The sequence below is a fragment of the Spongiactinospora sp. 9N601 genome (genome assembly GCF_044326295.1).
Classification (GTDB): domain Bacteria; phylum Actinomycetota; class Actinomycetes; order Streptosporangiales; family Streptosporangiaceae; genus Spongiactinospora; species Spongiactinospora gelatinilytica.
Genome location: NZ_JBIRBB010000014.1, coordinates 168,703 through 225,441, shown reverse-complemented (window position 1 = coordinate 225,441; position 56,739 = coordinate 168,703). Strand labels below are relative to the sequence as shown.

Sequence of the window (56,739 nt, the reverse complement as noted above, 5' to 3'; positions counted from 1 at the left end):
GGCCGCGAGACGGTCGCGGTCAGCCGTTCCGACGGCATGGGCATCGCGCTGCTGCGCAGGGCCGGCGTCAAGTTCCTGGTGATGTCCACCGAGCACAACCCGGTGGTCGCCGCCCGCGCCCGCAAGCTCGGCGTGCCGGTCCTGCAGGGGCTGGCCGACAAGCGGACGGTGCTGCGCGACTGGCTGGCCATCGAGGGCCTGGACCCGGCGCGGGTGGCCTACGTCGGCAACGACGTCAACGACCTGGGCCCGATGGGCGAGGTCGGCTGGCCGGTCGCGGTGCCCGACGCGCACCCCGAGGTCCGCGCCGTCGCGCGGGTCGTGCTCAGCCGCGCGGGGGGCGCGGGAGCCGTACGTGAGCTGTGCGACCGGGTGCTCGCCGCGCGTCCGCAGGCCGACGGCGCCCTGGACGTCGCGCCGGTCGCCGCCGGCGTGCTGACCCGCTCGCCGTCCGAGGTGCTCATCGGCGACGTTCCGGTGGGCGCCGGCCGGCCGGTCTACATGATCGGCGAGATCGGCATCAACCACAACGGCGACATCGACATCGCCCGCAGGCTCATCGACGTGGCCGCCGACGCCGGCTGCCAGGCGGTGAAGTTCCAGAAGCGCACCCCGGAGATCTGCGTCCCGCTGGAGCAGCGCGGCCAGATCAGGCAGACGCCCTGGGGCGAGATGACGTACATGGAGTACAAGCTCAGGACCGAGTTCGGTACCGACGAGTACACCCAGATCGCCAAGTACTGCGAGGAGCGCGGCCTGCAGTGGTTCGCCTCCCCGTGGGACGTGCCCTCGGTGGAGTTCCTGGAGAGCATGAACGTGGTCACCCACAAGGTGGCCTCGGCCTGCGTGACCGACCTGGAGCTGCTGCGCGCGCTGGCCGCCACCGGCAAGCCGATCATCCTGTCCACCGGGATGTCCACGCTGCCGGAGATCGACCGGGCGGTCGAGGTGGTCGGCACCTCGCGGCTGATCCTGATGCACTCCACCTCCACCTACCCCCTCCCGCCGGAGGAGGCCAACCTGCGTACGATCGTCACCCTGCGCGAGCGGTACGGCGTGCCGGTCGGCTACTCCGGCCACGAGCGGGGGCTGCAGATCTCGCTGGCCGCGGTGACCCTGGGCGCGGTGGCCGTCGAGCGGCACATCACCCTGGACCGCACGATGTGGGGCTCGGACCACGCCGCCTCGCTGGAGCCGGTCGGCCTTGAGCACCTGGTCCGCGACATCCGTATCATCGAGACCGCGCTCGGAGACGGCGTCAAGCGCGTCTTCCCCGGTGAGGAGGCCCCCAAGGCCCGCCTGCGCCGCGTCACTGTGTGAACCGCCCCGGTTACCGCCACGAAGGACAGCCTTGATCACCCTCTCTGTCATCGTGCCCATCCGCGACGGGGAGGCGTATCTCGCCGACGCCCTCACGTCCCTGGCCAGGAACGCCAGACGGGACTTCGAGTTCATCGTGGTCGATGACGGCTCGGCGGACGGCACGGGGGCCATCATCGAGGACTTCCGAGGGGAACTCCCTGGAATGTCGGTGTTGCGCAACCCGAGCCCCGTCGGCCTGGCAGACGCGCGCAACCTGGGGCTGTCCCTGGCCTCCGGCCGCTACCTGACGTTCATGGACGGGGATGACTGGCTCGCCCCCGGCTACCTGGGCGACCTGGTGGCGGCCATCGAGGCCCTCGGCTGCGACTTCCTGCGCGTGGACCACGTACAGGCCGAGGGCCGCAAGCGGGTGATCCACCGGGCGCCGCAGGCCCGGCGGGGCGTGGTGCTCGACCCCCGCGACGGGATCATGCCCGCGGACATCAAGACCATGGTGGACTACCCCTACGCGTGGGCCGGGATCTACCGCAGGGAACTCGGCGACCTGCTGCAGTTCCCCGGGCACCTGCACACCGCCGAGGACCGGCCGTGGATCTGGCGGCTGCACCGCCACACCCGGTCCTTCTCGGTGGTGTCGCTGCACGGCCTGTTCTACCGCCGGTTGGTGCCCGGGTCGCTCACCCAGGTCGGCGACGAGCGGCAGCTCCACTTCTTCGACGCCTTCGACCTGATCTTCAAGGATCTGGCCGACGAGCCGCAGTACCTGCCCAAAGCGGTGCGCATGATGTGCGCGCTGCTCGCCCACCACCTGGAGCTGCTCGACCGCTTCACCCCCGAGCTGCGCGCCAGGTTCGTCGAGCGGGGGACCGACGCGCTGCGCCGGCTTCCCACCGACCTGCTCGCCCGGACCCTGTCCCATCTGACGGGCGAACGCGAGGACGCGCTGCGCGCGCTGGTCCCCGAAGTGCCCCGTCTTCCCCCGTCCCGTTACCGGCCCGCACCGGAGGACGCATGATCCAGGTCTTCTACGCCTCGACCCTGTTCGGGGCGATGACGCTGGCCGCCGCGATGGACACCGGGCGGTTCGGCGAGCACGAGGGCAACCGGCGCATCCTGCTGGTGTCCAACAACGCGGCCATCCCGGAGGTCGCGACCCCGCTGGACCAGACACCGGGCTTCGCCGCCCTGCGCGCCCGCTTCGACGAGGTGTGGTCGTGGAACGAGCTGGTCTCCCCGCTGCACCCGTCGGACTGGAAGGCGCGGGTCATCGAGGTCCCGATGCTCAGCCGGCTGATCGCCGCGCACCTGTCGCTCGGCGACGGCCCGGCCGAGCTGGTGGTGGAGTCGCTGGCGGTGCCGCCCGCCCGCACCATCGCGGGCCTGATACGCGAGTGCCCGGTCACGGTCTACTCCGACGGCCTGATGAGCTACGGCCCGACCCGCAACCCGCTGCCGCTGGAGATCTCCGGCCGGCTGACCCGGCTGCTCTACCTCGACCTGGTGCCCGGCCTTTCGCCCTTGCTTCTGAGCGAGTACGGCGTGCCCGCCGAGGCCCTTCCCGGTAGTGCGTTCACCTCCGTGGTGGACCAGGTGGCCGAGTACTGCCCGGACGACGTCGAGGGCGACGCCCTCATCCTGGGCCAGTACCTCTCCGCCCTGGACATCGTGACCGCCCAGGAGGAGGCCGACCTGCACGCGTCGATGCTGCGCGCGCTGGCCGCCCGGGGGCATGAGCAGGTGGTGTTCAAACCGCATCCGGCGGCCGGGCGCAGGCACGCCCAGCAGCTCCGGCAGGTCGCCGACGACCTCGGCGTACGGCTGGCGGTGGCGGGCGAGGCGGTCCCGGCGGAGGTGTGCGTCGCGGCGCTGAAGCCGTCGCTGGTGGTCGGCTGCTTCTCCACGGCGCTGCTCACCGCCAAGCGGTACTTCGGGGCGCCGGTCGCCACCATGGGCAGCGAGCTGGCGCTGGAACGGCTCACGCCCTACGAGAACAGCAACCGCATCCCGGTCACCATCGTGGACGCCACGGTGCCCCGGCTGCTGCCCGACGGGTCGCTGCTGGACGCGGCGTTCACCGAGCAGCAGATCACGCCGCTGATCCATTCCGTCGGCTACTGCATGCAGAGCACGGTCCTGCCCGGACTGCGCGACACCGCCGCCGCCTACCTGGCCGAGGCGGGCGCCGGACCGTACTTCAAGCGGCAGCGCCTGTCGGCGCTCGAACTGGCGCCGGCCGAGGCCCGGCTGGGCGCGGGCGCTCTCGCCCGCCTGCGCCGCAAGCTCGCCCGCGCCCTGCCCTGACCTCTCCGGCCCTCGCCGGGTCAGCCGATGGACTTGAGGTAGCGGCGCACCCGCCGCTTGGCGCGGTAGCCCACGCGCAGCATGCCGGGCGGCACCTCCACGCGCATCCGTGCCCTGCGGCGGGCGGCGACGTCGGCGGCGCTCTGCAGCAGGGACCGCGCCGGGACGAGCCGCCCGGCGCGGGCGTCCTCGGCCAGGGCGGTAAGCCGGGGATGCCAGTCGGCCGCGCTCTCGTGGTGGAAGTAGTTGGCCTGGCACCACCGGGCGTCCGGCTCGCGGAAGACGCCCTTGGCCAGCTCGTCGAGGTCGCCCAGGCACCCGCTGTCCTCGAACACCAGGTTGATCATCTCGGCGCTGACCCCGAAGTCCGAGAGGACCAGCAGCGGCACCGACTCGGCGATGGCCTCCAGCGCGGCGGTCGAGCTGACGGTGACGAACCCGGCCGCCCTGGACAGGTGCTCGTGCATCGGCCCGTCGGCGAACCGCACGGCTCCGCCGCGGACCCGGCCCTGGGCGGCCAGTTCCATCCACAGCCGCTCGTAGTGGTAGCGCTCGTTGTGCGTCTGGCGTTCGGTGTCGCGGGCGCGGAGTTTGACCACCACGTCGAGGTCGGGCCGCCGCTCCCCCAGTTCGGCGAGGGCCAGCAGGATCGACTCGCGCTCCTCGCGCCGCTTGGGCACCTTGGCCTGGGTGGCGAACACCACGCGGTCGCGGGGGCCGGAGACCGGGCCGGCCGCGCCCTGGCCGAGGAAGGGCAGCCTGGCCAGGCCGACCGCGCCGCCGCCGCCGAGTTCGGCGCCGAGCGCGGAGAACTCGCGCACCTCGCGGGTGCTGTGCACGATGAACAGGTCGCACCCGCTGCGGAACCGCCATGCCTTCTCGGTGGCGGGCACGGAGATGCCGGGCAGCCCGGAGAAGAACACCGGGCGGGGGCGCAGTCCCTCCAGGGTCTCGGCGCACAGCACGTCGACCACCGGGCCGGTGCAGGCCAGCAGTACCGCGTCGGGGGCGAAGCGTTCGGCGGCCCGGCGCAGCCGCCGGGCGGTGAGCACCTCGGGCAGGCCCTCCCCGGCCGCGGCGCGGGTCCCCGCGATGGCCGCGGCGATCTGCCCGGAAGAGGGCGCGATCGGGGTCCTGATCAGGGTGAGCAGTGCCTCGTCACCTGGGGGGAGCCCGTCGAGAAGGCACGCGGCCCACTTCAGATACGAGTCCGAGTCGGCCACCGCCAGGACTTTCAAGATGTGACTCCAATGTCGTGAGTGCCGTGATCGTGATGAGCGAACATCTGCAGGTGCGAACGCAGGGACGGCGCCGCGTCGGCGGTCCACCACTCGTCGGGCACATCAACGGTCTCCACGGGCACGCCGCGCGGGGACAGCAGCACCCGCAGCGAGGTCACGGCCGTGGACGGCAGGCTCACCACGCGCTGTCCCTGAGACAGCCCGCGCAGCGTGATCTCGGCGGGGGCCCCGCCGTCGTACACGTGGACGCCCGGTTGTCCCCTGACCAGGTCGAGGTCGGCGGGGTCCTCGCGGCGGTGCGGGAAGTAGGCGACGGGGTTGCGTTCGGCCAGGCCGGCCAGCCAGCACAGGTAGGGGTCGCGGTGGATCAGGCCGTTGCGGACCAGCGAGGTGCCGAGGACGATGGTGCGCTCGCCCGGCTGGGTGGGCTCGTCGGGCCGGGCGCGCAGCCATGGGAAGTCGTGGGTCAGCAGCTCGGCGCCGGTCGCGCGTACGGCGTCGGCCAGCTCGGCGGGCACGGGCAGCGCGGTGAACACCGAGAGCCTGCCCCGGCGGGCGGCCAGGCGCAGCCGCAGGCCGGCGGCCCTGCCCAGCGCCGCGCGCAGGAGGCCGCGGACCGGGCCGGAGCCCACCGGACGGGCGCGCAGCAGGGGCGGCAGGGCGTGGCCGCTGAGAAGTTCGAGCAGGCGGATGGTGGCCAGGCCGTCATCGACGATGACCACGCGGCGACCCGTACCGGCCAGCAGGCGCAACTGGACCTTGCCGGAGAAGGCGTCGCCCACCACCCAGGTGCCGCCGCGCGAGGGCCGCGGCATTTCGCTCTGGGCTGAATCGATCACGGAATGCGCAGGTAGGCCCAGACGGTTGAGTTCACGTCGGGTGGCGGCGAGGGCAGGGAGCTTGGCCCGCGGCACGATGCGCGTCCCGCTTCCGAGCAGGCCCGCATGGTGGGCCTCCACGGCGCAGAGCATCTGCAGCGGTGACTCCACCCAGGCCACGGCCGACCCCTGCTCCCGCACGTGGCGCCGCCGACCTTCCTCCACGCCGGGTGATGACCCGTTCACGACGTCATCACCCTAGCCACGGGGGATTACGAGCCCGGGAAGCCTCAGTGAACACCCGGAATACGAGATTCCGGTGTGTAGGAGCTTTGCCCGATTTGCCCTCGTATGTCACCATGTATTACCTTTCACGGAGTTTGCGGCAGAGCCCCCCCTGCGTCGCAGGTCAGAGCGTTGCCGCGACGTTTGCAAACTGCATAGCGCCCAGTCACGGCAGGAACCCCCTCCAGCCGGGGCGCAACCGCCGAGTCCGCGATACGCGGAGCCGGGGACCCAACCTCCCCCATGGGGTGAATCGGCAAGGCCCGCCTTCGGGCGGCCAGCCGTAGGGCCGACTTCCAGGCCCGAACCCGTCAGCTAACCCGGTAGGCGGCATGGAAGCAAGGAGTCCCCTATGTTCCTTCATCGGATCGCCCATGCCGGGAAGACCCGACTGCTCGGCGCCGCGCTGGGCACCGCGGTGTTCGCCGGCGCCCTGACCGGTGTGCAGGCCGCGCACGCCGACACCCCCACCGACACCAAGGCGGCCACAACCCAGACCCAGCGGGCCGTCAAGGCCCAGGACGTCATCAACCTGGCCCTTTCACAGGTCGGCGTCAGCGAGAACGCCGCCGGCGGCGGCACGAAGTTCCATGAGTGGTACATGTCCTCTCCGCGAGCCCTGGAGACGGTCGCCCGTGACGGCGGCAGCGTGAACGCGTACGCCAACGCGCCCTGGTGCGCGATGTTCGTCTCCTGGGTCGGCGAGGAGCTGGGCGTCCGTCCGTCCGTCGGATGGGACGCCTACACCGTGACGCACGCCAAGTGGTTCAGCGAGAACCAGCGCTGGGGCACGGCGCCCAAGCCGGGCGCGGTCGTGTTCTTCGGCTGGAACGGCGGCAAGCGCTTCGATGACATCGACCACGTCGGTTTCGTCGTGCAGGACAACGGCAACGGAACCATCAAGACCATCGAGGGCAACACGGGCAACGGCAGGGTAGAGGTCCGGACCCGGCCCACCAGCCAGGTGGTCGGCTACGGCTACCCCGACTACGCCGCCTGACCCTCGCCCCGACCTGGCCACGCCCCCGATCCCGGGCGGCGGGACCACCCCGGAACCCTACGGCCCCGTGCCACGGTGACCCCGTGGCACGGGGCCGTTCCGTCTCGCGGGGCGCGGGCGGCGGGAGCGCTTCATGAGAACTCCTCGTAGTGGTAAAGTGACTGTGAGTATTACCGCTAGGAGGTGGCCCGTGTCAACCGCCCGCCCGCCGGTCCGCGGCGTGGTCACCCTCTCGGCGGCGGCCGTGGCCGCCGCCGCCCTCGCCGCCGCCTTCCCCGCACAGGCCAAGGTCCCCCAGTCCATGCTGGGCATCACCCGGCACGACCTCATGGCCGACCACACCCGCCACTGGTCGCTGTTCTGCGACCCCGACGGCGGCACCCACCCCGAGGCCCGCACCGCCTGCGACCACCTGCGGGCCATCGATGGCGACCTGGGCGTGCTGCGCACCCGCTACCGATCCGCCCGCTGCGTCGGGGGCCACACCCCCGTCCGCGTCGAGATCCGCGGAAGCTGGCACGGCCGCATCGTCGGCTTCCACGCCCACTACCCCAACGCCGCCTGCGCCCAGGGCGCCGCCGCCTCCCCCACCCTCATCCCCGGCTGACCGGCCGGCTCGGGCGGCGGGGGTATACGGCGGGGCTCCGGCGTACAAAGAGCTTTCTCATTGTGCGGACATCTGGCTGGTTGACCCCGTCCTGTGCAATAGCCTGATATGCCGTGAGCGCAGAATCGATCCATCTGGATTCCTGGCGAGAGCTGCCCGCGGCGCAGCAGCCCGACTGGCCTGACCGCGGCGAGCTGGACAAGGTCGTGGCCGAGCTGGCCGGCCTTCCGCCCTTGGTGTTCGCGGGGGAGTGCGACCAGCTCAAGAGCGAGCTGGCCGCCGTGGCCCGCGGGGAGGCGTTCGTACTGCAGGGCGGTGACTGCGCCGAGACCTTCGCCGGCGCCACCGCCGACGCGGTGCGCAACAAGCTGAAGACCCTGCTGCAGATGGCGATAGTGCTCACGTACGCGGGCAAGGTGCCGATCGTCAAGATCGGGCGGATGGCCGGGCAGTTCGCCAAGCCCCGCTCCAAGCCCACCGAGGTGCGCGAGGGCGTCGAGCTGCCCGCCTACCGGGGCGACATGGTCAACGGCTTCGACTTCACGCCCGAGTCCCGCGCGCCCGACCCGTGGCGGCTGCTGCGGGCCTACCACTCGGCGGCGGTGACGCTCAACCTCTGCCGCGCCTTCACCAAGGGCGGGTACGCCGACCTGCGCCAGGTACACGCCTGGAACCAGGACTTCGTGGCCGGTTCCCCCGCCGGCCGCCGCTACGAGCGGCTGGCCAGGGAGATCGACCAGGCGCTCGCCTTCATGCGCGCCTGCGGGGCCGACCCGGAGGAGTTCCACACGGTCGAGTTCTACTCCTCGCACGAGGCGCTGATCCTGGACTACGACCGGGCGCTCACCCGGATCGACTCGCGCACGGGCCTGCCGTACGACGTGTCGGCGCACATGGTCTGGATCGGCGAGCGCACCCGCGGCCTCGACGGCGCGCACGTGGAGTTCTTCAGCCGCATCCGCAACCCGATCGGCGTCAAGCTCGGGCCGACCACCTCCGCCGAGGACGCGCTCGCGCTGATCGAGCGCCTCAACCCGGACAACGAGCCGGGCCGGCTCACGTTCATCACGCGGATGGGCGCCAAGAAGATCAGGGACGCGCTGCCCCCGCTGGTGGAAAAGGTCACCGCGGGCGGCGCGATCGTGGGCTGGGTGTGCGACCCGATGCACGGCAACACCTTCGAGGCCCCGAGCGGGCACAAGACCCGGCGCTTCGACGACGTGCTCGACGAGGTCACCGGCTTCTTCGAGGTGCACAGGGCGCTGGGCACCCACCCCGGCGGCATCCACATCGAGTTCACCGGCGACGATGTGACCGAGTGCGTCGGCGGCGGGCACGAGGTGGTCGAGGACGACCTCGCGCTGCGCTACGAGACCGCCTGCGACCCGCGGCTGAACCGCGGGCAGTCACTGGACCTGGCCTTCCGGGTGGCCGAGCTGTACCGCTCGGCCTGACGATCCGGCGCAGGCCGCTTACGGCGAAGGGGAGCCGTCCACCGGCTCCCCTTCCGCACGACTGGCGGTACGGTCAGCTTTCCTGCTTCTGCTCGCCGTCCAGCTCGGCGGCGAGTTCCGCCCGGATGGCGTCCATGTCCAGGGCCTTGACCTGGCCGATCAGGTCTTCCAAGGCCGGCGCGGGCAGAGCCCCCGGCTGGGCGTACACGACGATCCCATCGCGAATCGCCATGATGGTCGGGATCGACGAGATCTCGAAGCCCTCGGCCAAGCCGCTCTCCGCGTCGGTGTCGATCTTCCCGAACGTGATGTCCTCGTGCTTCTCCGACGCCTTCTCGAAGACCGGCCCGAACTGGCGGCAGGGGCCGCACCATTCCGCCCAGAAGTCGAGCAGGACGATGCCCTCATCGGCGATCTCGTTGAAGTTCTTCTCGGTTACCGCGACAGTCGCCACCAGTGGCTCCTCGCTTCCGGCGTTCACTTGACAGCCCACATAACCATGTACCCTTCGTGGGCATTCCTACCATGGTCCACTATTCAGGAGTCGCGTATGACGCGCTACGGAGAAGGCCCGGAAACCGCGACCTTCAGTGAATGGCTGCGTGCGAGCAGCGAGCCCGATTGGTCGGCCGTCGTCGGGCATCCGTTCGCCACCGCCATCATCCGCGGCGAGGCCGACATGCGGCGCTACCTCGTCCAGGACTTCCAGTTCGTGGACTCCTTCACCGCGCTGCTCGGCGCGGCCGTGGCCGCCGCGGACTCCTTCGAGGCGCGAGTGCCGTTCGGCCGGTTCCTCGGGCAGATCGCCACCGACGAGGAACGCGGCTACTTCCACCGGGCGCTCGCCGCCCTCGGCGAGGACCCGACCGCCGCGCCCGAGCCGGAGCCGGTCACCACGGAATTCCGGGCGCTGATGGACGAGGCGCGCGCCGGCCAGGACTACCCGGTGATCCTCGCCGTGCTGTGCGTGGCCGAGTGGAGCTACCTCGGCTGGGCCTCGCGGGCACGAGAGCCGCTGCCGGAGGGCTTCCTGTACCGCGAGTGGATCGAGCTGCACGAGGGCCCGGACTTCCGGGCCTGGGTCGGCTTCCTGCGCGGCGAGCTGGACCGGCTCGGCCCCGCGCTGCCGGCGACCGCGCAGGCGCACGTTCTTGACGCCTTCCGGCGCGCGACCGTGCTGGAACGCCGGTTCTTCGACATGGCGGCCGGAAACTGAGCAAATCATTTCGGATACTCTCCGGCATTCCTCTGCACACTATTAGAGGAATATTGAAATGACGCATAAAAAGATCTAGGAAATCTAGAATACATTTTCGGAGGACATATAGATCGCAATCTCGCGAAGGAGATCACGTGTCCCATCACTTACGGTCACCGGCCTCGCGCCGGAGCCCGGTCCGGCTGATCATCGGCCTGGTGGCCGCTGTCGGCCTGTTGTTCCCCCAGGGTACGGCGCACGCCGTGCCGTACCGCTCCCCCGGCGACGACAAGATCGCCAAGGCGGTCGCCACCGATCTGAAGGACGGCAAAGCGACCTTCTTCGTCCGCCTCGCCGGTGAGGCGAACGTTTCGGCCGCCCGCAGGGCCGCCACCAAGCCGGCCAAGGGCAGGGCGGTGTACGCGGCCAAGACCGCGCACGCGAACAGGTCCCAGGCCCGGCTGCGGAAACTGCTGACCGAACGCAAGGCCGAGCACGAACCGTTCTGGATCGCCAACATCGTCAAAGTGACCGCCGGCGCGGAGCTGGCCAAGGAGATCGCGGCCCTGCCCGAGGTCACCGCCATCGAGCCGATCGGGAAGGCCGAACCGCCGAAGCCGCGGCCGGGCAAGGCCCAGGCCAAGGTCGGCGCGGTCGAGTGGAACATCGACCGCATCGGCGCGCCCCGGGTGTGGAGCGAGCTCAAGAACCTGGGCGAGGGCGTCGTCGTCGGCATCATCGACAGCGGCGTGGACATCGAGCACCCGGAACTCGCGGGACAGTACCGCGGCACGAGGGCCGACGGCTACATGGACCACAACTACAACTGGACGGCGCCCGAGGGGCTGTGCCCGAGCGCCGCCCCGTGCGACCCCCATTACCATGGCACGCATGTGACCGGCACCGTCGTCGGCAAGAGCGGCATCGGCGTCGCCCCCGGCGCCAAGTGGATCGCCGCCGGGGGCTGCTGCGACGAGGCCGCGCTGCTCGCGGGCGGTCAGTGGATGCTCGCGCCGACCGACGTGAACGGCCAGAACCCCCGGCCCGACCTGGCCCCCGACATCATCAACAACTCCTGGGGCGGCAAGGGGTACAAGGACTGGTACGAGACGGTCATCAGCGCCTGGGTGGACGCGGGCATCTTCCCGATGTTCGCCATCGGCAACGACGGGCCTGCCTGCGGCACCAGCCACTCCCCCGGGATGTACACCGAGAGCTACGCCGCCGGCGCGTTCGGCGCGGACGACGCGGCGGCGAGCTTCTCCAGCCGCGGCCCCGGCGAGAACGGCGAGATCAAGCCCAACATCTCCGCGCCAGGGGACAATATCCGCTCATCGGTCCCCGAAGGCGGCTACGCCACCATACGTGGCACCTCGATGGCCTCGCCGCATGTGGCCGCGACGGTCGCGCTGATCCTTTCCGCCGCGCCCTCGTTGCGCGGTGACGTCGCCGCCGTACGCACGCTGCTCGACGGCATCGCCATCGACGGGGACGACACCACGTGCGGCGGGACGTCCCAGGACAACAACGTCTACGGCGAGGGACGGCTGGACGCCTACGCCGCCGTACAGGCCGCGCCCGACGACCCGCTCGGCACGCTGTTCGGGACGGTGACCACGGCGAACGGCGCGCCCCTGCCCGAGGCCGACGTGACGGTCACCGGCCCGCTCGGCCGTACGACGGCCAGCGGCGGCCAGGGCGCCTACTCCGTCCTGCGCCTGCCTCCCGGCACCTACCAGGTCGGCGCGTCGCGGTTCGGATACTCCCCCGCGACCACATCGGTGACCATCGTCGCCGGTCAGACCACCACCGCCGACCTCGCTCTGACAGTGCGACCGCATGGCCTCGTCTCCGGGACGATCAGTGTGGCGGGCGTCCCCGAAAAGGGCGCCACGGTGAAGGTGCCCGGCACGACGGCCGAGGCGGTCACCGACGCCGCGGGCCACTACCAGCTCGGCCTTCCGCACGGCTCCTACCGGCTGGAGATCGCCGGCTCCACGCGTTGCTCGGGCACCGCCGGCGAGCAGATCACCGTGGCCGGGAGCGTGACCAAGAACGTGGATCTGCAACTGCGGCGCGACGCCTTCGGGTACACCTGCACGAGCGGCACCGAGCCGTACGTCGCGGGCACCCAGCGCCTCACCCAGATCGACACGAAGCTTGTCGAGAAGCTGACCCTGCCGTTCCCCGTGCCGCTGTACGGCACCGCCCGCTCGGATCTGTGGGTCACCGCCAGGGGATTCGCCTCGTTCATCGAGCCGGACGCGGCCGAGAACGAACCGCTGCCCAATCCGGGCCTGCCGAACCTTTCCGTCTACCCCTTCTGGGAGAACATCTGGGTGGACGCGCAGGCCGGGGTCTACACCGCCACGGTGGGCACGGCCCCGCACCGTTCGTTCGTCATCGAATGGCGGAACGTCACCTTCAACGACGGGAATGACCGGCGTTTGTCATTCTCCGCCCTGCTCGGTGAGGACGGCACGATCGGCTACCGCTACAAGGACATCGACGCCTGGCGCGACCAGGGCCTCAGCGCCACGATCGGCCTGGAGAACGAGGACGGTAGCGACGCCTTCGAGTACTCCTACAACGTCCGCGCGATCAGCGAGGGCCAGAGCCTGACCTTCATCCCGCCCCCGGCCGCCCCGCGCCGGACGCGACCGTAAGGACCACTCGCGGGGCGCGGCGGGCCATGCCCGCCGCACCCCGCGAGCAAATTCAGCAGAATTGCCTGCGCCGCTTTTCGCTTATTTAGACGAGCGGGCATCTGGAAAGTCAATTGTTTTGGGATACATTTCCTTCGGCCGGGATGAAGATCCTCCTCAGTACGAAGGGAAAGCATGTGTCCCATCCCTTACGACGTCGCCCCCGCCCTCGGCCCCTCAGCCGGGCGCTGATCGGGCTGCTGGCCGCTCTCCCCATCCTCCTGCCGCAGGTTCCGGCGCACGCCGAACCCGGCGCCGAGAAGATCGCCGCCGCCGTCCGCACGGACCTGAAGGACGGCAAGGCCACCTTCTTCGTCCGCCTCGGCGGCAAGGCCGATCTCAGCGCCGCCCGCCGGGCCACCACCAAGGACGCCAAGGCCAAGGCGGTGCACGAGGCCCTGACCGCGTACGCGGGCAGGTCCCAGGCCGGGCTGCGAAAGCTGCTGACCGGGTGGAAGGCCGAGTACACCCCATTCTGGATCGTCAACGCCGTCCAGGTGACCGCCGGCCCTAAGCTGGCGAACGAGATCGCCGCGCTGCCCGAGGTCGCCGCCCTCGATCCCGTTCGCAGGGATGAGGCCCCGAAACCCGCACCGAAACCGGCCAAGGCGGCGGCCGTCCCGGCCGCGGCCGAGTGGAACATCGACCGCATCGGCGCGCCACAGGTGTGGGAGGAGCTGAACGACCGGGGCGAGGACATCGTCATCGGCGTCCTCGACACCGGGGTGGACATCGGGCACCCGGACCTCGCCGGGCGGTACCGCGGCAACCGGCCCGACGGCTCGGTGGACCACAACTACAGTTGGTTCGACCCGGGTCATAGCTGCCCCGAGGCCGCCCCGTGCGACCGCAATGGGCACGGCACGCACGTGACCGGCATCATCACCGGCGAGAACGGCATCGGGGTCGCTCCCGGCGCCAGGTGGATCGCCACTTCCGGCAACCGCTCGACGACCGGGAAGATCCTGGCAGGCGAGTGGATGCTGGCGCCCACCGATCTGAACGGCCAGAACCCCCGGCCCGACCTCGCTCCCGACATCGTCAACAGCTCCTGGGGCTCGGAAGGCTCCGACCCCTATTTCGAGGACATCGTCAACAGGTGGGTCGATGCGGGCATCTTCCCGGTGTTCTCCAACGGCAACACCGGTCCGAAGTGCGGCAGCGCCAGCAGCACCGCGAAGTACGCGAACAGCTACGCCGTGGGGGCCTTCGATGTGAACGGCACCATCTGGAGCGAATCGTCCCGGGGGCCCGGTGACAACGGCGAGGTGAAACCGGACATCGCCGCCCCCGGCGTCAACATCCGCTCGTCGTTGCCCCAGGGTGAGTACGGCAGCCTGAGCGGCACCTCGATGGCCGCCCCGCATGTCGCCGCCACGGTCGCGCTGATGTGGTCGGCCGCGCCGTCGCTGCGTGGCGATGTGCCCACCACGCGGGCGCTGCTGGACGGCACCGCGATCGACACCGCAGACCTGACCTGCGGCGGAACGGCCGGGAACAACAACGTCTACGGCGAGGGCCGGCTGGACGCCCACGCCGCGGTCCAGGCCGTGCCCGACGACGCGCTCGGCGACCTGGGCGGCACCGTCACCGCGAACGGCGCGCCCGTGTCCGGGGCGGAGGTGACGGTCACCGGGCCGGTCGGCCGTACGGTCGGCACCGGCGCCGGCGGCGGCTACGCCTTGCTCCGCCTGCCCGCCGGGACGTACCAGGTCAGCGTGTCCAAGTTCGGCTACCAGCCCGCCACCTCGACCGTCACCATCACCGACGGCCAGACCGCCGATCACGACGTCACGCTGACCCTCAAGCCGGTGGCGGTGGTCAGCGGCACCATCACCACGGACGGCGACCCCGAGAAGGACGCCACGGTCATCGCTTCCGGCACTCCGGTCAAGACCGTCACCGACGGCTCCGGCCACTACCAGATGACCCTTCCGCACGACTCCTACCAGCTCAGCGTCGCCGGGGCCTCGCAGTGCGTCAGCACCGCCACCGCGGACATCACCGTGGCCGGGAACGTGACGAAGAACTTCGACCTGCCGGTGAAGCGGGACGACTTCGGCTACACCTGCACCAGCGGTACCGAGCCCTACGTGGCGGGCACCGAACCGCTGACACTCCTTCCCGGCATGGGGACGGAGGTGGCGCTGCCGTTCCCGGTGCCGTTCTACGGGCAGTCCAGGTCCCGGATCTGGGTGGCCGCAGTGGGCTTCGCCTCGTTCGCCGGAAATGTGGTCTTCGACAACGAGCCCTTGCCCGGACCTCTCGAACCCAACCTCGCCGTCTACCCCTTCTGGGATGACCTGCGGATAGAGGCACAGTCCGGGGTCTACACCGGCACGGTGGGCACCGCTCCGCACCGGTCCTTCGTGATCGAGTGGCGCGACATCAGACCGGCGGCGGACACCTTCGAGATCATGTCGTTCTCCGCGCTGCTCGGTGAGGACGGCACGATCGGCTACCGCTACAAGGACATCGGCGCGGCGATCGAACAGGGCAGCAGCGCCACCATCGGCATCGAGAACGCCGACGGCACCGACGCCTTCCAGTACTCCTACAACACCTCCTCCATCCGCGACGGGCAGAGCCTGACCTTCACCGCCAAGGACCACGGCGTGGTACGCGGAAAGGTCACCGACGCCAACGACGGGCAACCCCTGGCGGGCGCGACCGTCGAGTTCCCGCACATCGCCACCTTCACCACCGGCGAGGACGGCACCTACGGCGGCCAGGTCCGCGCCGGAACCCACCAGGTCAAGGTCTCCAAGGACAAGTACGGCACCCTCCCCCAGAACGTCACCGTCCCCGCGACCACCGTCACCACCAAAGACGCCGCCCTCATCACCGGAAAGGTCACCGCCTCCCCCACAGCACTCACCCTGAACGGCACCACCAGCGCCACCATCACCCTCACCAACACCGGCACCGCCCCCACCCCCTACGAAGTCACCACCGACGACGCCTGGCTCACCGCCACCCCCACCACCGGCGGACTCCTCCAAAACCAGTCCGCCACCATCACCGTCACGGCGACCGGCTCCGGAGAGCCGCGCGGCGGCACGCTCCTCATCCACTCAGCCAGCGGACGGCAACCCACCATCGAGATCCCCGTCACCCTGACCCCGCCCCAGTAACCGGTAAGGGTCACCAGCGGTCGGGCCGCACCAGGCCCGCCCGCCGGCGACCCATGCGCCGAAACGGAAGCGCCCGTGGAAACCGGTCATCCGCTCGAAGGAGAGTACGTGTCCCATCGCTTGTGGCATCAGGCGAGTCGTGCCCGGATCCGCATCCGGGCACTGGTCGGCCTGCTCGCCGCGTTCGCCCTCTTCCTCCCCCACGCCACCGCACACGCCGAACCCGAGAACGGCAAGATCGCCGCCAAGGTCGAGGCGGATCTGAAGGACGGCAAGGCCACTTTCTTCGTCCACCTCAAGGGGGAGGCGAGCCTCGCCGCCGCCCGTACGGCCACCACCAAGGCGGCCAAGGCCAAGGCCGTCTACGACGCCAAGACCGCGTACGCCGCGAAATCCCAAGCCCGGCTGCGAAAACTGCTGACCGACCGGAAGGCCGAGCACGAGCCGTTCTGGATCGTCAACACCGTCAAGGTCACCGCGGACGCGGACCTGGCCGGCGAGATCGCCGAACTCCCCGAGGTCACCGCCATCGAGCCCATCGGAGAGGCCGAGGGTCCGAAGACCCGGCCGAGCAAGGCCCGGCCGAGGGTCGCGACCGCGGACGATCCCGTCGAGTGGAACATCGACCGGATCAAGGCGCCGCAGGTGTGGAACGAGCTGGGCGACCGCGGCGAGGGCATCGTCGTCGCCACCATCGACAGCGGAGTGGACTTCGAGCACCCCGCGCTCGCCGCGCAGTATCGCGGCAGGCACCCCGACGGCACTGTGGATCACAATTACAACTGGTTCGACACCTACCAGGGCTGCGTCGATCCCGCTCCGTGCGACCCCACCGCGCACGGCACCCACGTGACCGGCATCATGGCCGGTGCGAACGGCATCGGCGTCGCTCCCGGCGTGAGGTGGATCTCGGCCAAGGGCTGTGATCCCCACTGCCCGGAGGACAAGCTCATCCGGGCCGGTCAGTGGTTGGTCGCACCGACCGACCTGAACGGTCAGAACCCCCGGCCCGACCTCGCCCCCGACATCGTCAACAACTCCTGGCGCCTGAAGAGGTTCGACGATTGGTACAAGGGGGTCACCACGGCGTGGGCCGCCGCTGGGATCTTCGCGACGTTCGGCAGTGGTAACGACGGCGCGGTGTGCGGCAACACGGCGACTCCCCCGGGGTACGCGGACACCTACAGCGCCGGCGCCTTCGATGTGAACGGCACGATCGCCGGCTGGTCCAGTAGGGGTCCAGGCGAGAACGGCGAGATCAAGCCGAACATCTCCGCACCCGGGGTCGATATCCGCTCGGCGGTGCCCGACGGCGGGTACCGCAGTGAGGAGGGCACCTCGCAGGCATCCCCGCACGTGGCGGGGGCCGTGGCGCTGCTCTGGTCGGCGGCGCCCTCGCTGCGCGGCGACATCGCCGCCACCCGGGCGCTGCTGGACGGCGGCGCGATCGACACGGCCGATCTGAGCTGCGGCGGGACCGCCGCGGACAACAACGTCTACGGTGAGGGCCACCTGGACGCCTACGCCGCCGTCCAGGCCGCGCCGGACGACCCGCTCGGCACGCTGAGCGGCACCGTCACCGCGAACGGCGCGCCCGTGTCCGGAGCCGAGGTGACGGTCACCGGGCCGCTCCGCCGTACGGCCGCCACCGGCGCGGACGGCGCCTACAGCATGCCGCGCCTGCCTCCGGGCGACTACCAGGCGACCGTGACCAAGTTCGGCCACCAGACCGCGACATCGACCGTGACCATCACCGACGGCCAGACCACAATGGCGAACCTCACTCCGGCCCGCCTGCCGCATGCCACGATCACCGGGACCGTCACCGCGGATGGCACTCCGGAGAAGGACGCGACGATCACATCGCCCGGGACGCCGGTCAAGGCCGTCACCGACACCAGCGGCCACTACTCGATCGAGATGCCGCACGGCTCCCACACACTGAAGATCGCCGGTAGCACGAACTGCGTCAACGCGGCCACCACGCAGATCACCGTGACCGGGAACATGACCAAGAACATCGACCTGACCAGGCGCGGCGACGACTTCGGCCACACCTGCACCAGCGGCACCGAGCCCTACGTGGCGGGCACCACGAAGGTCGACATCCCGCTCGGGATGGGCGCGCAGGTGGCGCTGCCCTTCCCGGTGCCGTTCTACGGCGCGACCTACTCGGACGTATGGGTGTCCGAGGACGGGTTCGCCTCCTTCGTCCCTACCTTCGACTCCACGGAGAACGGCCCCCTGCCGGATATAGATAACGACCTGGCCCTCTACGCCTTCTGGGACAATCTGTTTAGGGATGACCAATCCGGTGTCTACACCAGCACGGTGGGCACCGCTCCGCACCGGTCCTTCGTGATCGAATGGCGAGACTTCGCCTTCACCCAGCCTGCCAACGAGCTGCGCATCTCCTTCGCCGCGCTGCTCGGTGAGGACGGCACGATCAGCTACCGCTACAAGGACGTCGGCGCGGCGCTCGAACAGGGCGGCAGCGCGACGATCGGCATCGAGAACGCCGATGGCACCGACGCACTCCAGTACTCCTTCAACACCCCGTCCATCCGAGATGGCCAGAGCCTGACCTTCACCGCCAAGGACTTCGGTGTAGTGCGCGGCCAGGTCACCGACGCCAACGACGGACAACCACTCGCGGGCGCGACCGTCGAATTCCCGCACATCGCCACCTTCACCACCGGCGAGGACGGCACCTACGGCGGCCAGGTCAGAGCGGGCAGCCACCAGGTGAAGGTGGCCAAGCAGAACTACGGCACCCTCACCCAGAACGTCACCGTCCCGGCCACCACCGTCACCACCAACGACGCCGCGCTCATCACCGGCAAGGTCACCGCCTCCCCCACCTCCCTGACCCTGAACGGCACCACCAGCGCCACCATCACCCTCACCAACACCGGCACCGCCCCCACCCCCTACGAGGTGACCACCGAAGACACCTGGCTCACCGCCACCCCCGCAACCGGCGGACTCCTCCAGAACCAGTCCGCCACCATCACCGTCACCGCTTCTTCGCCGCAGCCCCGCACCGGCAAGCTGCTCGTCCACTCAGCCGGCGGACGGCAGCCAGTCATCGAGATCCCCGTCACCGTGACCCCGTAGCGGACCGGCCAGGCCGGTCACCCGCATGGTGATGTTCAACCGGCCACCGGCCAGCCCGGTGGCCGGGTCGGCGGTGCCCGGGTGGACCTTGGGGACTCCGTGATAGGCGTACCTGGACGGGCCGCCGAACACGAACAGGTCGCCAGAGGCCAGGAGGAGGTCGGCGTAGGGCCTGCTCCTGGTTTCGGTGTTGCCGAAGCGGAAGGTGCAGGTGTCACCGATGCTGAGCGAGACCACGGGAGCATCGGACTTTTCGTCCTTGTCCTGGTGCATGCCCATTTTCGCGGTGCCATCGTAGAAGTTGATCAGGGCGGTGTCCGGCGTGTAGCCGCCGTGGTCCCCGTAGGCGGCGGCCAGCGCGCGGCGGCCAAGGTCCACCATCCAGCCGGGGAACTCCGCCACGCGGGCGCCGTTCACGTCGTCGGCGGTGCGGGTGTACCGGTACGGCCGCCAGTGCCAGCCGAGGCAGACCGTCTGTACCGACATGACACCGCCCCGGGGCAGCACCGTGTGCCGCATCGGCACCGGCCCGGTCGCCCACGCCCGGCATGCGGCCACGAGGTCGCGCTGCTCGCTGAGGGGCAGCCAGCCGGGCAGGTGGACCGCGCCGGGCGCGATCTGCCTGGGCGTACTCATCACGACCGCCTCTCTCGCACGGTGACCAGGTTACGGCCGGCCTCCCAGATCTCGCCATCGGCGGTCGCGCCGCGCAGGCCCAGCAGGGTCCCGGGCCCGGCCGCCGCCACGCTGCGCGCGACGGGGGCGAAGCCGAAGGTCCGCTCCGGCCGCCAGGCGGTGCTGTGCCGCAGGCGGCGGCTCATCTGCGCCCAGCCGGGCCCGCTCGCGGCCACCACCCACGCGTCGGGATCGCCCGCGACCATGCGCCGGGCCTGACGCAGCCAGGAGGCCGCCTCCTGCGGCCAGTCCACCACCGCGAGCACGTGCAGGCCCATGCCGGTCCAGGCGTCGGCGAACGCCTCGGCCGCGGCCACCGATGCGGGGTCACGGCCGTGTCCCACCGTGACCGCCTCGATCCTGGGCCGCTGCGCCCGCAGCAGCTCAAGGAGCGCGGCCAGTTCGGCCGCCGTGTGCGGACCCGGCGGCACCGCGCCGGTCTGCGGCGGCCTCATCCCGGCTCTCCATGAACGCGCGGTAGCGGGCGGGCAGGCACACCGCACACGGCCGGTACCCGGCTGCGAGCGCCGTCGCCTCGTCGGCGAAGAAGACCCGTTGCCCGGCGTACCCGCCCCGCGCGATGGCACGCAACGCCGACGGGCAGTCCAGCCTGCCGTACAGCCGCCCACGCCGATGACCGCCCAGCCTCCCGGGAATCCGGCTCAGGTAGGGACGGCCATCCGCACCGATCAGCGTGTACATCAGACCGCATCATGGAACGCCCGGCCAAGCGTCCCCGGGGGTCCGGCGGTCGGCGTGTGCGTCAGGCCGCGTCATGGAACACCAGGCCGAGGGTGCGCCGCAGGCCGGCGCGTACCGTGCTGACGCCGTGGCGGACCGGGGCGGCCGACCAGCCTCGGGCCGAGGCCACCGGGCGGTCGCGGGTGGTGAACACCAGGCCGTGGCCGCGCCGCAGCAGCGTCACCGTCCCCCGTGACTGGGCCCGGGGCCGCTGCTCGACCATCAGGAACTCCCCGCCGGTGTAGTCGCCGCCGGGCTCGTCCAGGCCGACCACGACCTGCATCGGGAACACCAGGTCCCCGTACAGGTCGCGGTGCAGCGCGTTCCAGTCGCCCGCACGGTAGCGCAGCAGGATCTGGGTGGATTTGGTCTGCCCGGCGCGGTGGCACATGTCCAGCCACTCGTCCAGGGTGTCCGGCCAGGGCGCGGGCCTGCCCAGCCTGGCCGCCCAGTCCCGGGCGATCGGCAGCAGCCGCGGGTAGAGGGCCTGCCGCAGTTCCTCGATCGGGGCCGGGAACGGGCGGTTGAAGTAGCGGTACCGGCCGCGGCCGAACCGCAGCCGTTCCATGTCGACCGTGGATCGGAACAGCGCGGGCTCGTCGTAGAGCGCGGCGATGTCGCGGCATTCGTCGGCGGTGAGCAGCGGGCCGGTGGGCGCGCAGCCGTGGGCGTTCATCTCCTCGGCCAGCGCGTCCTGGTCGATCGCCGCGACGCGATCATCCGGCCGGGTCTGTGTCGACGTCATCGTGATCGTCCTTCCATGTCTTCGGAGCGGGCCGGTCAGACGGGCAGCGTCTGCTGCGCGGCCTCGTGGTCCAGCAGGTGGCGCTTGCGCTCGATGCCGCCCGCGTAGCCGGTCAGCGCGCCGTCGGCGCCGACCACGCGATGGCACGGGCGCACGATCAGCAGCGGGTTGGCGCCGACGGCGGCGGCCACCGCGCGGACGCGGTCGCGCGGCTCGCCGACCCGTCCGGTGAGCGTGCCGTAGGCCGTGGTCTCGCCGTACGGGATCGCCTCCAGCGCGGTCCACACCCGCTGCTGGAACGCCGTCCCGCCCGCCGCCGCGAGGCCGAGGCCGAAGCCGGTGCGCTCGCCCGCGAAGTACTCCCGGAACTGCCGCCGGACCTCCGTGAACGCGTCGTCGTCGCGCCTCCACTCCGGCCGCACGCCGAACGCGCGGGCCTGACCGGAAAACGCCACGCTCACCAGCGCGACCCCGCCGCGCGCTGCGGCGGTCCGCTCCCCTGTCACCAGTAGCTCCCCCAGCGGGCCGGTGATCGTCGTGTAGATCCTCATCTCCGCCCCTACTTCCGTTGGCGTCTCTACCTGTTCAACACCATCGGCCGGGGAAAACCTCGGCGGTTATCGGACCTCTCGCTCGGCGCGGGGCCTGGCTCGCATGTGCATGCGCTCGCCCTGGCGGCCGAACAGGTTGAGCACCTCCACGGGGGTGTCGCCCGCCGGGCCGAACCAGTGGGGCAGGCGGGTGTCGAACTCGGCGGCCTCCCCCGGTCCCATGATCAGGTCGTGGTCGGCCACGATGAGCCGGACGCGCCCGGACAGCACGTACATCCACTCGTAGCCTTCGTGCGTGACCGGCCGTGGCTCGTTCTGCGTGGCCGGAATGATCGACTTCCATGCCTGGAGCGGACCCGGCTGGGTGGTCAGCGGAAGCACGGTCCGCCCGTTGCGGACGACGGGCCTGGCGCGGACGCGCGGGTCGCCGACCTCCGGCGCGCCGACCAGTTCGTCCAGCGGCACCTGGTGCGCCTGCGCGATCGGCAGCAGCAGCTCCAGGCTGGGACGGCGCTGCCCGGACTCCAGCCTGGAAAGGGTGCTCTTGGAGATGCCGGTGGCCTCGGCCAGTGCGGACAGGGTCACGCCGCGCTGGGTGCGGATGCGCCTGAGCCGGGTGCCGACCTGGGCCAGCGTGACGTCTATCGGGGATCGCTGCTCCATGGGTCCATTCCATCTCCGCCGTCCCAGAAATGGCAACAAAAGTTGTCATTCGCCCGCACCGGCACGCACCATCGGGGCCGGAGGTGAACGTCATGATCAAGACGATGAACGGCCAGAACACCGATGTGCGGTACGACGTCGTGGTGGTCGGCGCGGGAGCGGCCGGGCTGAACGCCGCGCTGCTCCTGGGGAGGGCGCGGCGCGACGTGGCCGTGATCGACGCCGGGGAACCGCGCAACGCCCCCGCCGCGCACATGCACGGCTTCCTGTCCCGTGACGGCACGCCCCCGGCCGCCCTGCTTGAGGCCGGGCGGGCGGAGGTCGCCCGGTACGGCGTGCGCCTGCTGCGGGGCCGGGTGGAGGAGATCGAGCCCGGTTTCTCCGTCCGCCTGGCGGGCGGCCCGGTGCTCGGCGCCCGCCGCATCCTGGTCGCCACCGGCCTGCGCGACGAGCTGCCCGGCATTCCCGGGGTGCGCGAGCGCTGGGGCAAGGACGTGCTGCACTGCCCCTACTGCCACGGCCACGAGGTCGCCGGACGGCCGCTGGCCGTGCTCGGCACGCATCCGGGGGCGGTCCACCAGGCGCTGCTCCTGCGACAGTGGAGTGAGGACGTGGTCTTCCTCAAGCACACCCTCGATCTGGCGGCGGAGGACCGGGAGCGGCTGGAGGCGTTCGGCCTGCGCGTCGTCGAGGGCGAGATCGACCACCTGGTGGTCGAAGGGGACCGGCTGCGCGGCGTCGAACTCGCCGGCGGCCGGGTGCTGCCCCGCGCCGCCGTCTTCCTCTTCCCGCGCATGGTGCCGCACGACGGACTACTGAACGGCCTGGGCTGCGCCAAGGACGACAACGGCTGGATCGCCACCGACCGCACGGGCCGCACCGGCGTGCCGGGGGTCTGGGCGGCCGGAAACGTCATCGACCCACGCGCCCAGGTCATCACCGCCGCCGGAATGGGGGCGACCGCCGCTTCCGCCCTCAATGCCGACCTGATGGACGAGGACGTCCACCGCGCCGTCGCCCGCCGGCAGGCCGCCACCGGCGCACGTGGTTGATCCGCCGCCCGCCCTATCCGCCTGCGGCCATCGCGCCCGTCACCCGTGCGCCCGTCACCCATGAAGGAGAACTCCCATGCCCGCACACATCCCAGGCCCGATCACATCACCCGCTTTCCCGCGTGCGGTGGGGGTGGCGCGGTGAGCGCCGAGGTCGCCGCGGTGGGGCCGGGGGTCCGGGGGAGGTTGCCACCGGCCGTCTATCTGCTGTCCTTCAGTTTGTTCTCGATGGGCAGCGCGGAGTTCCTGCTGGCCGGGGTGCTGCCGGCCGTTGCGGAGGATCTGCGGATCACGCTGTCCTCCGCCGGGGCGCTGATCTCGGCGTTCGCCGTCGCCGTCGTCGTGGGCGGGCCGCCGCTGGCCATCGTGACCCTGCGCCTGCCGCGGCGGCTGACACTGGTGGTCACCCAGGCGGCCTTCGCCGCGTGCGTGGCGATCGGCATGGTCACCGACGCCTACCCGGTGCTGCTGGTCACGCGCTTTCTGTGCGGGCTGGCCTACGCGGGGTTCTGGGCGGTCGCGGCGGTCACCGCGGTCGGCCTGGTCCCGGCCGACCGTGCCGCCCGCGCCTCCGGGGTCGTGGTCAGCGGCCTCAGCCTGGCGATGATCGCCGGTGGCCCGGCCGGGGCGATGCTCGGCTACTTCACCGGCTGGCGGGGCGGGTTCTGGGCCGTGGCCGCGTTCACCGTCGCCGGGGCCGTCCTGACGCTCCTCGCGCTGCCCGCCACCGGCGGGGCGCGCGAGGCGAGCGTGCGCGGGGAACTTCGCGTCATGCGCCGCCCCCGGCTGTGGGCGATCTACGCCGTCACCCTGCTGAGCACCGCCGCCTACATGATCTCCTACAACTACCTGGCCGCGTTCCTGACCGGCATCACCCGCATCCCCGGGATCTGGGTCCCGGTGATCCTGACCCTGTTCGGCGTCGGCGCGTTCGTCGGCCTGTCCATCGGCGGCAGGATCGCCGACCGGCTGCCCACCCACGCCCTGCTCGCGGGGGCGCTCGGGATCGCGGCATGCTCGGTACTGCTGGCCGTGTCCGCCCGGCACGCGGCGGCCGTCGTCCCGCTGGTCCTGCTGCTCGGCGTCGCCGGGTTCGTGCTGAACCCGGCGATCTACGGGCGGGTGTTCGCCATCGCGTCCGGTGCGCCGACCCTCGCCGGGGCCACCACCGTCTCGGCCTTCCAGCTCGGCATCAGCCTGGTCCCGGTGCTGGCCGCCACCGCGCTGGACGCCGGAGCGGGGCTGATCGCCATCCCCTGGCTCGGCGCCGCCCTGGCCGTGATCACGGTCGGGCTCGTCCTGCTCGACCGGACGATTTCCCGCCCGCCTGACGAGGTCCGGCGCCGAGCGGCCGGTCAGAAGAGGTTCAGGCCGATGAGGACGGGGTCGTGGTCGGAGGATCGGAAGGCGTCCGGCCGGTAGAGGGCGGGCGGGTTGTACTCGGTGTTGTAGTCGAGGATGAGCGGTTCGTCGGCGTTGATGTGCCAGATGGTCGCGCCGGTGACCCGCCTGAGCAGGCTCCTGCCCACCAGGGCGTGGTCGAGTTCGCCGGACAGGCCCTCGAAGACGTAGCTGTAGCGCAGCGGGGCCGGGACGAACCGCTTGGTCACGCTGGACAGCCCGCCCGCCTCCAGGGCGTGGATCGGGTCCTCCTCGCCGTAGGCGTTGAGGTCGCCGAGCACGAGCGGGCCGGGCAGGCCGAGGGAGTCGATCAGGCCGAGCACCGCCTTGGACTGGCGCACCCGCTCGGGGTTGAAGCAGCTCTGGCCGTCGCCCTGGTCCTGCTCCGGGCCGGTGGCCCCGTCACAGCCCTTGCTCTTGAAATGGTTGACGATCATGGTGAACGGCGTGCCGCCCCTGGCCCTGCGGAAGGTCTGGATGAGCGGGGGCCTGCGGAAGACCGGGTCGGCGGAGGAGCGGGCGGCGCCGGCCGGGGTCAGCTTGGCGGGCTTGTAGATGATGCCGACCTGGATCGCGTCCGTGCCCGGGTTCGGGTGCCGCAGCGCGGCGTAGGTGCCCTTGCCGACCTCGGCGTTGAGCGCGCCGACGAGGGCGTCGAGGGCGGTCTGGCCGTTGTTCTCGACCTCCATCAGGCCGACCACGTCGGCGTCCAGGCCCTTGAGCGCGGCGACCAGCTTGGCGAGCTGCCGCCGCTGCTCCTGCGCGGTGTCCGCGCCGCGCGAGTCGAGCGTGGTGAACCAGTTGAGCGTGTTGAAGCTCGCGACCTTCACGTTGCCGAACACCGGGAACGGCCGCCGCGGGCGCGGGTTGAGCGGCAGGAAACGGACCTGCCCGGTCGGTTGCAGGCGGTAGCTGCCGAAGCCGTACCCGAGTACGCCGGTGACGCTCAGCGCGGTGTCCCCGATCCGGACGGCACGCGGGCGGGTGTACGGCACGACCGGCGGGTTCTGCACCGTGGAGCCGTCGTCGATCAGCAGCCGGCGGCGTTCGTCGCGCCCGGCGTCCACCCCGTCCCGGTCGGTCGGCTGGTACAGCCGGCCCCCGGCGGAGACGGTGACCTCACCGAAACGCCCGAGCTGATAGTGCTCGGTCACCGACAGCGGCCCGGCGAAGGTGATGAGCATGTTCTCCAGCGGCTCGAACGTCTCACCGGCCGCGCGCGGCAGGGTGCGGACCACGGGCCTGATCCAGCCGGTGCCGCAGACGTCCACGGCGGTGACCGGGGACAGTTCGGTCCAGCCGTTGTACTCCACGGCCCGGCCGGTGACCAGCACCCGGTCGCCGGCCTTGACGTCCTTGAGGGTGTCCCCGGCGAAGGCGAACAGGCCCTCGGAGGTCGCGGGGTCGGCGTCGGGCGTTGGGTCCTGCAGGAAGAACCCGCTCAGCTCGGTGGACTTCTGGAAGTCGCCGGTCACGACGCCTTCCACCCGGACGGTACGGCCGGCGAGCGGCGTCGACTCCCCGCCGCCCTGAACCTCGGCGATCTGGTGGGTGGCCGCCGTCTCACACGGCTCGCCCGTCGGTGTGGGCGTGGGCGTGGGGGTCGGGGTGGGGCTGGGGCTGGGGCTGGGGCTGGGCGTCGGCTCCACGTCGCCACAGGGGGCCGGGGGCGTCGCGGTGTTGCGCGGCGCGGGCGCGGCCGCGGTGAAGTCGGCGGCGTTGTCGTCGGTGTCGGCGCAGCCGTCGCCGCCGCGCACGGCGGCGGTGGCGTTGCTCAGGGCGGGGGCCGCGGCCCGGCCCTCGAAGTAGCCGGCGTTGCCGTACCCGACGAGGTCGCGGATCAGTGCGGACTGCTCGGCCGTGCAGGGGGTCGAACCGCCGTTGCAGGCCAGGCCCGTGGCCGCGCCGACCAGGGCGACCTTGCCCGCCGATCCGCTCATGTTGATCGAGCCGGTCGTGTCGGCGGCGGGCGGCGGCGAGCCGGTCGAACCGCCGGCGAGCCGGACGAGATGGTACTGCCCCGGGGCCAGGCTGCCCGACAGCGCCACGACGGGGTTGGCGCCGAAGTGGCCGGTGCCGGTGGCGCTGGCGTACTGGACGGACCAGCCGTCCAGTGACACCGCGGAGGTCCCCCGGTTGAACAGTTCCACGAAGTCGTTGGTGAAGAGGGCCCCGCTGTTCCCCCCGCCGCCGTAGACCTGGCTGACGACGACGGCGCCGGGTGCGGCGGCGGCCGGTGGCGCGGAGAGCGCCGTCGCTCCGGCGGCGGCCACGCCGACGGCGACAAGGGCGGCTAACGCCCGGGTTGAAGCACGCATGTACCGGAGCGTAAGCAGGATTTGCCGCTAATCGCCGATCAATGCGCTGTTGTCGGGAAAAAGTCTGCAGGAGTTCACTCGCCGGGATCACCGGGCGGCGCTCGGCGCGCCCGCGGCCGGGTCACTCGCGTACGTCAGTACCGCTCGCGCCGGGACGGGCCGGCCCCCCTGTGGCCGTCCCAGCCGCGTCTTCGCGCGGTTTCACGGAACCCCGCGCCGCGCTCAGGTGGTGAAGATCTCCTGGACCTTGACGATCGCTCCCTTGTGCACGGTGATCAGGGCGGGAGCGGGCCCGAACCGCTTGGTGCGCTCCAGCAGGACCTTGGTGGAGCACCGCTTGGCGCCCAGGCTCGCGTTGTCGTCGTAGGAGGTGCCGCTCGGCGAGATCTTGCACCCGTAGGCGCTGTAGAACCGCATGTCCTTGGCGATCGGCGAGGCGTACGCCATCACGTCGTACTCCGGCGGGCCGACGAAGCGCGCGTGGCCCTTCCTGCTGAGCTTCCAGCGGATCGGCTCGTACTCCGCGACCCCGCCGCGCACCTCGGTGATCCAGCCGCGCAGGATGCCGTTGTGCCGCGAGTGCAGGCCCTTGCTGAAGTCGTGGTGCGGGTCGGCCTGGAACTTCATTCCGAAGACCTTGGGCTTCTTGTAGTGCGGGATCGCGGCGGCCTCTGCCGACACCCCAGGCAGGATGACCGCCGCGGCCGCGCCCGCGATCACCAGCGTCCGAATCAATGATTTCATGGTCTTTTGGAGTGACCTGGAAGCTTCCAGGTTCGCCGACAGATGTGTGACTTACATCACTAGAGCGGCCGGCCTAAGGGGACCAGTCGCTCCGGGGTGATGGGGCGGAACGCCGGGAGTACGGCGACCAGCTCGCTCACCTGGACACCGAAGCCGCCGACCTGCACCAGCGCGCCCGCGTGCAGCGTGTAGACGGCGGTGTAGCCGTTCTCCAGGCGGGTCGTCCAGACGCCCGGGGCCGCCTCGCGGCACGGCTCGACGGACTTCCAGGCCCAGTTCGGCTCCGGAGCGGCGCAGGCGGCCTTGGGAGTGCCCGACCTCGCCGAACGGACCCGGACCATGATCGACCTACTGTCCACCGGGTCGCCCGTGTGATAGCCGAGCTCCAGCGTTTCGGGAAGCAACCCCTCTTCCATGCTGTCGAGCCGGAAGCCCGGGATTTCGGGAGCGATCAGTGGGAAGTCCACGGCCCGCAGGTTGCCGAGGCGCTCCCGGTCGTGCAGCACGTCGGCCACCGGTTCGGCGGCGAAATGGATGACGAGGATCGCGCCGGCGGCGATGGCCGGCGCGATCTTGTTGCCCGGCGCGAACAACCAGGCCACCACGAAGTAGCCGGTGAACACAGGGGCGGCGAACGTGAGCGAGCCCATCACGCCGTTGTCGGGAATCCAGTCGCTGAAGGCGTACGGCAGCAGCATCAGGGGGACCATGGCGAACGGCGCGAGCGCTCCCACCAGCGGCCACCAGGGCACCTTGGCGGCCCAGCCGAGCAGTTGGGCCAGGACGAAGACACCGATGATCATCGCCAGGAAGATAAGGCCCTCGTCGTTGTATCCGACGTCCGGCAGCCCGACCGTGCGGAAGAGCTCGAGCGTCACCGCGAGGGTCGCGCCCACCAAGGCCGCCCTGAACAACACCGGCATGTAATGATCTTTCCGTACATGTCCCGGTCGGCGCTAGTCGTGCGGCAGTGCCGTCCAGTCGAAGCAGATCGCGCCCGCCGGCGCCCCGCCGCCGCGCAGACGTTCATACGTCTGTACCGCCTCCAGAGGGGAAACGCGGCCGGCGATCATCGCGGCGGTGCGGAACGCGCCCGAGGCCAGGCGGCGGAAGTACAGGCCGGTCACCGCGTCGCGGTTGAGCGGGCCGCAGGACGGGTCGTCGGAGACGATGCCGGCGTGCGCCCCGAGGATCGTCAGCGAGTCGCTGACCACGCCGGGGCCCAGCATCTGCCGCGACGGCGTGGGCGTGTCGCCCAGCAGCACGACCCGGCCCAGGGGCCGCGCGAGCCGTACCGCCTGGGCGAGCACCGCGGTGCCGCCGGTGACCTCGAACACCACGTCGGCCATCCGCTCGCCGGTCAGCGCGGCCACCGCGGGCCGGGCCTCGGACGCGGGCATCGCCAGCACGTCCGTCGCGCCGCCCGCCAGCGCCAGGTCCAGCCGCCGGGCGTCGGGGTCGATCGCCACGACCCGCGCGGCGCCGTGCGCGACGGCGTACTGGATGACGAGCTGCCCCACCGGGCCGAGGCCCACCACCGCGACGGTCTCGCCCATGGCGATCGCGGCCCTGGCCGCACCGGCCGCGGCGGTGACCACCAGCGGCACCCACACCGCCTCCTCGTCCGGCACCGCGTCGGGCAGCGGGCGCGCCTCACCCGCCTTGAGCGTCACCAACTCCTGATGAGGGGCGTAGGACTGCACCCGATCCCCCGGCCGCAGGCCCGTGACCCCCTCGCCCACCGCCACCACGACCCCGGCCATGCTGTAGCCCGGCCGGAACGGGTAGCGCACCCACTCCTCCCAGTTGGAGCCGGGATCGAACTCCCCGCGCAGGCAGGCCAGCTCGGTGCCCGGGCTGATCAGCGAGAGGGTCGAACGGCACAGCACCTCCCCCGGCCCGGGGGCGGCGACGTCCTCTTCGGCCACGCGTACCACGCCCGGCCCGGTGAACTCCACGAACCACGACTTCATCGGTCCCTCCCGAGGACGACGGTCCGCCCGCTGGACGCGCTCTGGTAGGCGGCCTCGATGATCTGCATCGAGGTGACGCCGGCGGCGGCGCCGGGCGCGGGCTCCGCTCCGGCGAGGGTCGCGAGGAAGGCGCGCATCTGCGCGTCGTACCTGCGCTGTACGGCCTGCTCCGACAGCTCGGCCGGGAACTTCACGACCGGCTCGGCCCCGGCCCGCACGAGGGTGCCGGGGAAGGTCTGCGCGTAGCCCTCGGTGCCGGACACCCGCACGCTCCCCGACGGGCCGGGCGCGTGCGGATGCCACCAGCCCGCCTCGATGCCGGAGGTGACGCCGCCCTCCCAGACGATCGTGAGGATCGCCGTGTCCTCGACCCGCAGGTCGCGGTAGTGGGTGCCGCAGTGCGCGGTGACGCTGACCGGCTCGGGGTCGCCGAGCACGTACCGGGTGGCGTCGATGGCGTGGATCCCGAGGTCCATCAGCGCGCCGCCGCCGGCCAGGGCGGGATCGGTGAACCAGCCGTCCGGGCCGAACCCGGCGTGCACCGCGTACGCCGTGGTGTGCACCGGGCGGCCGAGGCCGCCGTCGCGGACCAGGCCGCGCAGCCAGCCGACCTGCTCGTCGAAGCGCAGGCAGTGGGCGAGCATCACCCGGGCGCGCCCGTGCTGCGCGGCGGCGATGGCCCGGGCCTCGGCGGTGGTCATGGCCATCGGCTTTTCCAGCAGCACCGGCAGCCCCGCGCCGAGCGCCTCGATGGCCTGCCCGGCGTGCAGCGCGTTGGGGGTGGCGACCACGAGCGCGTCCACCTCGCCGTCGGCCAGCAGCCGGTCCAGGGCGAGGTAGCGGCGGGCGAAGCCGTGGCGGTCGGACAGCGCGGAAAGGGACGCCGCGCGGTGGTTGACGGCGGCGACCAGTTCGCCGCCGGCGGCGGCGATGGCCTGCGCGTGGTGGCCGGCGATGTAGCCGGTGCCCGCGATGGCCAGGCGCGGCCGGCTCATCGCAGCTCGTCCAGCCGCACGAAGCGGGCCCCGGCGGCGCGCAGGCCGTCGATGATCTGCGGCATGGCCCGGCCGGTCGCCGGCGTCCACGGGTGGAACAGCACCACCGCGCCGTCGCCGTGCGCGGTGGCCTGCTCGATGACGGTGCGGACCACCTGGGGCCCGGTGGCCTTGGCCCGCCAGTCGAAGGTGTCGACCTGCCAGCCCACGTCGCGGTAGCCGAGCCGGTCCAGCGCGGCCAGGACCTCCGGGTCGTCGGCGCCGTCACCGTACGGGCAGCGGAACCAGGGCCGCGGGTCGTGCCCGGTGGCGCGGCGGACGGCCTGCTCGGCCTGCCGTACGTCCTTGGCCAGCCCCTTCGGCGATAACCAGGTCATCGGCGTGTGGTGATGGGAGTGGTTGCCGATCAGGTGGCCCTGCCGGGCCAGGTCCCTGGCCAGGTCGGGGTATGCCTGGGCCCAGCGGCCCTGGATGAAGTGCGTCGCCACCACGTCGCGTTCGGCCAGGGTGCGCATGACGAGCCGGGTGCCGTCGGGATGGGCGGGGCGGTCGTGGTGCTCGACGTCGAAGGTCAGCGCGACCCGCCATGAGGCTTGGGATTGGGGGGATTTCGCCACGTCTTGCCTACCTCTGTATCGAGGAGCCGCTGGTTGCCGTATTGACAGGGGTATCGGCCATGGCGATTATTGCTGACAACATTATCATCAATCAACTGCTTGGGTGTGAATCGTCGTCCTGAGCAGGAAGGACGGGACACCAGATGGCCCGCTACCGGCTGGAATCTGGTCCGACCCCCCTGCACCACCAGGTGTATCTGTCGCTGAGCGCCGCGCTGGACGAAGGGGAATGGCGGCTCGGCGACCGGCTGCCCCCCGAGCGCGAACTGGCCCGCCGCTACGGATGCAGCCTCATCCCCGTTCGGCGGGCGCTGGACGAGCTGAGCCGTGAGGGCCGCCTGGAGCGCATCCGGGGGCGCGGCACGTTCGTCCTGCGGCCCCGCCCGCGCCTTGAGGTCGAGATGGGGTACGGCGGGAGCTTCGCCGACCTCATGCGCATGCACGGCAGGCACCCCGAGACCAGGGTGGTCGCCTCCCGGATCGAGCCGTCCGGGGAGGCGGTGGCCGCCGCGCTCGCGCTGCCGCCCGGCGCGCCCGCCATCTATCTGGAACGGCTGCGCATCGCCAGCGGCGAGCCGCTGATCTTGGAGCAGGTCCACCTGCGGGCCGCCCGCTTCGAGGGCCTGCTCGACCACGACCTGGAGCGCAACTCCCTGTACGACCTGCTGATCGAGCAGTACGGGGTGGTCATCGCGCGCGTCCGCGAGGCCATCGAGCCGGTGCTGCTGCGGGCGCACGAGGCGTACCTGCTCGACCAGCCCTCAGACCGCCCGGCCCTGCTCGTGGAGGGGATCGCGTACGGCCCAGAGCCGGACCACGAGCCGATCGAGTTCACCCGCAGTTACATGCGGGGAGACCGGGCCCGCCTGTCCTTCGAAGGAAGGATCCTTCGCCCGCCCCGGCCCGGCGCCGGGGCGGCCGGCACCCCCTGAAGGAGACGCATGAACGGGACCCTCCCCCGCTTACTGGCCGCCCTGACCGCGATCGTGTCCGTCGTGGTCCTCGCCGCCTGCACGGCAGGCACCGGCGCGGGCGGCGACGCCGCGCCGGTGCAGTTGCGCTGGTACTGCTGCCTGGGCACCGGCGAGCAGGCCGACCAGGTCAAGGCGCAGCAGGCGGTCGTCGATGAGTTCAACGCCCGCCACCGCGACATCAAGGTGAAACTGGACGTCGTCCCCTACAACTCCGCCCGGGACACGCTCGCCACCCAGATCGCCTCCGGCAAGGGCCCCGACATCGTCGGCCCGGTCGGCGTCGGCGGGGCCGCCGCCTTCCATGGCCAGTGGCTGGACCTCGGCCCGTTCATCAAGGCCCGTGGCTTCGACCTGCGCCCGTACTCCGAGGGCGCGGCCGACCTGTACCGGATCGGCTCGGTGCAGGAGGGCCTGCCGTTCGCGATCTACCCCTCGACCCTGTACTACAAGGCCGACCTGTTCGAGGAGGCGGGCCTGGCCGAGCCGCCGCACAAGTACGGCGAGAAGTACCGCTGGCCGGACGGGCGCGAGGCCGAATGGAACTACGAGACGCTGCGGGAGCTGGCGCTGCGCCTCACCGTGGACAAGAACGGCAAGGACGCCACCCAGCAGGGGTTCGACGCCGGGAACATCGTGCAGTACGGCTTCGAGCCCGCCCGCGACGACCTGCGCTACCAGGGCTCGGCCTTCGGCCCCGCCTCGCTGGACGCGGGCGACGGCAAGACCGTGAAGATCCCCGAGCCGTGGGCCGACGCCTGGCGCTTCTTCTACGACGGCATGTGGAAGGACCGGTTCATCATGACCGGGCCGGTCTTCGAGACCGACCGGTTCAACGGCGACGGCGCGGCCTTCTTCTCCGGGCACGTCGCGATGAGCGTGAACTTCCTGTGGTCCACCTACGGCGTCGCGGGCGCGGGCCCCGACTGGGACGTCGCCGCGATGCCCTCCCACGACGGCAGGACCACCTCCCCCACCAGCGCCGACACCTTCCGCATCCTGGCCGGCAGCAAGCATCCGGACAAGGCGTTCGAGTTCCTGAGCCACCTGGTGGGCCCGGCGTCGAACAAGCTGCTGGAGGCGTACGGGGCGATGCCGGCGCGCACCGCCGACCAGGACGCCTTCTTCACCAAGCTGGGCGCCCAGTTCACCAACACCGTCGACTGGCAGGTCGTCAAGGACAGCGTGCGGTTCGCCGACACCCCGCACTCCGAGGCGCACACCCCGAAGTACAACCAGACGCTCGCCGTTCTCGGCACCTACCGAAGCCGCTGGATGACCAAGGACGGGCTGGACATGGACGCCGAGCTGACCCGGTTGCGCGCGGAGATCCAGAAGATCTGGGACCGCTGACCGCGCCCGCGGCCCTCCTCTCACCCCCCTCGTGAAAGGCGTCCGATGACCGCCGTTCGCATGCCCCGGCGGGTCCCGATGTCCCGGGCGGCCCGCCGGGAGGCCAGGCACGGGTTCCTGTTCATCCTTCCGTGGATCATCGGGTTCATCGCGTTCACCGCGCTCCCGATGGCGGCCACGTTCGTGTTCACCTTCCTCAACATCTCACTGGCCGAGGCGGAACCGCTCAGGTTCGTCGGCCTGGACAACTACCGGCGGCTGCTCGGCGACGACCAGGCGTGGGCCGCGCTGGGGGTGACCGCCCGGTTCGCGCTGCTGTGGCTGCCGGTGGTGGTCGCCCTGCCGTTCCTGCTGGCCCTGGCGGTCAACAGCCGCAGCGTGCGCGGCGGCGGGCTGCTGCGGGTGCTGCTGTTCATGCCGTACGTCGTGCCGTTCGTGGCCGGTGCGCTGATCTGGCAGAACATGCTGGCCGCCGACGGCTGGATCAACTCCGCCCTGCGCCTGTTCGGCGTCGCCCACCCGCCGAGCTGGCTGAACGACCCGGCCTGGGTGACCCCCGGCCTGGTCCTGATCGGCCTTTGGGGGCTCGGCGCGGGCCTCATCGTCAACCTCGCCGGGCTGCGCGCCATCCCCGCCCAGCTCTACGACGCGGCCCTGATCGACGGGGCGGGCTGGTGGCGCAGGCTGCGCCACGTGACGATCCCGATGATGTCGCCGGTGCTCTTCTACACGATCATCCTGGCCGTGGTGGAGGTGATGCAGTACTTCCTGGTCCCGCTCGTGCTGTTCGACGGCAACGGCGACCCCGGCGGCGCGACGCGTTTCTTCAACCTCTACCTGTACCAGACGTTCTTCACCTTCCAGGAGATGTCCTACGGCTCGACACTGGCCTGGCTGCTGTTCGTCATCACCCTGGCCGTGACCCTCCTGCTGTTCCGCCTGTCCAGGCGGTGGGTCCACTACACGAGCGAGAGGTGATCCGCGATGACACCGCACGCCGCGCGGCGCGTCCGGGTCGCGATCTTGACGATCATCATGTTCGGGGTCGTGGCGGTGTTCCTGTCCCCGCTGGCGCAGATGGCGCTGACCTCGCTGAAGAGCGAGCGGCAGATCAGCCAGGCGTACGCGCCGCTGCTGCCGTCCGATCCGCGCACCTTCGCCTACCAGGGGCGGCGGTACGACGTGTACCTGGTGCCCGTCGGCGGCGAGGTCCGCGAGCTGGCCCTGGTCGAAAAGGGCCGCACGGAAAGCGGGTTCGTCGACCCGGACCGCCCGCAGGACGGCGTCATCACCTGGCAGGGCTCGTGGCGGGCCCTGCGGCCGAGCTGGACCCTCGCGCCGCAGTGGTCGAACTACGCGGACGTGTGGAACCTGATCGACTTCCCCCGGCTGCTGTTCAACACGGCCGCGATCGCGCTGATCGGCACGCTCGGCACCGTCCTTTCCTGCACGCTGGTCGGCTACGGCTTCGCCCGCTTCCGCTTCCCCGGGCGCGGGCCGCTGTTCACCCTGCTGATCGCCACGATCTTCCTGCCGGCCACGGTCACGCTGATCCCGACCTACACGGTCTTCGCGCGGATCGGCTGGGTGGGGACCTGGCTGCCGCTGCTCGTTCCGGCGTTCTTCGCCAACGCCTACAGCGTGTTCCTCTTGCGGCAGTACTTCATGACCATCCCGCGCGAGATGGACGAGGCGGCCGCGATCGACGGGGCGGGGCCGCTGCGCACGTTGCTGTCGGTGATCGTGCCGCAGGCGTGGCCCGCGATCAGCGCGGTCACGTTGTTCAACTTCGTCTACACCTGGAACGACTACTTCACCCCGCTGGTCTATCTGTCGGGGCGGCCCGACCTGCAGCCGCTACAGGTGGGGCTGGCCGCCTTCAACGGGCTCTACACCCACAACCCCGCCTATATCCAGGCGGGGACCATGATGACGATCGCCGTGCCGGTGCTGCTGTTCGCCTGCTTCCAGCGCGCGTTCATGCGCGGGGTCATGAGCACCGGGGTGGACAAGTGACCGGGGGCCGCTCGCGCCGGGTCCGGGATACATCAGGGGATTCCCCGATTCCGTCCCTCATGGGGGGACATAACCTGGTCGCGGCACCGCCGTAGGCACCCGCACACATCGAGCGCACCGAGCGAGGAGAGCATGGCACGAGGGACCGTCATCGAGGAGTACGTGACCTCCCTCGGCCGTGCGCTCACCGGGCCGCACCGGCGCAAGCGCGACCTGGTCACCGAGGCCCGCGACAGCCTGTTCGACGCGGCCGACGCGCTGGAGCGGGCCGGGCTGGCGCGGGCGGAGGCGGAGCGGGCCGCGGTCGAGGAGTTCGGGCCGGTCGGCGAGATCGCCCCGGACTACCAGCGGGAGCTGGCCGCGGGCGCGGGGCGCAGGCTGGGCCTGGTGCTGTTCCTCACGGTGCCGCTGAGCGCGCTGATGTGGACGGTGATCTGGCAGATCTTCCCCACCCGGCAGGTCGACCTGGTCAACCGGCCCGAATGGTTCGTGCCGACCGCGCGCGCCGTGGACATCCTGCAACTGCTGACCGGCCTGCTGGGCGGCGTGGCGGTGCTCGCGCTGGGCCGCGGGCTACGGCGGATCCGCAGGCCGGAGCGGATCGCCAGGGCACTCGGGGTCACGGTGTGGGCGCTGCTGCCCGTCATGATCGTGCTGTGCGCCGCGCTGATGTTCGGCGCGAACGGCCCGCAGGGGTTCGAGGACTACCCGCCCGGCGTCGGGCTGTCCTGGGTGAGCGCGCTGTTCATGGCGCTTCAGCTCTACGGCGCCTGCCGCTGCCTGCAGAGCAGCCGGCGGGCGCTGCTCACCTGACCCTCACAATGCGGTGAAAAGCGCCCGTTGTCTGGATGGTTACTACAATGACCCGTTCCTCACGTTGGGAACTCCGACGATGATTTACCCCGGTCTGGGCGCGCATCATGAGGTGTGGTAGACGAACTGGACACCGTACCCGAGTATGACCGTTTCGCCACCGTCGACGAGGTGCACCAAAGCCTGGCGGGACTCGCCCGCCACCATCCGGACACGGCCTCGCTGCGCCGGATCGGCACCTCCCGCCTGGGCGACCCGCTGCTCTGCCTGACCGTGGGCGACGCGCCGCGCCAGGCCATCGTCGCGGCGGGGCCGCACCCCAACGAGCCGATCGGCGGCCTGAGCGTGACGCACCTGGCCACCCGGCTGTGCACGGACGCCGGGCTGCGCCGCTCGACCGGGTACACCTGGCACATCGTGGGCTGCCTGGACCCGGACGGCACCAGGCTCAACGAGGGGTGGTTCGCCGGTCCGTTCACCAAGACCCACTATGGCCGGCACTTCTACCGGCCGCCCGGCCACGAGCAGGTCGAGTGGACCTTCCCGTTCGCCTACAAACGCGCCTACTTCGACCGGGTGCTGCCCGAGACGCTGGCCCTGATGCGGCTGATCGACGACACCCGGCCGGACTTCTTCACCACCCTGCACAACGGCGAGGCGGGCGGGGTCTTCTACTACCTCAACCGGGCGGAGCCGGAACTGCACGCCGTGCTGAAGGCGCTGCCCGCCCGGTACGGCGTGCCACTGCACGCGGGCGAGCCCGAGCACCCGTCGGTGCGCCGCCTGGAGCAGGCCGTCTTCCTGTCCCCCAGCATGGTCGACGCCTACGACTACTTCGAATCGCTCGGACAGGACCCGACCGAGCACATCGCCGGCGCCGCCAGCGACTCCTACATCCGCAAGTACGGCACGCTGGGCCTGACCGCCGAACTTCCCTACTGGACCGACGACACCGCCGATGACACCACACCCACCGGCACCCGCTACCGCGACCTGATCGCCGACCAGGCGGTGCTGATGCGCGACGCCTACAGCCTGCTCGACGAGACCCTGTCCGCGGTCACCGCCGACCTGGTCACCGACTCGCCGTTCCTGCGGGCCAGCCGGTCGTTCATCCCGATGCTGGAACGGATGGCGGTCACCGAGGAGAACCGCGCCGGCGCCCCGGAGAACGGCCGGCCCGCGACCGTCGCCGAGGTCGCCTCCTGCCGGGACAACCTCAACAGCATGCGGCTGCGCTTCGGCGGGATGCTGCTGCGGACACTGGAGGGCGAGCTGGCCGTGGGCAACCGCACCCCCGAGATCCGGGCCAGGAGCCGGGAACTGGCCGCCGCCTACGCCAAGTGGTGCGAGGAGGCCGAATCCGTCGGCTCCGACCGGACCATCCCGATCAGGCACCTGGTCGCCATCCAGTACGGCGCGATCCTGGCCGGGGCCGCGCACGCCTGAACAGGCGCGGTCCGCGGCGGCGGGGCGCTAGAGTGACCGGCACAGCCGCATTTCGGACACTCCTTACAAGGTTTGCGATACTTTGGAGGATATATCCAAGATCCGGCGCGCTGGAGGCGTGATGCCGACCCTTGCCGAACTCAGCCGCGCCCTCGGGCGCGCACTGCGCCCCGAGGGCGACGCCCAGCCGCCGGACCGCCCCCTCACCGGCGTCCACGTCAGCGAGCTGACCGACCCCACCCCGTACCTGGAGGGCGGCGAACTGCTGCTCACCACCGGGGCGGCGCTCACCGGCGACCCGGCCCAGGCGCGGCTTTACGCCGCCAGGCTGGTGGAAAGGGGCGTGGCCGCGGTCGGCCTCGGGCTCGGCCCGGTACACCGGCGGGTGCCGCCCGCCCTCGCCGACGCGTGCGCCCGGGCCGGGCTGCCGCTGCTTGTCGTGCCCGACCGCACACCGTTCCTGCTGATCGCCCGGACCTACTGGGGGCTGCTCGCCGAGGCCGGCCAGGAGGAGCTGAACGCCGCGCTCGGCGCGCACCGCGACCTGGTCCGCGCCGCCGCCGGGCCCAACCCGGTGCCCGCGGTGGTCAGATCCCTGGCGCACGCGGTGGCGGGCTGGGCCGCGCAGCTCACCCCGCAGGGGCGGCTCGTGGAGGTCTGGCCGCGCGACCGGCGGCCCACCGCCCGGCTCATCGCCGGCGAACTCGGCCGGCTGCGCGCGGCCGGCCCGCACGCCTCCGCGACGCTGCCGATCGACGGCGACCACGTGGTGGTGCAGCCGCTCGGCAGGCAGGGACGGCTGACCGGGTTCGTGGCCATCGGCTGCCCGCCGCCGATGCGCGCCCGCGACCGCCAGCTCGTGCTCGCCGCCTGCTCGCTGCTCGCCCTGCAAAGCGAGCACCGGCGGCGTGGCATGGCGGGCTCCAGGGCCACCCGCGACGCGGTGGCCCGGCTGCTGCTGCTCGGCCACCCGGCCGCGGCCCGCGACCTCGCCGCCGACCTCGGATTACCGGCCCCGCCCACCCGGCTCCGGGTCGCCGCGGTGGCCGGATCGGGCGCGGCGGGCCCCGAACTCCTCGACGCCGTGGAGACGGCGCTGCCCCGCGACCGGCGGCACGTCCTGGCCGCCGTCGGGCCGGACGAGGTGTGGACGCTGGTCCCGGACGGAGACGTGCCCGTCGTCCAGGCGTGCGTGACGGAATTCGTGGCCGGGGCGGGGTCCGGCGGGCGCGCGGTGGTGTCGTCCGAACTGGCCGTACGGGACCTGGCCGGGCACCTGCCCGGGCTGCGCGCCGCGCTCGCCCGCACCGGCACCGGGACGGTACGCGACCTGGCGCGGGAGAGCGGCCCGGGCACGGCCCCCGCGCTGGAGCCGCTGCTCGCCTACACCCGCAGCGACCTGGTCGGCGCGGTGGTCGCCTACCTGCGCCACCGCGGCCAGTGGGAGGCCGCGGCACGCGAGCTCGCGGTACACCGCAACACGCTGCGCCACCGCATCGCCACCGCCACCCGCGTGCTCGGCGCGGACCTGGACGACCCCGACGTAGCCAGCGCCACCTGGCTGCGGCTGCGCGAACGCGGCCTCGCCTGAGACCCCGGGCCGGGCCGCCCGCAACGTCAGTCGTCGCCCACCGGCTCCTGTTCGGCCGCCAGCGCCGGGACTCGGTGCTCGTACGGCGTGCTCAGCACCACCGTGGTCCGTGTGGAGACGTTGGCCGCCGCCCGGATCTGCTGCAACAGCTCCTCCAGCTCCAGCGGGCCCCGGACGCGCACCTTCAGGATGTAGCTCTCCTCACCCGCCACACTGTGACACGCCTCGATCGCGGTCAGGTGGGCCAGCCGCTCCGGCGCGTCGTCCGGCGCGGCCGGATCGATCGGCTTGATGGAGATGAAGGCGGTCAGCGTCAGCCCCACCGCGTCGTGGTCCACCAACGCCGCGTACCCCCGGATCACCCCCCGCTTCTCCAGGCGGCGCACCCGCTGGTGCACGGCCGAGACCGAAAGCCCGGTCACCTTGGCCAGATCGGTGAAGCTCATGCGGCCGTCCACGGCCAGCAACGTGACGATCCTGCGATCGATCTCCTCCACCTGCACCAAGGTAGCGGCCCGGCCGCCCGGCGTACCACAGCGCGCGCCCGCTCATCCGCCATGATGGCAGGAGAAGGCCGAAGGAAGGCGACATGTGAACAGCAACGAGCTGGAAGCCAGGATGCGGGCCCGGGAGTGGTTCCACTCGCTTACCGTTCCCCCGGGGGCCTGGGCGATCATCAGGGTGGACGGCCGGAGCTTCTCCCGCTACACCGAAGGCAACTTCGACAAGCCCTTCGACGCCCGCTTCTCCGAGCTGATGACCACCGCCGCGCGCAGCCTGCTGGAGGAGTTCACCGGGCGCTACGCCTACACCGAGAGCGACGAGATCTCCGTGGTGCTGCCGCCCGGGTTCGGCCTGTTCGGCCGCGAGCTGGAAAAGCTGGTGTCCATCTCGGCTGCCGTGGCCACCGCGGCCTTCACCCACGCGGCGGGCGAGCCCGTGCAGTTCGACAGCCGGGTGTGGATCGGCGCCACCGTCGAAGACGTCGTGGACTACCTGTCGTGGCGGCAGGCCGACGCGGGGCGGTGCGCGCTCAACGGCTGGTGCTATTGGACGCTGCGCAAGGCCGGCCGTACCCAGGCCCAGGCCGCCCGCAGGCTGGACCGCGCCGGCGTGGCCGAGAAGAACGAGCTGCTGTCCCGGCACGGCGTCGACTTCGACGAGCTGCCCGCCTGGCAGCGCCACGGCGTCGGCCTGTGGTGGGAGACCTACGAGCGCGTCGGCCACGACCCGATCCGCGGCGCCGACGTCACCACCACCCGGCGGCGCGTCCGCATCTCCCGCGACCTGCCGGTGAAGGAGGAGTACCGGCGCCTGGCCGAACGCCTCGTCCTCGGCGACGGTCCCTGACCCGCCCCCGGCCCGCGGATTCCCCTAGCATCGGGGGGATGAGCCCTCCCCTGGTCCGCACCACCGCCCGCGTCCTGCTCGTGGACGCCCGCGACCGGCTGCTGATGTTCCGTTTCCGCGCCTCCGCACACTGGGGACGCCCGCACTTCTGGGGCACCCCCGGCGGCGGGGTCGACGCCGGGGAGACGCTGCCCGACGCCGCGGCCCGCGAGCTGTGGGAGGAGACCGGGCTGCGCGTACCGGCCGCGCGGCTCGGCCCGGTGGTCGCCCGCACCTCGGGCCCCACCGAGTTCGAGGGCGTGCCGGTCCAGGCCAGCGACTCGTTCTTCTTCCTGCGGGTCGAGGAGCACACGCTGGACACCAGCGCCCAGGAAGACCTGGAACGCGAGCTGATATCCGCCCACCACTGGTGGACGCTGCCCGAGCTGCTGGCCACCGACGAGCTGATCCTGCCGCTGCGGCTCACCGGCCTGCTGCCCGGGCTGCTCGCCGGCGACCTGCCCGCCGCGCCCGTCGAGCTGCCCTGGCGGCGCGACGCCGAAGCGGCGGCCCCGCCGCCCGGGACCTGACGCGCGCCCGGGATCAGTCCCTGGCCAGCGCCCGGGAGATCACCAGCCGCTGGATCTGGTTGGTGCCCTCCACGATCTGCAGCACCTTCGCCTCGCGCATGTACCGCTCGACCGGGAAGTCCTCGACATAGCCGTAGCCGCCGAAGATCTGCACCGCGTCGGTGGTGACCCGCATGCACGCGTCGGTGGCGAACAGCTTGGCCATGGCCGCGCGCGTGCCGTACGGCCGGCCCGCGTCGCGCAGCCGGGCCGCGTCCAGGTACAGTGCCCGCGCGGCGGCGATCGTGGTGGCCATGTCGGCCAGCATGAACCCGACCCCCTGGAAGTCGGCGATCCGCGACCCGAACTGCCGCCGCTCCTTGGCATAGGCCAGCGCCGCGTCATAGGCCGCCTGGGCCACGCCGACCGCGCACGCGGCGATGCCCAGCCGCCCGCCGTCCAGCGCCGCCATGGCGATCTTGAAGCCCTCGCCCTCGGCCCCCACCAGCGCGTCCGCGGGCACCCGGACGTCATCGAAGCGGACCTGCGCGGTCGGGGAGGACCGCATGCCCATCTTCCGCTCCGGCGCGCCGAACGACAGCCCGCCGGTCCCGGCCGGCACGTGCAGGCAGGAGATGCCCCGCGCGCCGTCGTCGGACGTGCGGGTCATGACGGTGTAGAAGTCGGCCACGCCGCCGTGGGTGGTCCACGCCTTGACGCCGTTGACCACGAAGCCGCCCGAGTCGCGTACCGCCCGGGTGGTCAGCGCCGCCGCGTCCGAGCCGGACTGCGGCTCCGACAGGCAGTACGCGCCCAGCAGGTCACCGCCGAGCATGCCGGGCAGCAGCCGCTCGCGCTGCCCGGCGTCGCCGTAGAAGGCCACCGGGAAGCACGACAGCGTGTGCACCGACACCCCGAGCCCCACCGCCAGCCACGCCGCCGCCAGCTCCTCGACCACCTGGAGGTAGACCTCCTGCGGCTGGGCCGCGCCGCCGTACTCCTCGGGGTAGGGCAGGCCGAGCAGCCCCGAGGCGCCGAGCGTGCGGAGCACCTCGCGCGGGAAACGCCCCGCCGACTCCTCGGCGGCGGCCCGCGGGGCGACCTCCTTGGCGGCGATCTCCCTGGTCAGCTCGATCAGGTCGTGGCCCTCGGAGGAGGGCAGCACCCGCTCTACCGGCATCTCACACCACCACCAGTTCGCGGGGGCGGAGGTTGACGCGCTCGCCGCCGTCCTCGCCGCACACCACGATGTCCTCGATCCGCGCGCCGTGCGCGCCGGACCGGTAGATCCCCGGCTCGACCGAGAACGCGAACCCCGGGGCCAGCGGCTCGGCGTTGCCCGCCACGATGTAGGGGTCCTCGTGGGTCTCCAGGCCGATGCCGTGACCGGTGCGGTGGATGAACAGCTCGCCGTAACCGGCGTCCTCGATCACCCGGCGGGCCGCGGCGTCGATCGCCTCGCACGTCACGCCCGGGCGTACCGCCGCGCAGGCCGCCTCCTGGGCCTGGCGCAGCACCTCGTAGTAGGCGGCGAACTCGGCGGGCGGCTCGCCCACGCAGTAGACGCGGGTGGAGTCGGAGCAGTATCCGCTCGGCATCTGGCCGCCGATGTCGACCACCACCGGCTCACCCGCCTGGATGACCCGGTCGGACAGCTCGTGGTGCGGGCTCGCGCCGTTGGGCCCCGAGGCCACGATGACGAAGTCGACCGTGGCGTGCCCGGCGGCGATGATCGCGTCGGCGATGTCCCGCCCCACCTCGCGCTCGGTGCGGCCGGGGCGCAGGAACCCGGGCACCTGGGCGTGTACCGCGTCGATGGCCGCGCCCGCCGCGCGCAGCGCCGCCACCTCGGCCGGGCTCTTGCGCATCCGCATCTCGCGCAGCACCGAGGAGGCCAGCACCTGCTCGGCCCCCGGCAGCGCGTCACGGAAGCGCAGCGAGGTCATCGCCCACATCCGGTCGGCCAGGCCGACCCTGGCCACCCCGCCGCCCAGCCGCTCGGCCACCTGCGCGAAGGGATCGTCGGTCTCCTCCCAGGCCACGAACTCCACGCCGAGCCGGGACGCCGCAGAGTGCTCGGCGGCGGGCAGTTCCAGCCGGGGCACCATCAAGAAGGCGTCACCGGCGGCCGGGACCACCAGGCACGTCAGCCGTTCCAGCGGCAGTGCCTCGTAACCGGTGATGTAGCGAAGGTCGGGCCCAGGGGTCAGCAGCAGCGCGTCGATGCCCGCCCGCCGGGTCGCCTCCTGCGCGGCGGCGAGCCGGGACACGGGGTACAGATCAGAGGTCACGGGTCCAATGTAGGCCGTGCGAGGATGAGGGTCATGCCCGGACTGATGCTGCTCGACACCGCCTCGCTCTACTTCCGCGCGTTCTACGGCGTGCCCGAGTCGATCACCTCTCCGGACGGCAGGCCGGTCAACGCCGTCCGCGGCCTGATCGACATGATCGCCACCCTGGTCCGCTCCGGCTCCCCCGCCGAGCTGGTGGCGTGCATGGACGCCGACTGGCGGCCGGCGTTCCGGGTGGCGGCGGTGCCGTCGTACAAGGCCCACCGGGTCGCCGAGGGCGACCAGGAAGACGTGCCGGACGCGCTGGCGCCGCAGGTCCCGATCATCGAGGAGACCCTCGACGCCCTCGGCATCGCCCGGATCGGAGTGGCCGGCTACGAGGCCGACGACATCATCGGCACCTGCACGGCCCGCGCCAAGGGCCCCGTCGACATCGTCACCGGCGACCGCGACCTGTTCCAGCTCGTGGACGACGCCCGGCAGATCCGCGTCCTGTACACCGCCCGCGGCATCCGCAACCTCCAGGTCGTGGACGAGGCCGCGGTGAGCGCCAAGTACGGCATCCCCGGCCGGTCCTACGCCGACTTCGCCACCCTGCGCGGCGACCCGAGCGACGGCCTGCCCGGCGTGCCCGGGGTGGGCGACAAGAGCGCCGCCGCGCTGATCACCCGCTTCGGCGACCTGCCCACGATGCTCGCGGCCCTCGACTCCGGGCAGACCGAGGGCTTCCCCGCCGGGGCCCGCACCAAGCTGTCGGCCGCCCGCGACTACCTGCGGGTCGCCCCCGCCGTCGTCAAGGTCGCGCACGACGCGCCGCTGCCCGACGTCGACCTGGCCCTGCCCGCCGAGCCCCGCGACAAGCGCGCCCTGGTCGCCCTCGCCGACCGCCATGGCCTGGACGGCCCTCTCAACCGCCTCCTCGACGCCCTGGCCAAGACCTCCGCCTGACCCGCGGCCCGCGCGGCGGGGTCAGGTGACGGAGGTGTAGGCGACGACGCCTCGGCGGATGGCGTCCATGGCCTTGGACGCGTTCTTCTTGACCGGGCTGTGCGGCGCCGCCGCGTCGCCGATCTGGCCGAGCAGGTCCAGGAGCTGCTTCATCCAGCGCACGAAGTCGCCCGCCGCCAGCTCCGCGCCGCCCGCGCCGTCGGTCAGGACGGCATCGAGGCTGTGCCCGCGAGCCCAGCGGAAGGCCGCCCAGGCGAACCCGAAGTCGGGCTCGCGGGTGAACGACAACCCGTGGGTCTCCTCGATGGCCTCAAGGTCGCCCCACAGCCGTACCATGGCCGCCAGCGTATCGGTGGCCTCCCCCGCCGGGATCTTGGGCCGGCGCGCGTCGTCCGACTGGCGGGACTCGAAGACCAGCGCCGACACGCACGCCGCCAGCTCGGCCGGGTCCAGGGAGTCCCACAGCCCCGAGCGCAGGCACTCGGCGGTGAGCAGGTCCAGCTCGGTGTAGAGCGCGGCCAGCCGCCTGCCCTGCACCGTCACCGTCTCCCCGTCGAGGTAGCCGAGCTGGTCCAGCACCCCGCACACCCGGTCGAAGGTGCGGGCGATGACGTGGGACCTGCTCTCCACCCGGCGTCGCAGCCCCTCGCTCTCGCGCAACTGCTTGTAGTAGCGCTCGGCCCAGCGGGCGTGGTCCTCGCGCTCCTCGCAGCCGTGGCAGGGGTGCTGCCTGATCAGCCGCCGCAGCTCGGTGACCTCTTCGTCCTCCACCGCGTGGTCTCTCGCCCTCGGCGGCTTGCCGAGGTCGCGGTCGCCCAGCTTGGCGTGCATGGTGGCCACCAGGTCGGCACGGTCTCTCGGGGCCCGGGAGTTGAAGTTCTTTGGGATGCGCAGGCGTTCGACCGGCTCCACCGGCACCGGGAAGTCGGCCGCCGACAGCCGCTTGACCTGCTTGGAGATGGTCAGCACCAGCGGCGAGGGGCCCTCGCCGCGCCCGGCCGTGCCGCGCGGGCTGAGCCCGGGGTCCAGCACCACCGCCAGACCCGCCCGGCGCCCGGCGGGCACCCGGATCACATCGCCCGGCCGCAGTGCCTCCAGCGACCTGACCGCCTGCGCGCGGCGGGTCGCGGTGCGCTGGCGGGCGAGGTCGGATTCGCGGTCCGACAGCCGCCTGCGCAGCGCCGCGTACTCGCTGAAGTCGCCCAGGTGGCAGGTCATCGCGTCCTGGTAGCCGGCCAGGGCCTCGTCGGTACGGCGGAGCTGCCTGGCCAGCCCGACCACCGCCCGGTCGGCCTGGAACTGGGCGAACGACGCTTCGAGCAGGGTGCGCGCCCGCGCCCGGCCGACCTGCCCGACCAGGTTGACCGCCATGTTGTAGGAGGGGCGGAAGCTGGAGCGCAGCGGGTAGGTGCGGGTGCTGGCCAGCCCGGCGACCGACACCGGGTCGCTGCCCGGCTGCCAGATCACCACCGCGTGCCCCTCCACGTCGATGCCCCGCCGCCCGGCCCGCCCGGTCAACTGGGTGTACTCGCCGGGGGTGAGGTCGGCGTGGGTCTCGCCGTTCCACTTGTCGAGTTTTTCGATGACGACCGAACGGGCCGGCATGTTGATGCCCAGGGCCAGCGTCTCGGTGGCGAACACCGCCTTGACCAGGCCCTCGGTGAACAGCTCCTCCACGACCTCCTTGAAGGTCGGCAGCATGCCCGCGTGGTGGGCGGCCAGGCCCCGCTCCAGGCACTCGCGCCACTCCAGGAAACCGAGCACCGCGAGGTCTTCGTCGGGCAGATGCGCGGTGCGCTCGTCCACGATCTGGCGGATCTCGTGCCGCTCCCGCTCGGTGGTCAGCCGCAGCCCGGAATACAGGCACTGCATGACGGCGGCGTCGCAACCGGCCCGCGAGAAGATGAAGGTGATCGCGGGCAGCAGCCCTTCGGCGTCGAGGCGTTCCACCACGTCGGCCCGGCTCGGCGCGCGGAGCCCGCGCGGCCTGCCGTACCCGCGCCTGCCCCGCGGCGGGCCGCCGAGCCGTCCCTCCTCGCGGGCCATGCGCAGCAGCTCCGGATTGACCCTGGGCCGCTCGCCCTCCTCCTCGGAGACGAACAGGTCGTGCAGCCGGTTGCCGGCCAGCATGTGCTGCCACAGCGGCACCGGGCGGTGCTCATCGACGATCACCGTGGTGTCGCCGCGGACCTCGCCCAGCCACTCGCCGAACTCCTCGGCGTTGCTCACCGTGGCCGACAGCGCCACCACGCGCACCGACTCCGGCAGGTGGATGATGACCTCTTCCCACACCGCCCCGCGGAACCGGTCGGCCAGGTAGTGGACCTCGTCCATCACCACGAAGCCCAGCCCGGCCAACGTCGCCGACCCGGCGTAGAGCATGTTGCGCAGCACCTCGGTGGTCATCACCACGATGGGGGCCTCGCCGTTGACGCTGTTGTCGCCGGTCAGCAGGCCGACCTTCTTGGTGCCGTAGCGCTTTACCAGATCGTTGTACTTCTGGTTGGACAGCGCCTTGATCGGGGTGGTGTAGAAGCACTTGCGCCCCTGCTCAAGCCCCAGGTGAACGGCGAACTCGCCGACCACCGTCTTGCCCGAGCCGGTCGGCGCGGCCACCAGCACGCCGTCGCCGGCCTCCAGGGCGTGGCACGCGTCGATCTGGAACTCGTCCAGCTCGAAGTCGTACAACTCGCGGAACGACCTCATCGCGGGGCCTTCGTCGGCGATGCTCTCCCGGAAGGCCGCATACCGCTCCGCTGGCGTCGTCATGCTGTTCAGCCTACCGATACCGGGATTCCGGTCGGTCCGTCCGGTGCGGAACCGGCCGACCCCTTTACAAAGTAGATCTCAAAGCGGCAGGAACCAGGCCACTCCGGACGTCTGCTAGCGCGCCGGCTCCTGGTCGTCCGAGCCGTCGAGGTCCAGCGGTGATGCCTCGTCATCGTCGAGACCCGAATAGTCCTCACCCGCCGGCCGCCGCTTCTCGCGCAGGTACATGAACAGCTCGGCCAGCATGAACAGGAGGACCATGGGCGCCGCCAGCGCCATCATGGTCAGCGGCTCGCCGCCGGGCGTGGCCACGGCCCCGAACACGAACATCAGGAAGATGACCATGCGCCGGTGCTTCTTCACCGTCTGGTGCGGGAGCACGCCGATGATGTTGAGGAACACCATCAGCAGCGGCAGCTCGAAGGAGATGCCGAACACCAACAGCATGATCATGGTGTAGCTGAGGTATTCGTCGATCTGGATGAGCGGCACGGTGTCGTCGGGGGCGAAGCCCAGCAACAGCCCGAGCGCGGTGTCCTGGACGATGTAGGCCAGCGCCGCGCCGGCCAGGAACAGCGGGATGGCCAGGCCCAGGAAGCCGAACGTGTAGCGGCGCTCGTTGCGGTACAGGCCCGGGGTGACGAACGCCCAGATCTGGTACAGCCACACCGGGGAGGCCAGCACGAGCCCCACCATGGCCGAGACGTGCAGGGTGAGGAAGAAGGACTGGAAGATGCCACCGACCGCCAGGCTGCACTCCCCCGGCCGCAACTGCTGTGCGGCGGCCGTGTCACAGAACGGCGCCTTCAGGAAGTTCCATACCGGGTCGAAGATGAGGAACCCCACCACGGTGCCCACGATGACCGCGAGGACCGCGACGACGAGCCGGTTACGCAGCTCGCGCAGGTGGTCCATCAGGGGCATGCGCCCCTCGGGGTCACGCCCGCCGGCGCCGGGCTTGGGCCATTTCAGCAGAGCCATACGGGTGTCCTGGTCTCGGGGAGAAGTAGGCGAGGGCGGAGCCGGCCTGGTGCCGGGACCGTCAGCTCAGCTTGTCCTTGAGAGCGCCGGCCTGGGCCCGCTCGCGCTCGGCGAGGATCTTGGCCTGCTCCTCAGGGGTCAGCACGACGCCCTGGTGGATCTGCTGCGGTTGCGGCTGTGCGGGCTGCTGCTGCGCCGGGGAGTCGACCTTCTCCACGGTGGTCTCGTCATCCTCGCGCAGCTTCGCGGTCTCCGACTTGAAGATGCGCATGGAGCGGCCGATCGACCGGGCGGCGTCAGGAAGCTTCTTGGCACCGAACAGCAACACCAAGATGACCGCGATGATGATCAGCTCAGTAGGTCCCAGGTTGGGCATGACACATCCTTTACACCGAGCGGCGTTCTTTCACTGACATCGATCGTACGCTGCCGTGGGCGCGGCCACATCATTCCGGGTGCCGCAAAGCGTCGATCTTTTGTCGAAGTATGTCCTGTTTGGGGGTTAGCTGGGCCCTGGTGCGGTCCAACTCGCGGTGCAGTTCCTTGGCCGCGGCCAGCACCCGCACCGCCAGCACGGCGATCACGGCGACCCCCGCGAAGGCCACCCCCACCCCGGCGAAGACCCAGGTCATCGGACCGCCTCGCGTTCGTACAGGGCCAGCGCGGCGCCCGCCCGCTCGTGTACCGCGGCGGCCAGCGCGGGCGGTGAGACCACCCGCCCGGTGTCGCCGAGCCGCAGCGCCAGGCGCACCAGCCACCCCTGGTCGCGGGCCCGCAGGGCCACCCGCAGGCGGCCCTCCCCCAGCTCCGTGACCTCCTCGCACGGGTAGTACTCGGCCACCCAGCGGCCGTCGGGCGTGACCTCCAGCTCCACCAGCTCGTCGGTCGGCGAGGGCCGGAAGACGCCCTGCGCGACGTCGCGCGACTCCGCCCCCGCGGGCGGCTCGGCGGCCACGTCGAGCACCCGGACCTCCTGCATGCGATCCAGCCGGAACAGCCGGACCGCCTCGGCCCGGTAGCACCAGCCCTCCAGGTAGGGCCGCCCGTCGGCGAACACCAGCCGCATGGGATCGACCTCGCGCCAGGTGACCTCGTCGCGGCCTGGCACGTAGTAGCGCAGCGACAGCCGCCGCCGGGCGCGCAGCCCCTCCTGCACTGCGGCCAGCGCGTCGGGCGCGGCCTCCACGTCGACCTCCACGGCGACCTGGCTGCTGACGGCCGCCGCGGCCTCGCCCGCCGCCCGCTCCAGCTTGGCGATCACCCGGGCCAGCGCCTCACGGTCGCCCATCTCGGCGAACTCGGGGAACTCCAGCAGCATCCGCAGCGCCACCAGCAGCGCGCTGGCCTCGTCCACGGCCAGCCGCAGCGGCCTGGCGATGGTCTCGGCGTTGTCGATCAGGATCTCGCCGCCGTCCCAGGACACGTCGATGAGGTCGCCCGGCGTGTGCCCGGGCAGCCCGCACATCCACACGAGCTGCAGGTCGTCGATGAGTTGCTTCTCGCTCACCGCGAAGATCTTGGCGACCTCGGCGACCTGGGCGCCGGGGTGCGACATCAGGTACGGCACCAGCGCGAGCAGGCGCGGGAGACGATCGGCCGACGCGCTCACGCCATGGCCCCTTTCAGACGGCGGATGACGGCGTCGCGGGCGTCGGGCGGGTCCACGACCTCGACGTCGGGACCGAGGCTCGCCAGCCAGCCGGCCAGCCGCTCGGGGTCGGCGAACACCACGTCGGCCTCGTCCCAGCCGTCGCCGGCCGGGCGCACCTCCCTGGCGATGTGGCGCACGCCCTGGCAGGTGCCGGGACGCAGCCGCAGCAGCGCGGTGCGCTCGGGCATCGCCTGGTCATCGCGGTAGCCGACCAGCTCGCGCAGATCGACCCCGGCAGGCACGCGGACCGCGCCGGGGCGGCCGAACGGGGTGACCGGGCCGGTGATCCGGCTCAGCCGGAAGACCCGGTGGCCGTCGCGGTCGCGGTCGTGCCCGACGATGTACCAGCGCCCGCGGCGGCTGACCACGCCCCAGGGCTCGACCGTGCGGGTGCGGGCCTCGCCGCTGCCGGCCGTGCGGTAGTCGAAGCGGACGGCGCGGCGGTCGCGCACGGCCTCCCACAACGCGGGGAAGGACGGGTCGCGGGTGTCCACGCGCAGCTCCAGCGCGTCCATCCCGCTCTCCTGGGTCTCCACCCCGGCGGCGCGGAGCTTCAGCAGGGCCCCGCCCGCGGCCTCGGCCAGGCTGGCCCGCCGCCACACCTGCGCCGCCAGGCCGAGCACGGCGGCCTCGTCGGGCGCGAGCGTGATCTCCGGCAGCTCGTACGCCTGCCGCACGATGCGATAGCCCGGCTCGTCGTCCCACGGGTCCTTGTGGACCTCGATGGGTATGCCGATCTCGCGCAGCTCGTTCTTGTCACGCTCGAACATGCGCTGGAACGCCTCGTCGCCGTCGCGGTCGTAGCCGGGCACGACCTGGCGGATCTGGTCCGCGGGCAGCGGACGGCGAGTCGCCAGCAGGCAGATCACGAGGTTGAGCAGGCGCTCGGTCTTGCGCCGCGACATCGGTCCCCTCCTTCCTCCCAGGAGACGCTACCGCGTCCCGGGGGCCGTCGGCGCGCGTCAGCGGGCGCCGCCTTCCACTACCCTTCCGGCGTGATCAGATGGCGTAAGGGCGAAGTGGTGGAAATCCGGCGGGAGTGGGACGGCGCCGTCGAACTCCAGGTGAGCCTATCTGGACAACAGGTGCGCGCGCTTGCTTATCCGGCGCTGGTCGGGCGTCCGCAACCCGGCGATACGGTCCTGCTCAACACGACGGCCCTGGCGATGGGCCTGGGCACCGGCGGCTACGCCATGGTGGTGGCCGTGCCCGACCGGCTGCCCCCCGATCCAGAGGGGCCCGGTCACCTGGTCAAGGCCAGGTACACCCCGATGCAGGCCACCGTGCTCGGCGCCGACGAGCAGGACTCCCCGCACCACGAGGTGCTGCGCGAGGCCGACTCGGTGGAGGGGATGCCGGTGGTCGTGGCCGACCTGCACTCGGCGCTCGCGCCGATCCTGTGCGGCCTGTACGACCGGTACGGCGGGCGGCCCGCGCTCAAGGTCGCGTACGTGATGCTCGACGGCGGCGCGCTGCCCGCGTGGTTCTCCATGTCGTGCGCCCGGCTGCGCGAGGCGGGCTGGCTGGCCGGCGTGGTGACGGTCGGGCAGGCGTTCGGCGGCGATGTGGAGACGGTGACCACCCACACCGGCCTGCTGGCCGCCCGGCACGTGCTCGGCGCGGACGTGGCGATCGTGACGCAGGGCCCCGGCAACCTCGGCACGGGCACTCGCTGGGGCTTTTCCGGGGTGTCGGCGGGCGAGGCGGTCAACGCGGCGGCGGTGCTGTCCGGGCGGCCGGTGGCGGCCCTGCGGGTCAGCGAGGGCGACGCGCGGGAGCGCCACGTCGGGGTCTCCCACCACTCGCTGACCGCCTACGGGCGGGTCGCGCTGGCCCGGGCCGCGGTCGCGGTGCCCGAGCTGCCCGGCGCGTTCGGGGCGCGGGTGAGCGCGCAGGCCGCGGCGCTCGGCGAACGGCACGAACTGGTCGGCGTGCCGGTGGACGGCCTGCGCGAGGCCCTGGCGGCCTCCCCGGTCAGGCTCTCGACCATGGGCCGCGGCCTGGACGAGGACCTGGCCTACTTCCTGACCTCGGCCGCCGCCGGGCGGTTGGCCGCGACGCTCACGGCGGCGGAGGGGGGCTCGTAGAAGTCCCTGAAGGTGAACGCCTGCGGCCCCGGACCCTCGGCGCGCAGGCGTTCCAGCCTCGCCAGGCCCTCCTCCAGGGTCGGGATGACGCCCTCCTCGATCCACCACATGACCAGGTACGGCGTGGCCATGCGGTGGAACCACTCCCTGCGCCGCTGCATCACCGGCAGGTGCGCGCTGCGGTAGACGTAGTTCCACAGCGCGTCGCGGCTCTCCCAGACGGAGAAGTTGATCAGCAGGTGGTCGTCGTGGATCACCGTGGCGTCGGGCTCCTCACCGCCCTTCAGCCGCCACACGAAGCCCGGCGCCTCGTCGGCGAGGGCGTTGATCGGCGCTAGCGCGGAGACGAACTCGGCCATCAGGGCCGACTCCTTGGGCGCTCGCATGTGCGCGATGTTGAGCTCGGCGAGGTGCATGCGAACAGCACATCATCGCTCGGCCCTCTATGTCAACCTTCATTAGTTTTAGAGAACGAGACGCAGCACTCCCCCGGCGCGGGATCGGACCGCGCCACCGTCTCCCGATCCCCCAAGCCCTCCAGCAGGCCCTGGCACAGCGCCAGGTTCATCGTGCACACCAGCAGCGGACGCTCCTCGGAAAGGACGTGGAAGGGGCAGTTGCGCAGCCTGATCCGGCCGCCGTCGTCGTAGGGGGCGTAGCCGTGGTCGCGCAGCGCCCGCTCCAGCGGGCCGTGCCCGGCGAGGCGTACACCGGCCCTGCGGGCCGCGGCCTCGGCCGCCCTCTCCCCGCCCAGCTCGTCCACGACCTCGGCGAGCACCAGCGCGAGCGTGCGGTAGTCGCGCGGCGGCACGCTGACCTCGCGCGCCACCGCGGAACGCCGGTAGACCTTGGCCGGACGCCCGCCGCCCGGCCCGGCCGCGCGACCGCCCAGCCGGGCGAAACCCGCCTCCAGCAGGCCGCCCTCGACCAGCTTGTCCAGGTGGAAGGCGGCCAGGGTGCGCTGCACGCCGGTCGCCCGGGCCGCCTCCTCCCGGCCGACGTCGCGCCCGGCGCCCGCCACGAAGTCGTAAAGCGCCCGGCGGACCTCGTCCTGGAGCAGCGCGATGGCCTGAAGATCCTCCACACAGGGAGTCTAGAACGCGGGGCGGGCCACCGGCCCGCCCCGCGTCAGAGCCCGGTCAGGCGGGCAGGTTGTAGGCGCCCAGGACGTCCACGGCGAAGACGAGGGTGGAGTTGGCCTTGATGTCGCCCTGGTCCTTGTTGCCGTACCCGAGGTCCGGCGGGATGCTGAGCAGCACGCGGCTGCCCACCGGCACGCCCACCAGGCCCTGGTCCCAGCCCTTGATGACCTTGCCGGTGCCGACTTGGAAGAACACCGGCTTGCCCTTGGTCCAGCTGCTGTCGAACTCTGTGTCGCTGCCCCAGATCTTGCCGGTGTACTGGACCAAGATGGTCTCGCCGGACTTCACCGCCGGGCCGTCGCCCTTGATCACCGTCTCGGCGACCAGCTCCTTCGGCGCCTTCTCCTTGGTCTTGGTGGTGAGCTTCGGCGCCTTGTCACCGCCCGGGTGCTCCAGATCGACGCCCTTGAGCTTGTGCTCGACCGCCGCGCCCTGCGCCGCCATGCTCTTGGCCGTGCCGATCACGTCCACCACGAAGACCTGCGCCATGCTGAGATCGGCGCCCTGGGCCTTGGCCTGGTCCAGATCCTTCTTGGAGTAGCTGTCGGGGGCCACGATCGCGTAGAAGCGGCCACCTGGCTTGGACCCGACGAAGGCCTCCTGGATCACTTTGGGCAACTGCGCCGACAGCGGCACCAGCTCCGGGGAGCCGGCGTCGTAGGTGGACCCGCCCGGGGCGTTGGACTTGCCGTCCCAGGTGTAGAGGGTCATGTTGGTGACGACCGTGTCGCCCATCTTGACCGGCGTGCCCTGGCCCTCGGTGACCACCTTGGAGCTGGAGGTCTTGGCCGGCGCGCCCGCGGGGAACTTCACGGTGGGCTTGGCGTTGGCGGCACCCGTCACGGTGATGCCGCCCCCCGCAGGGGTCGACGCCGACGTGGCCGACCCGCCCCCTTCCGAGCCGCAGGCTGCGGCGAACAACAGGGGCACTGCGGCGAGTACGGCCAGGCGGCGTCGCATTGTATAGGTATCCCTTTGAGGAGTCGGCTGTCCGCGTCACCCTACCCGCTCGCCTGTACGGGAAGGGTAAACAACACGGCTCCCCTCACATGCCCGCGATCAGCTTGTCCACCCGCTCGTCGACGCTGCGGAACGGGTCCTTGCACAGCACCGTGCGCTGCGCCTGGTCGTTGAGCTTCAGGTGCACCCAGTCCACCGTGAAGTCGCGGCGCTTCTCCTGCGCCTTGCGGATGAACTCGCCGCGCAGCCGCGCCCGGGTGGTCTGCGGCGGCACCGACTTGGCCTCGAAGATCTTCACGTCGGAGGACACCCGCTCCACCGATCCGCGCCGCTGGAGCAGGTAGAACAGGCCGCGCCTGCGGTGGACGTCGTGGTAGGCGAGGTCGAGCTGGGCCACCCGGGGGGAGGACAGCGGCAGGTCGTACTTGTTGCGGTAGCGCTCGATGAGCTGGTACTTGGTCACCCAGTCGATCTCCCGCGACACCAGGTCCAGGTCGCCGGTGTCCACCGCGCGCAACGTGCGCTCCCACAGCTCCAGCACCCGGTGGGCGATCTCGTCGCCGCCGCGCCGATCGACGAAGTCTCTCGCCTTGGAGAGGTATTCCTGCTGGATCTCCAGCGCGGACGCCTCACGCCCGTTGGCCAGCCGGACCCGCCGCCGCCCGGTCATGTCGTGGGACACCTCGCGGATCGCCCGGATCGGATTTTCCAGCGACAGGTCGCGCATCACGGTGCCGGCCTCGATCATGCGCAGCACCAGGTCCGTGGCACCGACCTTGAGCAGCATCGTGGTCTCGCTCATGTTGGAGTCGCCGACGATGACGTGTAGCCGGCGGAAGCGCTCGGCGTCGGCGTGCGGCTCGTCGCGGGTGTTGATGATCGGCCTGCTCCGGGTGGTGGCGCTGGACACGCCCTCCCAGATGTGCTCGGCCCGCTGGGAGACGCAGTAGACCGCTCCGCGCGGGGTCTGTAGCACCTTGCCCGCGCCGCAGATGATCTGGCGGGTCACCAGGAAGGGGATCAGCACGTCGGCCAGCCTGCCGAACTCGCCGTGCCGCCCCACCAGGTAGTTCTCGTGGCAGCCGTAGGAGTTGCCGGCCGAGTCGGTGTTGTTCTTGAACAGGTAGATGTCGCCCGCGATGCCCTCTTCGCGCAGCCGCTTCTCGGCGTCGACGAGCAGGCCCTCAAGGATGCGCTCGCCGGCCTTGTCGTGGGTGACGAGCTCCACGACGTTGTCACACTCGGGGGTGGCGTACTCGGGGTGGCTGCCCACGTCGAGGTACAGGCGGGCGCCGTTGCGCAGGAACACGTTGCTGGACCGGCCCCAGGAGACGACCCGCCGGAAGAGATACCGGGCCACCTCGTCGGGCGACAGCCTGCGCTGACCCCGAAACGTGCAGGTGACGCCGTACTCGTTCTCCAGACCGAAGATGCGACGATCCATCACCACACACTAGTCCCCTCGTCGGCACCGCGCGAGATCTTGGTCGCCGGCCTCCGCCGTGCCGGGCCCTGCGGTCCTTCCACGGCGGAAACGCGGCATGGCCGTACATGTACCCCGCGAGGGGCGGTCAGTCGCCCGATCCGGTGTCGATATCGCCCTCCCCTGGCCCGGTCGGCGGGCTCGAGGGGCCCGGCTCGGACTCCGGAGCGGGCGTGCCGGGCGCCGCAGGCGGCTCGCCCTCGGCCTGCGCGCCCTCGCTCGCGGGCGGGGCGGCGCCCTCGGCCAGCAGGGCGTTGAGCCTCGGGCCGATCAGCCGCAGGAACTTGCGGTGCGGCCGGTTGCGGTCCAGCACCGCCACCTCGATCTGGGAGGTGGGCGGCGGGTCGCCGTCCGGCTCGGTCAGCGCCGCGACGCCGACCCGTAGCGCCTCGGGCAGCGACAGCCCCTCGCGGTAGCGCTCGCGCAGCCGGGTGGCGACCGCGTCGGCCTGCCCGCCCATCGCCACCATGCCGTGCTCGTGCGTCACCGACCCGTCGAAGGTCAGCCGGTAGATCTGGTCCTGCTCGGGCGAGGCCCCGACCTCGGCCACCACGATCTCCACCTCGTAGGGCTTGATCGAGTCGGTGAAGATCATGCCGAGGTTCTGGGCGTAGACGTTGACCAGGCCGCGGGCGGTGACGTCGCCCCGGTCGAAGGTGTAGCCGTTGATGTCGGCGT

Annotated in this window: 52 protein-coding genes and 1 riboswitch (2 of these 53 cut by a window edge); of the genes, 23 read left to right on the top strand and 29 right to left on the bottom strand. The window is 71.6% G+C overall.

The genetic code is table 11. The features are described 5' to 3' along the window. The 3 genes in view from ACH34R_RS31135 to ACH34R_RS31125 are tightly spaced (at most 31 nt apart) and all read left to right on the top strand, a layout consistent with a single transcriptional unit that may run on beyond the window. Positions 1-1,320, top strand: the 3' portion of a protein-coding gene (locus ACH34R_RS31135; RefSeq protein WP_397565108.1) for an N-acetylneuraminate synthase family protein. 780 nt of this gene lie to the left of the window's left edge; only the last 1,320 of its 2,100 coding nucleotides appear in the window; its start codon lies beyond the left edge, outside the window; it ends in the stop codon at positions 1,318-1,320. Positions 1,321-1,351: 31 nt separating this feature from the next. After that, positions 1,352-2,338: a glycosyltransferase family 2 protein gene (locus ACH34R_RS31130; RefSeq protein WP_397565107.1), complete on the top strand. Its 987-nt coding sequence runs from the start codon at positions 1,352-1,354 to the stop codon at positions 2,336-2,338. Next, positions 2,335-3,624, top strand: a complete 1,290-nt coding sequence (locus ACH34R_RS31125) for an alpha-2,8-polysialyltransferase family protein (protein WP_397565105.1) — start codon at positions 2,335-2,337, stop codon at positions 3,622-3,624. Before ACH34R_RS31130 ends, ACH34R_RS31125 begins: the two co-directional genes overlap by 4 nt. 20 nt (positions 3,625-3,644) lie before the next feature. Here the strand turns inward: ACH34R_RS31125 and ACH34R_RS31120 are convergent, their stop codons facing one another. Both ACH34R_RS31120 and ACH34R_RS31115 read right to left on the bottom strand, forming a co-directional pair. Continuing rightward, on the bottom strand, positions 3,645-4,862 hold the full coding sequence (locus ACH34R_RS31120; RefSeq protein WP_397565104.1) for a DUF6716 putative glycosyltransferase: 1,218 nt from the start codon (positions 4,860-4,862) through the stop codon (positions 3,645-3,647). Further along, positions 4,859-5,929, bottom strand: coding sequence for a hypothetical protein (locus tag ACH34R_RS31115; protein WP_397565103.1), 1,071 nt, complete (start codon positions 5,927-5,929; stop codon positions 4,859-4,861). The genes ACH34R_RS31120 and ACH34R_RS31115 overlap by 4 nt, the downstream gene beginning before the upstream one ends. 229 nt (positions 5,930-6,158) lie before the next feature. Beyond that, positions 6,159-6,313, top strand: a riboswitch (cyclic di-AMP (ydaO/yuaA leader). 7 nt (positions 6,314-6,320) lie between these two features. Here ACH34R_RS31115 and ACH34R_RS31110 point away from each other — a divergent pair. From ACH34R_RS31110 to ACH34R_RS31100, 3 genes are all read left to right on the top strand, one after another. Beyond that, complete coding sequence (locus ACH34R_RS31110; protein ID WP_397565102.1) at positions 6,321-6,968, top strand: CHAP domain-containing protein; 648 nt, start codon at positions 6,321-6,323, stop codon at positions 6,966-6,968. A 190-nt stretch (positions 6,969-7,158) separates the two neighbouring features. Continuing rightward, on the top strand, positions 7,159-7,575 hold the full coding sequence (locus tag ACH34R_RS31105) for an SSI family serine proteinase inhibitor (protein ID WP_397565100.1): 417 nt from the start codon (positions 7,159-7,161) through the stop codon (positions 7,573-7,575). A 113-nt stretch (positions 7,576-7,688) separates the two neighbouring features. Beyond that, complete coding sequence (locus ACH34R_RS31100; protein ID WP_397565099.1) at positions 7,689-9,029, top strand: class II 3-deoxy-7-phosphoheptulonate synthase; 1,341 nt, start codon at positions 7,689-7,691, stop codon at positions 9,027-9,029. A 73-nt stretch (positions 9,030-9,102) separates the two neighbouring features. Here ACH34R_RS31100 and trxA read toward each other — a convergent pair whose 3' ends face one another. Beyond that, a complete protein-coding gene (gene trxA, locus ACH34R_RS31095; protein WP_111166317.1) occupies positions 9,103-9,483 on the bottom strand; it encodes a thioredoxin in 381 nt (126 codons plus the stop codon). A gap of 96 nt (positions 9,484-9,579) precedes the next feature. Between trxA and ACH34R_RS31090 the strand changes: the two genes are divergently transcribed. The 4 genes from ACH34R_RS31090 (at position 9,580) to ACH34R_RS31075 (ending at position 19,183) form a co-directional block, all read left to right on the top strand. Further along, positions 9,580-10,245: a TenA family protein gene (locus ACH34R_RS31090; protein WP_397565097.1), complete on the top strand. Its 666-nt coding sequence runs from the start codon at positions 9,580-9,582 to the stop codon at positions 10,243-10,245. A gap of 137 nt (positions 10,246-10,382) precedes the next feature. After that, complete coding sequence (locus tag ACH34R_RS31085; protein ID WP_397565095.1) at positions 10,383-12,893, top strand: S8 family serine peptidase; 2,511 nt, start codon at positions 10,383-10,385, stop codon at positions 12,891-12,893. 176 nt (positions 12,894-13,069) lie between these two features. Then, a complete protein-coding gene (locus ACH34R_RS31080) occupies positions 13,070-16,066 on the top strand; it encodes a S8 family serine peptidase (RefSeq protein ID WP_397565093.1) in 2,997 nt (998 codons plus the stop codon). A gap of 108 nt (positions 16,067-16,174) precedes the next feature. After that, positions 16,175-19,183, top strand: coding sequence for a S8 family serine peptidase (locus tag ACH34R_RS31075; protein ID WP_397565091.1), 3,009 nt, complete (start codon positions 16,175-16,177; stop codon positions 19,181-19,183). Here ACH34R_RS31075 and ACH34R_RS31070 read toward each other — a convergent pair. The 6 genes from ACH34R_RS31070 to ACH34R_RS31045 all read right to left on the bottom strand — a co-directional run bounded on the left by ACH34R_RS31070 (position 19,130) and on the right by ACH34R_RS31045 (position 22,558). Then, positions 19,130-19,819, bottom strand: coding sequence for an alpha-ketoglutarate-dependent dioxygenase AlkB family protein (locus ACH34R_RS31070; protein ID WP_397565089.1), 690 nt, complete (start codon positions 19,817-19,819; stop codon positions 19,130-19,132). The two genes, ACH34R_RS31075 and ACH34R_RS31070, sit on opposite strands and share 54 nt — an antisense overlap. Continuing rightward, positions 19,819-20,313 carry a hypothetical protein gene (locus tag ACH34R_RS31065; RefSeq protein WP_397565088.1) on the bottom strand — a complete coding sequence of 165 codons (495 nt, stop codon included), beginning with the start codon at positions 20,311-20,313 and terminating at the stop codon, positions 19,819-19,821. The genes ACH34R_RS31070 and ACH34R_RS31065 overlap by 1 nt, the downstream gene beginning before the upstream one ends. Next, complete coding sequence (locus tag ACH34R_RS31060) at positions 20,243-20,560, bottom strand: Ada metal-binding domain-containing protein (protein WP_397565087.1); 318 nt, start codon at positions 20,558-20,560, stop codon at positions 20,243-20,245. Before ACH34R_RS31060 ends, ACH34R_RS31065 begins: the two co-directional genes overlap by 71 nt. A gap of 61 nt (positions 20,561-20,621) precedes the next feature. Further along, entirely contained in the window at positions 20,622-21,344 is a 723-nt protein-coding gene (locus ACH34R_RS31055) for a 2OG-Fe(II) oxygenase (protein WP_397565086.1), read from the bottom strand. A gap of 35 nt (positions 21,345-21,379) precedes the next feature. Further along, the gene (locus ACH34R_RS31050) at positions 21,380-21,895 is read right to left on the bottom strand and encodes a methylated-DNA--[protein]-cysteine S-methyltransferase (RefSeq protein WP_397565085.1); all 516 of its coding nucleotides are present in this window, start codon (positions 21,893-21,895) and stop codon (positions 21,380-21,382) included. A 66-nt stretch (positions 21,896-21,961) separates the two neighbouring features. After that, a complete protein-coding gene (locus ACH34R_RS31045) occupies positions 21,962-22,558 on the bottom strand; it encodes a helix-turn-helix domain-containing protein (protein ID WP_111166296.1) in 597 nt (198 codons plus the stop codon). Between the two features lie 92 nt (positions 22,559-22,650). On the opposite strand from ACH34R_RS31045, the gene ACH34R_RS31040 reads away from it, so the two are divergent. Together ACH34R_RS31040 and ACH34R_RS31035 are read left to right on the top strand one after the other, a co-directional pair. Beyond that, complete coding sequence (locus ACH34R_RS31040; RefSeq protein WP_397565084.1) at positions 22,651-23,610, top strand: NAD(P)/FAD-dependent oxidoreductase; 960 nt, start codon at positions 22,651-22,653, stop codon at positions 23,608-23,610. Positions 23,611-23,751: 141 nt separating this feature from the next. After that, entirely contained in the window at positions 23,752-25,032 is a 1,281-nt protein-coding gene (locus ACH34R_RS31035; RefSeq protein WP_397565083.1) for an MFS transporter, read from the top strand. Here the strand turns inward: ACH34R_RS31035 and ACH34R_RS31030 are convergent. The 6 genes from ACH34R_RS31030 to ACH34R_RS31005 all read right to left on the bottom strand — a co-directional run bounded on the left by ACH34R_RS31030 (position 24,966) and on the right by ACH34R_RS31005 (position 31,658). Beyond that, positions 24,966-27,329, bottom strand: coding sequence for an ExeM/NucH family extracellular endonuclease (locus tag ACH34R_RS31030; protein ID WP_397565082.1), 2,364 nt, complete (start codon positions 27,327-27,329; stop codon positions 24,966-24,968). The two genes, ACH34R_RS31035 and ACH34R_RS31030, sit on opposite strands and share 67 nt — an antisense overlap. 222 nt (positions 27,330-27,551) lie before the next feature. Further along, positions 27,552-28,073 carry a hypothetical protein gene (locus ACH34R_RS31025; protein ID WP_397565080.1) on the bottom strand — a complete coding sequence of 174 codons (522 nt, stop codon included), beginning with the start codon at positions 28,071-28,073 and terminating at the stop codon, positions 27,552-27,554. A gap of 59 nt (positions 28,074-28,132) precedes the next feature. Continuing rightward, positions 28,133-28,996 (bottom strand): hypothetical protein, encoded by an 864-nt coding sequence (locus ACH34R_RS31020; RefSeq protein WP_397565078.1) that lies wholly within the window; start codon positions 28,994-28,996, stop codon positions 28,133-28,135. A gap of 33 nt (positions 28,997-29,029) precedes the next feature. Then, a complete protein-coding gene (locus ACH34R_RS31015; protein ID WP_397565076.1) occupies positions 29,030-30,046 on the bottom strand; it encodes a zinc-binding alcohol dehydrogenase in 1,017 nt (338 codons plus the stop codon). After that, positions 30,043-31,041 carry a Gfo/Idh/MocA family protein gene (locus tag ACH34R_RS31010; RefSeq protein WP_397565075.1) on the bottom strand — a complete coding sequence of 333 codons (999 nt, stop codon included), beginning with the start codon at positions 31,039-31,041 and terminating at the stop codon, positions 30,043-30,045. Before ACH34R_RS31010 ends, ACH34R_RS31015 begins: the two co-directional genes overlap by 4 nt. Further along, the gene (locus tag ACH34R_RS31005) at positions 31,038-31,658 is read right to left on the bottom strand and encodes a polysaccharide deacetylase family protein (protein WP_397565074.1); all 621 of its coding nucleotides are present in this window, start codon (positions 31,656-31,658) and stop codon (positions 31,038-31,040) included. Before ACH34R_RS31005 ends, ACH34R_RS31010 begins: the two co-directional genes overlap by 4 nt. Before the next feature lie 143 nt (positions 31,659-31,801). On the opposite strand from ACH34R_RS31005, the gene ACH34R_RS31000 reads away from it, so the two are divergent. From ACH34R_RS31000 to ACH34R_RS30970, 7 genes are all read left to right on the top strand, one after another. Then, entirely contained in the window at positions 31,802-32,590 is a 789-nt protein-coding gene (locus ACH34R_RS31000) for a GntR family transcriptional regulator (RefSeq protein WP_397565073.1), read from the top strand. Between the two features lie 9 nt (positions 32,591-32,599). Beyond that, entirely contained in the window at positions 32,600-33,982 is a 1,383-nt protein-coding gene (locus ACH34R_RS30995) for an ABC transporter substrate-binding protein (protein WP_397565072.1), read from the top strand. Between the two features lie 45 nt (positions 33,983-34,027). Further along, positions 34,028-34,960: a carbohydrate ABC transporter permease gene (locus ACH34R_RS30990; protein ID WP_397565071.1), complete on the top strand. Its 933-nt coding sequence runs from the start codon at positions 34,028-34,030 to the stop codon at positions 34,958-34,960. A 6-nt stretch (positions 34,961-34,966) separates the two neighbouring features. Then, positions 34,967-35,998, top strand: a complete 1,032-nt coding sequence (locus tag ACH34R_RS30985) for a carbohydrate ABC transporter permease (protein ID WP_397565069.1) — start codon at positions 34,967-34,969, stop codon at positions 35,996-35,998. A 132-nt stretch (positions 35,999-36,130) separates the two neighbouring features. Then, entirely contained in the window at positions 36,131-36,811 is a 681-nt protein-coding gene (locus ACH34R_RS30980; protein WP_397565067.1) for a permease prefix domain 1-containing protein, read from the top strand. Between the two features lie 114 nt (positions 36,812-36,925). Then, positions 36,926-38,260 carry a M14 family zinc carboxypeptidase gene (locus ACH34R_RS30975; protein ID WP_397565066.1) on the top strand — a complete coding sequence of 445 codons (1,335 nt, stop codon included), beginning with the start codon at positions 36,926-36,928 and terminating at the stop codon, positions 38,258-38,260. A 121-nt stretch (positions 38,261-38,381) separates the two neighbouring features. Further along, positions 38,382-39,851 carry a PucR family transcriptional regulator ligand-binding domain-containing protein gene (locus ACH34R_RS30970; RefSeq protein ID WP_397565065.1) on the top strand — a complete coding sequence of 490 codons (1,470 nt, stop codon included), beginning with the start codon at positions 38,382-38,384 and terminating at the stop codon, positions 39,849-39,851. Between the two features lie 26 nt (positions 39,852-39,877). On the opposite strand, the gene ACH34R_RS30965 is transcribed toward ACH34R_RS30970, so the two are convergent. Next, the gene (locus ACH34R_RS30965) at positions 39,878-40,348 is read right to left on the bottom strand and encodes an Lrp/AsnC family transcriptional regulator (RefSeq protein ID WP_397565064.1); all 471 of its coding nucleotides are present in this window, start codon (positions 40,346-40,348) and stop codon (positions 39,878-39,880) included. Positions 40,349-40,442: 94 nt separating this feature from the next. On the opposite strand from ACH34R_RS30965, the gene ACH34R_RS30960 reads away from it, so the two are divergent. Beyond that, positions 40,443-41,201: a tRNA(His) guanylyltransferase Thg1 family protein gene (locus ACH34R_RS30960; protein WP_397565062.1), complete on the top strand. Its 759-nt coding sequence runs from the start codon at positions 40,443-40,445 to the stop codon at positions 41,199-41,201. Between the two features lie 38 nt (positions 41,202-41,239). Beyond that, positions 41,240-41,770, top strand: a complete 531-nt coding sequence (locus tag ACH34R_RS30955; RefSeq protein WP_397565061.1) for an NUDIX hydrolase — start codon at positions 41,240-41,242, stop codon at positions 41,768-41,770. 13 nt (positions 41,771-41,783) lie between these two features. On the opposite strand, the gene ACH34R_RS30950 is transcribed toward ACH34R_RS30955, so the two are convergent. Both ACH34R_RS30950 and ACH34R_RS30945 read right to left on the bottom strand, forming a co-directional pair. After that, positions 41,784-42,929, bottom strand: a complete 1,146-nt coding sequence (locus ACH34R_RS30950) for an acyl-CoA dehydrogenase family protein (protein WP_397565060.1) — start codon at positions 42,927-42,929, stop codon at positions 41,784-41,786. Position 42,930: 1 nt separating this feature from the next. After that, entirely contained in the window at positions 42,931-44,040 is a 1,110-nt protein-coding gene (locus ACH34R_RS30945) for a M24 family metallopeptidase (RefSeq protein ID WP_397565059.1), read from the bottom strand. Positions 44,041-44,073: 33 nt separating this feature from the next. Here ACH34R_RS30945 and ACH34R_RS30940 point away from each other — a divergent pair, with 33 nt between their 5' ends. Continuing rightward, positions 44,074-44,988 (top strand): 5'-3' exonuclease H3TH domain-containing protein, encoded by a 915-nt coding sequence (locus tag ACH34R_RS30940; protein WP_397565058.1) that lies wholly within the window; start codon positions 44,074-44,076, stop codon positions 44,986-44,988. A gap of 21 nt (positions 44,989-45,009) precedes the next feature. Here ACH34R_RS30940 and ACH34R_RS30935 read toward each other — a convergent pair whose 3' ends face one another. The 6 genes from ACH34R_RS30935 to ACH34R_RS30910 form a co-directional block, all read right to left on the bottom strand. Next, complete coding sequence (locus ACH34R_RS30935; protein WP_397565056.1) at positions 45,010-47,757, bottom strand: DEAD/DEAH box helicase; 2,748 nt, start codon at positions 47,755-47,757, stop codon at positions 45,010-45,012. Positions 47,758-47,871: 114 nt separating this feature from the next. After that, positions 47,872-48,738, bottom strand: coding sequence for a twin-arginine translocase subunit TatC (gene tatC, locus ACH34R_RS30930; protein ID WP_397565055.1), 867 nt, complete (start codon positions 48,736-48,738; stop codon positions 47,872-47,874). Positions 48,739-48,799: 61 nt separating this feature from the next. Beyond that, positions 48,800-49,114, bottom strand: coding sequence for a Sec-independent protein translocase subunit TatA (tatA, locus tag ACH34R_RS30925; RefSeq protein ID WP_397565054.1), 315 nt, complete (start codon positions 49,112-49,114; stop codon positions 48,800-48,802). 70 nt (positions 49,115-49,184) lie between these two features. Further along, positions 49,185-49,370 (bottom strand): hypothetical protein, encoded by a 186-nt coding sequence (locus ACH34R_RS30920; RefSeq protein WP_397565053.1) that lies wholly within the window; start codon positions 49,368-49,370, stop codon positions 49,185-49,187. Continuing rightward, a complete protein-coding gene (locus tag ACH34R_RS30915) occupies positions 49,367-50,347 on the bottom strand; it encodes a helix-turn-helix transcriptional regulator (protein ID WP_397565052.1) in 981 nt (326 codons plus the stop codon). The genes ACH34R_RS30920 and ACH34R_RS30915 overlap by 4 nt, the downstream gene beginning before the upstream one ends. After that, a complete protein-coding gene (locus tag ACH34R_RS30910) occupies positions 50,344-51,294 on the bottom strand; it encodes a helix-turn-helix transcriptional regulator (protein WP_397565050.1) in 951 nt (316 codons plus the stop codon). Before ACH34R_RS30910 ends, ACH34R_RS30915 begins: the two co-directional genes overlap by 4 nt. 90 nt (positions 51,295-51,384) lie before the next feature. On the opposite strand from ACH34R_RS30910, the gene ACH34R_RS30905 reads away from it, so the two are divergent. Further along, positions 51,385-52,476 (top strand): DUF3866 family protein, encoded by a 1,092-nt coding sequence (locus ACH34R_RS30905; RefSeq protein WP_397565049.1) that lies wholly within the window; start codon positions 51,385-51,387, stop codon positions 52,474-52,476. Here ACH34R_RS30905 and ACH34R_RS30900 read toward each other — a convergent pair. From ACH34R_RS30900 to prcA, 5 genes are all read right to left on the bottom strand, one after another. After that, the gene (locus ACH34R_RS30900; protein ID WP_397565047.1) at positions 52,407-52,892 is read right to left on the bottom strand and encodes a DUF3291 domain-containing protein; all 486 of its coding nucleotides are present in this window, start codon (positions 52,890-52,892) and stop codon (positions 52,407-52,409) included. The genes ACH34R_RS30905 and ACH34R_RS30900 overlap by 70 nt on opposite strands. 32 nt (positions 52,893-52,924) lie before the next feature. After that, on the bottom strand, positions 52,925-53,560 hold the full coding sequence (locus ACH34R_RS30895; protein WP_397565046.1) for a helix-turn-helix transcriptional regulator: 636 nt from the start codon (positions 53,558-53,560) through the stop codon (positions 52,925-52,927). Positions 53,561-53,615: 55 nt separating this feature from the next. Next, the gene (locus ACH34R_RS30890) at positions 53,616-54,578 is read right to left on the bottom strand and encodes an FKBP-type peptidyl-prolyl cis-trans isomerase (RefSeq protein WP_397565044.1); all 963 of its coding nucleotides are present in this window, start codon (positions 54,576-54,578) and stop codon (positions 53,616-53,618) included. 85 nt (positions 54,579-54,663) lie between these two features. Further along, positions 54,664-56,022, bottom strand: a complete 1,359-nt coding sequence (gene pafA / locus ACH34R_RS30885; protein WP_397565042.1) for a Pup--protein ligase — start codon at positions 56,020-56,022, stop codon at positions 54,664-54,666. Between the two features lie 127 nt (positions 56,023-56,149). Beyond that, positions 56,150-56,739, bottom strand: partial view of a proteasome subunit alpha gene (prcA, locus tag ACH34R_RS30880; RefSeq protein ID WP_397565172.1) — the 3' portion only. It continues 238 nt past the right edge of the window; 590 of the gene's 828 nt are visible here — the last part of the coding sequence; the start codon falls outside the window, past its right edge — the gene reads right to left on this strand; it ends in the stop codon at positions 56,150-56,152.

Bases quoted from the DNA above. Each gene is read 5' to 3' on its own strand.
- ACH34R_RS31125 (WP_397565105.1), top strand. From the start codon at position 2,335: ATGATCCAGGTCTTCTACGCCTCGACCCTGTTCGGGGCGATGACGCTG.
- ACH34R_RS31110 (WP_397565102.1), top strand. From the start codon at position 6,321: ATGTTCCTTCATCGGATCGCCCATGCCGGGAAGACCCGACTGCTCGGC.
- ACH34R_RS31090 (WP_397565097.1), top strand. From the start codon at position 9,580: ATGACGCGCTACGGAGAAGGCCCGGAAACCGCGACCTTCAGTGAATGG.
- ACH34R_RS31070 (WP_397565089.1), bottom strand. From the start codon at position 19,819: ATGAGTACGCCCAGGCAGATCGCGCCCGGCGCGGTCCACCTGCCCGGC.
- ACH34R_RS31065 (WP_397565088.1), bottom strand. From the start codon at position 20,313: ATGAGGCCGCCGCAGACCGGCGCGGTGCCGCCGGGTCCGCACACGGCG.
- ACH34R_RS31060 (WP_397565087.1), bottom strand. From the start codon at position 20,560: ATGTACACGCTGATCGGTGCGGATGGCCGTCCCTACCTGAGCCGGATT.
- ACH34R_RS31055 (WP_397565086.1), bottom strand. From the start codon at position 21,344: ATGACGTCGACACAGACCCGGCCGGATGATCGCGTCGCGGCGATCGAC.
- ACH34R_RS31050 (WP_397565085.1), bottom strand. From the start codon at position 21,895: ATGAGGATCTACACGACGATCACCGGCCCGCTGGGGGAGCTACTGGTG.
- ACH34R_RS31045 (WP_111166296.1), bottom strand. From the start codon at position 22,558: ATGGAGCAGCGATCCCCGATAGACGTCACGCTGGCCCAGGTCGGCACC.
- ACH34R_RS31040 (WP_397565084.1), top strand. From the start codon at position 22,651: ATGATCAAGACGATGAACGGCCAGAACACCGATGTGCGGTACGACGTC.
- ACH34R_RS31030 (WP_397565082.1), bottom strand. From the start codon at position 27,329: ATGCGTGCTTCAACCCGGGCGTTAGCCGCCCTTGTCGCCGTCGGCGTG.
- ACH34R_RS31025 (WP_397565080.1), bottom strand. From the start codon at position 28,073: ATGAAATCATTGATTCGGACGCTGGTGATCGCGGGCGCGGCCGCGGCG.
- ACH34R_RS31020 (WP_397565078.1), bottom strand. From the start codon at position 28,996: ATGCCGGTGTTGTTCAGGGCGGCCTTGGTGGGCGCGACCCTCGCGGTG.
- ACH34R_RS31015 (WP_397565076.1), bottom strand. From the start codon at position 30,046: ATGAAGTCGTGGTTCGTGGAGTTCACCGGGCCGGGCGTGGTACGCGTG.
- ACH34R_RS31010 (WP_397565075.1), bottom strand. From the start codon at position 31,041: ATGAGCCGGCCGCGCCTGGCCATCGCGGGCACCGGCTACATCGCCGGC.
- ACH34R_RS31000 (WP_397565073.1), top strand. From the start codon at position 31,802: ATGGCCCGCTACCGGCTGGAATCTGGTCCGACCCCCCTGCACCACCAG.
- ACH34R_RS30995 (WP_397565072.1), top strand. From the start codon at position 32,600: ATGAACGGGACCCTCCCCCGCTTACTGGCCGCCCTGACCGCGATCGTG.
- ACH34R_RS30990 (WP_397565071.1), top strand. From the start codon at position 34,028: ATGACCGCCGTTCGCATGCCCCGGCGGGTCCCGATGTCCCGGGCGGCC.
- ACH34R_RS30985 (WP_397565069.1), top strand. From the start codon at position 34,967: ATGACACCGCACGCCGCGCGGCGCGTCCGGGTCGCGATCTTGACGATC.
- ACH34R_RS30980 (WP_397565067.1), top strand. From the start codon at position 36,131: ATGGCACGAGGGACCGTCATCGAGGAGTACGTGACCTCCCTCGGCCGT.
- ACH34R_RS30970 (WP_397565065.1), top strand. From the start codon at position 38,382: ATGCCGACCCTTGCCGAACTCAGCCGCGCCCTCGGGCGCGCACTGCGC.
- ACH34R_RS30955 (WP_397565061.1), top strand. From the start codon at position 41,240: ATGAGCCCTCCCCTGGTCCGCACCACCGCCCGCGTCCTGCTCGTGGAC.
- ACH34R_RS30950 (WP_397565060.1), bottom strand. From the start codon at position 42,929: ATGCCGGTAGAGCGGGTGCTGCCCTCCTCCGAGGGCCACGACCTGATC.
- ACH34R_RS30940 (WP_397565058.1), top strand. From the start codon at position 44,074: ATGCCCGGACTGATGCTGCTCGACACCGCCTCGCTCTACTTCCGCGCG.
- ACH34R_RS30935 (WP_397565056.1), bottom strand. From the start codon at position 47,757: ATGACGACGCCAGCGGAGCGGTATGCGGCCTTCCGGGAGAGCATCGCC.
- tatC (WP_397565055.1), bottom strand. From the start codon at position 48,738: ATGGCTCTGCTGAAATGGCCCAAGCCCGGCGCCGGCGGGCGTGACCCC.
- tatA (WP_397565054.1), bottom strand. From the start codon at position 49,114: ATGCCCAACCTGGGACCTACTGAGCTGATCATCATCGCGGTCATCTTG.
- ACH34R_RS30920 (WP_397565053.1), bottom strand. From the start codon at position 49,370: ATGACCTGGGTCTTCGCCGGGGTGGGGGTGGCCTTCGCGGGGGTCGCC.
- ACH34R_RS30910 (WP_397565050.1), bottom strand. From the start codon at position 51,294: ATGTCGCGGCGCAAGACCGAGCGCCTGCTCAACCTCGTGATCTGCCTG.
- ACH34R_RS30900 (WP_397565047.1), bottom strand. From the start codon at position 52,892: ATGCACCTCGCCGAGCTCAACATCGCGCACATGCGAGCGCCCAAGGAG.
- ACH34R_RS30890 (WP_397565044.1), bottom strand. From the start codon at position 54,578: ATGCGACGCCGCCTGGCCGTACTCGCCGCAGTGCCCCTGTTGTTCGCC.
- pafA (WP_397565042.1), bottom strand. From the start codon at position 56,022: ATGGATCGTCGCATCTTCGGTCTGGAGAACGAGTACGGCGTCACCTGC.